Genomic DNA, 55,575 nt, shown 5'->3' with positions numbered 1-55,575 from the left:
GTCTCGGAGAGGCAGTGGCCGGAACGCTGATGCGTGAGGGCGTCAGACCCTCGGCGTTCCGTCAGATCGGCTTGCCCGACGCATTCCTTGAGGCCGGCGCCTTGCCGACGCTCCACGATCAGTACGGGTTGTCGACCCTCAGGGTGACGGAGGCGGTCAAAGCCTGGCTCTCGATCTGACGACGTCGGCCGGTTGAGGAGATGCCGGCCGGTTTAACAAGCTTGTTTTGGAGGATGGATATGAGCTTGCAGATAAATAGAAGATCATTCCTGGCGACCGCGGCTGCCGCGCTCGCGGCCCCGGCGATCCTGCTCTCAAGCCGATCCGCCAACGCCGCCACCACGCTGACGCTCGGTCATGGTGCAGCACCTGGCAATCCGAGAACGGTCGCCGCCGCAAAATTTGCGGAACTCGTCAAACAGAAAACCGATGGCCGCGTTCAAATCAATGTCGCTGGCGCCGAAACACTGGGCAACGACTCGGCCATGCTGACCAGCCTGAGGACGGGGGGCCTCGATTTCACCGCCAACAGTCAGGGCGCCACATCCGCGATTGTTCCGGAGCTGAATGCACTCGGCCTGCCTTTTCTGTTCGAAAACACCGATAAGGCGATGGCAGTCCTCAATGGGCGGGTTGGAGCCGAACTCAACAAGCGGTTTGAGGCGGTCGGCGTCGTGCCCCTGGACTGGTGGGATAACGGCATCCGTCATCTCACGAATTCGAAGCGGAAGGTCGCCTCGCCGGAAGATCTGAGCGGTTTGAAGATCCGCACCCCGGCCGATCCCATGACGATCGACATCTTCCAGGCGCTCGGAGCTGGTACTGAACAGATCGCATTCAGCGAACTCTACATCGCTCTTCAGCAGGGCGTAGTGGATGGGCAGGAGAACCCTCTCGCAAACATTGAGAGCTCGAAGCTGCACGAAGTCAACAAATATATCAGTCTGACCGCGCATAAATGGGAATCCACGCCCTTCCTCATGTCGAACATTGCGAAGGCCCGTCTTGGCCCCGATCTCGAGGCCGTCAGCGCTGCGGCCAAGGAAGCCGGCGAGCTCCAGCGGCAGCTCTCGAGGGACAAGGCTGCGGAAGTTCTCGAGAACTTCAAGAAGAACTCCGCCGTAGAGGTCGTCGAAGTCAACCACGATGCATTCGTTAAGGCGACCGCTTCCGTTGCGGACATCTGGAAGAAGAAGTCCTTCGGCGATTTCGTCGCCCAGGTGGAAACCGCAGCGAGGGGCTGAGTCCCTCTTACGATCCGGAGGCCTCATGAGCAGGTTTTATTCCGCCGTCGATCTGGTCGCCGGCATCATAGTCGTATTCGCCCGACTGGTTATCATCGTTAGCGGCATTGGACTGACGATGGTCACGGCGGCGAATGTGGCCGTCCGATACGTCTCGGCAAGCGGGGGGCTGTCATTCGCGCAGGAGCTGCCGATGCTGATGTTTCCATGGTTCGTCATCGCCGGGATTGTGATCGCAGCCCATGCCGGCGGGCACATGGCCGTGGAGTGGCTTTACGACAAGCTTGACGGGAAGCCCCGGACGACGGCCCTGGTCGTGGCGAATACGATCAGCGTCGCCGCGTTCCTTGTCCTGGCATATCAGGCGACGGTGGTTGCCGAGATTGCCGGCGCCGAGCACAGTCCCGTCCTTCAGCTTCCGAACAGCATCGGATACTACTCGCTTTCGATCGGCGCCGTGCTCGTGTCCACCGTCACCATCGCCGCGACCGCCCGCGTTCTGCGTCTGGGCTGGAACCATCGCCTCGAAATCAAGACCGAGGATATGGCGCTATGACCCTTGTGATGATCTTTTCCTTCTGCATTCTCATGGTCCTTGCCGTTCCGGTGGGTTACGCGCTCATTATCGCAGCCGGACTCGGGGTGCTATTCAACGGATACGTTCCCTTGTCGGTGGTCGCCCAGCAGGTCTATGACCAGACTCAGTCCTTCCCGATGCTGGCGCTTCCCTTCTTCATGCTCGCGGGTACGCTCATGCTCGGTGGTGAGCTCGGGCGTCAGCTCCTGGAGCTTGCATCCCGTGCGATGCAGCGTTGGCGGGGTGGGCCGCTTTCGACCACGGTCGTATCCTCGGTTGTCTTCGGCGGCGTGTCCGGTTCGGCGGTGGCGAATGCAAGCGCACTCGGCTCGGTGCTGATCCCATGGCAGAAGAGGCACGGGTTTCCGCCGGCGCTCTGCGCTGCAAACAATGCGACGTCGGCCGTGATCGATGTCCTCATTCCGCCGTCTATCCCAATGATCCTTTATGCCCTGATAAGCGGCGTCAGCGTCGGCGACCTGTTCATATCGGGCGTCATTCCGGGTCTGATCATGGCTGCGAGCTTTGTGTTCGTCTGCTGGTTTATCTCGGTCAGACGTGGATACGAGGCGCAGGCTGTGAAGGTGCGCAAGCGGGAGCTTGCCAGCCTGGCGCTTCGAAGTTTCCCCGCGATCCTGCTTCCGATCGTCATTATCGTGCTGCTGCGATTCGGTTTCGCGACGCCGACGGAGGTCTCGGTCCTCTCGGTGGGCTACTCGCTGCTGCTCAGCATCCTGTTCTACCGAGATCTCACCTGGAAGCGCTTTTGCGAGAACATGGTCGAGGCTGGCGTCGCGACGGGCGTCGTGATGCTGGTGATCATGGGTAGCGCGGCGGTCGGCTGGGTGCTGACGTTCGATCAGGCCCCGCAGCAAATGGCCGAATGGGTTTCCGCCCACATCTCCAGCCCAATCGTCATCATTCTCATGATGAACGTCATCATGCTGGTCGTCGGCATGCCGCTCGACATGCCACCGGCTATCCTGTTGCTGGGACCGATCTTCGTCCCTCTCGCTGACTCCATCGGTCTGGACCGCGTCCAGCTCGGGCTCATGATGGTGATCAACCTCGGGATCGGACTGTACACGCCGCCGATCGGCACGACGCTGTTCATCTCATCGTCCATCGCGAAGGCACCGCTCGGGACGACGACCAGCGAACTCTGGCCGTATTTCGGGATGGCAATGCTTCTCCTGCTCGCGATCAGCTTCGTGCCCGCGCTGACGATCTACTAAGGGGCGAGCGATGAGCGATACTCCAAGAAATGTAATCACAGTCCGGGGGCTCACGAAGTCCTACGGCGCGACATCCGTTCTTAAAGGTGTCGACCTCTCGGTCGCGCGCGGAGAGGTTCATGCCTTGCTCGGCGGAAACGGCGCCGGCAAGTCGACGATGATCAGGATCATCACAGGCGCGTCGTCGAAGAACGATGGAGACATCCGCTTTTTCGACAGCGATGGAAGGGAGCGAAGCGAGACCGAGGGCAGGGGAAAGGTCGCTGTCGTGCACCAGGAACTTGCGCTCCTGCCGCATCTGACTGTCGCCGAGAACATCGCGCTGCCGCGTCACAGGAAGGCTTCCGGGCTGTTCCGGCGCCGGGCCGCGGCGGAACAGGCGTTCGACGCGTTGCGGATGATCGACCAGGACTTCGCTGCTAAGTCCGTGCACAAGCTGGTGGGCAGCCTCAGTCTGCACGAAGGTCAGATGGTCGAAATTGCCAGGGCTCTTTCGTCGGGTGCGGAGTTGATCCTTCTCGACGAGCCGACTGCCAATCTCACCGCTGTGGAAACCGAGAGGTTGTTTGCCGTCCTGAGGCGGCTTACCCGCGATAACGATCTGTCAGTCGTGTTCGTCTCCCACCGGATGAAGGAGATCCGGCAGATCGCAAACGTCTGCACAATCATCCGCGACGGCCGAACCGTCCTCGATCGGCAGGCGATGGAGGAGCTGACGGACGCCGACATCATTGAAAAAATGGGGCAGGTGGCCGGCTCCCTTGCGGCGGAACGCGCGCCCCCGACCACGCTCCGGCCCGGTGCTTCCGCCGAGAGGAACACGCTCACTATCAAGGAACCCGGTTTCAAGCTCGAACTGCTTCCGGGGACTGTTCTGGGCGTGGCGGGCGCATCGGCCGGGCCTGCGACCCTTATCGAAGGATTGACGGGCGCCGCCCGCAAGAAGCGCTGGACCGTCGCGCGCGCGGCATGGCCGGATCAGTTCGGGTCGCCGCGAACCGCCGCACGCCTGGGGGCTGGGTTCGTGACAGGAGACCGTGCTCACAAGGGGGTTCTTCACAGTCTTCCGATCATAGACAACGTCATGGCTTCCCGACGCGTGATCCGAGGCGCCGCGATTGCCGGCAGCTCTGAAGGAGCCGAGTGCCTTGATCTGTTGAAGGCACTCAAGGTCAAGGCGGCTTCCATCTGGGATTTGCCTAACACGCTGAGCGGCGGGACGCAGCAGAAGCTGTTGCTCGCCCGGTGGCTGGGCGTGCCGTCCCGGCTGCTCGTCCTCGAGGAGCCGACCAGGGGCGTCGACATCGGGACCAAGCGGGAGATCTACCAGCTCATCAGACAGATGGCGGCCTCGGGTACGGTGATCGTCTGGTGGTCGACCGAAAATGCAGAACTGCTGGAGGTCTGCGACCGCGTCATAGCCTTCGACACCGAGGGACGGTGTGCGGGCGTCCTGGAGCAGAACGACTTCAGCGAAGAGAAACTCGTAAGTTTGACTGGAATGGCCGCATGACTACGACCCAGACACAGACAGCACCGGCGGAGGCTTCGACGCCCGAGATCAAGCGCAGGGAAAGTCTCGTTGGCGCATACCGGACCGAGATTGCCATCGCTCTGGCTATCGTACTCCTTGCGCTTGCTGTCGGCTCTCAGGTCCCCCAGGCGCTGACGTGGGGTAACTTCGCCAACATCACCCAGGCCGGTGCTCCGCTCATTATCATGTCGCTCGGCGTGCTTCTGGTCGTCGTCACGGGCGGAATCGACCTGTCCGTCGGATCGGTCTTCTCACTGACCGGGATGGTCACGGCGCAGGCGATGGCCTATGGGTTCGGCGGCGTATCTGCGAGCTTTGTCGGTCTCTGCGTCGGGTTACTTTTCGGATCGATCAACGGCTTCCTTGTCACGATCGCCGGTCTTGCTCCTTTCGTCGTAACCCTGATCACTTTCGCCGTCGCAGGATCGCTGGCATTCATCGTGACGAACGGACGCTCCATGCCGATCGGCGATCCGGACTTCTGGCTGCTTAACAGTGGCAATTTGATACCGGGCGTGCCGAACTACATCCTGTTTTGCATTGTCCTTCTGATCGCGATGGAACTCTTCCTCAAGAAGATGGTCGCCGGTCGCTGGTTCTATGCGGTCGGCAGCAGCTCGACGGCGGCTTACCTGCTCGGGATTCCGGTCAAACGTACGAAGTTCATGGCCTATGTCGCCTCATCGCTGCTTGCGTCGTTCTCTGGCCTGCTGACGATCTCATACATTCTCAATGCTGAATCCACGGCCGGATCCAGCCTGATGCTTCAGGCGATCGCCGCGGTCGTTATCGGCGGGGCTAGCCTCCTGGGCGGAACGGGGACTGCCGTCGGCGCCGTGCTTGGCGCCCTGATGATCACGGTGATTCAGAACGGCGTCAACCTCATAGGAATCAACAGCTTCTGGCAGGGGTCGGTCACCGGCGCCGCCATTCTCATCGCGGTCCTTATCGACCGCTTCAGCAAGTCGCGGCGGGGGGCCGTTTGACATCAACCCGGCCTAAGCCGGTCTTTTGGAGGAGGAATGAAAATGAAAATCAGAACACGCGCTATTGGGTTGTTTACAGGCGTTGCTTTGGCCACCCTTTCACTCGCTGCTGCCGCCCAAGCTCAGGACAAGAAGACCGTGGCGTACTTGGCGCCGTCGCTTGACATCTCCTACTGGCAATGGGTCGGCTACGGCGTGAAGGAGAAGGCCAAGGAACTCGGCATGGACTACGTCGAGTACACTTCGGAGAACTCGCCGGCAAAACAAATGGACAACGCCCGTACCGCTGTCACCAAGGGCGTTGATGCCATTGTGATCGGCCCCGTCAGCTCGACCAGCACGCCGCCGCTTCTCGCCTATTTGAAATCGCAGAACATTCCGATCGCTTTTGCCGGCATCGGCCCTCAGCCCGGCCAGACCGATTACACGTCGTCCGTAACCGCGAACAATTACGAGACAGGCAAGGCACAGGGCGAGTTCGTCTGCAAGCTTGCGAAGGACCGTGGCGGCAATCAGGTCGGCATGCTCTCATTGCCGCAGGATCGCGAGAACGCCCAGAAATATCTGAAGGGTGCGGAAGAGGCATTCAAGGCAAACGGATGCGACCTGGCGCAAATGCTGGAAACCAGGGGGCTCACCGTCAATGAGGCGGTAACGCAGGCCAACGACATGCTCACCGCCCATCCCGACATCAAGGCCATTTACGGCATGTACGATGAGGCCGGGACGGGCGCCGCGAAGGTACTGCAGACGCGCGGTCTCACTGGCAAGATCGGCATCGCTGTCGCAGACGGCAGCCCGACCACGATCTCGCTGCTCAAGTCGAACGCGATCCAGGGCATATTCTTCCAGGAAGCCGTCGGTCAGGGAATTGACGGAACCCAGCAGGTCTTCAACGCGATAACCGGCGCGTCGGTGAAGAAAGACCTCGCTCTCGTCATGCCGCTCGTGACCGCGGATAAAGTCGACACCCCGGAAGCGAAGGCCGTTATCGCACGCGTATTCCCGGCCAACTAAGGCGGACGGACGCCGGTGTTTCTGGTCGGCGTCCTCTTCCCTCGTCTTTTGAAGGGCAGCAGGTATGAAAGATCTCCCGATCATCGATCCGCATTTTCATCTGTGGGATCTCGACAACAACTACTATCCGTGGCTGTCGGACGGTGTGAAACCCTCCGCCTTCGGCGACTACACGGCGATCAACAAGACTTACGTCATCGAAGACTTTCTCGCGGACGCGAAGAATCAGAACCTCGTAAAGGCGGTCCATCTCGACGTTGGGTACGATCCGAAGGATCCGGCCGGCGAAACACGATGGCTGCAGGGCGTTGCCGACAAGCACGGGTTTCCTCATGGCATCGTCGGATATGCCGATCTTCGCAAGCCTGACGTCGGCGACCTCCTTGACGAGCACATGTCCTACGCGAACTTCCGCGGCATTCGGCAATCGATGAACTTCCACCAGGATCCCGCGAAGACCTATCTGACGGAGCCTGGAGTCAGTCGGACACCGGAATGGCGCCGAGGCTTCAAAGAACTCGCCCGCAGGGGCCTTAGCTTCGACCTCCAGCTCTACTATTGGCAGATGGAGGAATTTGTCGACCTTGCCCGTGACTTTCCGGACGTGCAGATCATCCTCAACCATACGGGCATGCAGGTTGACGGCCCGAGCCATTTCGAGGGATGGCGCAGAGGAATGCGCGTTCTCGCGCAGGTACCCAATGTTGCTTGCAAGATCTCCGGCCTGGGCATGGGCGACTGGACCTGGTCCGTGGAAAGCATCAGGCCCTATGTCGAGGAGGCGCTTGCAGCCTTCGGCATCGAAAGATGCATGTTCGCTTCGAACTTCCCGGTGGACAAGCTGTTCGGCAGCTACGACAAAATCATGGGCGGATTCAAGGCGATAGCGGCGGAGTATTCCGGCGACGAGCAGCTTGCCCTTTTCCATGACAACGCAGCGCGCCTGTACAGGATTTGATTCAGAGGCTTCACGGGGTGCTGGCGTAGACTTCCTGCATGCGCTTGATCTCGGGGAGCCTGGCTCTGGCTTCCTCGTAACCGCGTTCGATCGCCTCGCCGGCCCGGTGGAATTCTGAAAGGCCGATATAGCTGAGGCGCGGCTGCAACGAGATGTCGGGCGGATCGCCGGCAAGGCGGGCGCGGGCAATCCGATCCTGGATGATGTTGAAAGCCTGCACCATGACACCGGTCATGCCGAGGCGGGCATAGGGCGCCTCTTCCTGTTTCTGCAATTCCTGCTGCGAGAGGCTGGCGTTGTGCCGGACCACAGCCGAGCGGCCATAGAGATCGTAATTGAGATTGACGGCGACGACCAGCGGCTGCTCATAGGCGCGGCAGACCGAGACAGGAACCGGGTTGACCAGGGCGCCGTCGACCAGCGTGCGGTGATTGCTGCGCACCGGCTCGAAGATGCCGGGCAGGGCATAGGAGGCGCGCAGCGCCGTGATCAGCGAACCATTGGCGATCCACACCTCGTGGCCGGTATTGACCTCGGCCGCGACCGCGACGAACGGCCGATCCAGATCCTCGACGTTCAGGCCTTCGAGATGCTCCTGCATGCGCTTGGTCAGCCGCATACCGCCGAACAGGCCGCTGCCACCGATGGTCAGATCGAGCAGACTGGCAATGCGGCGCATGGTCAGCGAGCGCGCGAAGCTTTCGAGTTCATCGAGCTTGCCGGCGAGATAGCAGCCTCCGACCAGCGCGCCGATCGATGTGCCGGCAATCATGCCGATCTCGATTCCGGCCTCGTCAAGGGCGCGCAAGACGCCGATATGGGCCCAGCCGCGGGCCGCTCCGCCACCTAGCGCGAGCGCAATCTTCAGTCTCTTGACAGGCGCGGGCGCAGGGATTGTCTCGAGTATCGTCGACATGCCGGAACCGGAACCTTGGCCTTCAGCGCTTTGACGGTGCAGAGTCCAGTTCAGCATTGCGCTCTCCCCTCCCAGCAGAACACGTATGTCACGATAGTGTGCTCGATCCGTTGTCAAATGGTATATAGAACCGGTTTCTGGCACAATAAGGGGCAAATTCCGGGGAGGTCGGTCTATTTTCCGTATATGTCCTGCGGATCGAAATGACGCTCGTCGTCGACGATGTCTAGCATCGGCTTTCCGTCGCGCAGCGTCACCGTTCGATAGAAGCAGGAACGGCGGCCGGTGTGGCAGGTGGCGTCATGGCCGGCGACCTCGACCTTCAGCCAAATGGCGTCCTGATCGCAGTCAGTGCGAATTTCCTTCACCGTCTGAAGGTTGCCCGAGGTCTCGCCCTTCTTCCAGATCTTGCCACGCGACCGGCTGAAATAGTGGGCCGTGCCCGTCTGGATGGTCAGCGCCAAGGCTTGGGCATTCATATGCGCCACCATCAGCAGTTCGCCATCGCGAGCGTCGGTCACGATCGCTGTGATCAGGCCTCGATCGTCGAAACGCGGCGTGAAATCGCCAGCGTCTTCCAACGCCGACTTGTCCTCGGATGGTTGGTTGAAGATCAGTTGACTCATCGCGGCCCTCCTGCGGGAGCCGGTATCAGCGGCTCCGCACCATACTCATGAAGCGGGCCTGATCGGCCGCTTCGGTCTTGAACGTTCCGGTAAAGGTGGTGGTCAACGTTGTCGAACCCTGCTTCTGAACGCCGCGCATCGCCATGCACATATGTTCGGCTTCGATCATCACGGCAACACCGCGCGGTTGCAGCGTGTCATCGATGGCCCGGGCTATCTGGGCAGTCATCGTTTCCTGCGTCTGCAGGCGTCGCCCGTAGATTTCGACGACACGGGCAATCTTCGACAGGCCGAGCACACGTCCGTCCGGCATGTAGGCGACATGGGCCTTGCCGATGATCGGCACCATATGATGCTCGCAATGCGAGTAGAAGGGAATATCCTTGACAAGGACCATGTCGTCGTAGCCGGCCACTTCCTCGAAAGTACGGCCAAGCACGTCCTCCGGCGCCATGTCGTAGCCTGCAAAAAGCTCGCGGTAAGCTTTGGCGACGCGGGCCGGCGTCTCGATGAGGCCTTCGCGCGTCGGATCGTCACCAGCCCAGCGCAGCAGAACGCGAACGGCTTCCTCCGCCTCCTGCTGGGAGGGGCGGTCCGAGTCACGGTTCGGCTGCGGAAAGTTCTTTACGATGGCGTCCATGATCAATGGTCTCCTGGCCCGCGTCGCGGACCCATCTGTCGGAATCGCCACTGGTCAGTCCCATGCGGGAATTCATGCACCTTTGGCAGGCTCCGGGGCTTTCAGGGCAGATTCAAACGCCCATCCGGCACGGTTTCCCAATCAAACTTACACAAGGCCATTGCATTTTCATGGCCTCCGAACGACATACATATAGGAAGACAGCCATGGTATGTAAGTATCCTCAGACGACACGGTGTGTTTTTTGTTTCAACGACAATCACAGCCCGATTTAGGCCGATCCGCGGCGACTTTGGAGCGGAAATCCAGCATGGACGACATCTACAACAGCAAAATCCTCGAATTCGCCGGCAATATTCCGTTGACCGGGACGCTTGATGATGCCGATGCGACCGCCCAGGCGCACTCCAGGCTTTGCGGCTCCAAGGTGCGGATCTGGCTGAAAATGGATGGCGATGTCGTGACCGGTTTTTCCCATGACGTGAAGGCCTGCGCACTCGGCCAAGCCTCGTCCTCGATCATGGCCCGCCATATCGTCGGCGCGACATCGGGCGAATTGCGGCAGGCGCGCCTGGACATGCTCGCCATGTTGAAGGCGGACGGGGCAGGGCCTGGCGGTCGGTTCGAAGACATGCGCTATCTCCTGCCCGTGCGGGACTACAAGGCCCGCCATGCCTCGACGATGCTGACCTTCGATGCGGTGGTCGATGCGATCGGGCAGATCGAGGCCAAACGGGCGGAAGTTGTCGAGGCGTAAGATATGTGCGAGTTCTGCGTCCAGCAGGCTGACGATGAGGACGATGGCGGTGCGGCCGCATCGAGACGGCCGCACGCAAAGACTGCACGCTATTCCCGCAACTACACCGGGCCGTTCCGCAAAACCCCTGATCGTCTGCTCGGCATGGGCCTTATCCGCCTCTATCAGCTGACGCTTTCCAGCTTTGTCGGCAATTCCTGCCGCCATATCCCGACCTGCTCGGAATATGGCTACGAGTCGATTGCCCGCCACGGATTATGGGCCGGCGGCTGGATGACGCTGTTTCGCGTCGGCCGTTGCGGCCCCGGCGGCACCAGCGGGCTCGACCCGGTTCCGGAAATGCTCGGCGACAGCTTCCGTTGGTGGACGCCGTGGCGCTATCTGTCCCTCGGACGCAAGAGAGGGTGAGCGCGATGACGATGCCCGGCGAATATAGACGTGCATCGGCAGATTTCGGCACCTACCTGGACGATATCTGCGACGCCGCAGTAGCAGTGTGCAAACACATCTGCGAAGCAGCCTTCGACAGGATGCTGATGACCTTGTCCTATGGAGCAGAGGAGTTCTGGCCATGAGTACCTTCATCGCCCTCCTGCACAGCATCGTGCTCACGCCCGACCGCCGGGTGATCATGGAAGACTTGCGCGCGCTTGCCAAAGCGCTTGGCTATCGCGAGCCGCGCACGCTGGTTTCAACAGGCAATCTCGTTTTCGAAGCCGACGACATGCGCCCGCATGAACTCGAGGTCGCGCTGGAAGAGGGCTTCGAAGAGAAGTTCGGCAAACATGTCGATATCGTCGTGCGCAGCGACTGCACCTGGATGGCGCTCTGCGGCACCAATCCCTTCAGGGATGGCAGTGGAGATCAGGTCATCGTCCGGGTCATGCGCCTGCCAATCGATCCAGAGAAGGTGGAGGCGCTGAAACCGCTGATGGTGGAAGGCCAGCGCATCGCCGTTGTCGGCGGCGACCTCTGGATCGATTTCGCCGGCAAACCGAGCCAATCTAAATTGCTGTCGGCGCTGACGACCAAGCGGCTTGGCGTCGGAACGATGCGCAACTGGAACACCGTTTGCGGTCTTGCGCAGATGATCATCTAAGCCGGCTGCTTCTTTACTCCCTGCGGAAATATCAGTATCAGGCGGCAGCGCCTCCTGCTTGGTGTCGCTTCATTTCAACCACCCGCATTCGTTGGCGGGACTGGACAAGGAGAATTTCGATGTCCCAATCCGTTTCCCTGACATTTCCCGATGGTTCCGTGCGCAGCTTCCCGGCTGGCGCGACCGGCAGGGATGTCGCAGAATCCATTTCCAAGTCGCTTGCCAAGGGCGCCGTCGCCATTGCGATCGATGGCGCCGTGCGCGACCTTTCCGATGCCGTGACCGACGGCAAGATCGAGATCATTACCCGCAAAGATCCCCGCGCGCTGGAGCTCATCCGCCATGACGCCGCGCATGTGATGGCCGAAGCGGTGCAGGAACTTTGGCCCGGCACTCAGGTGACGATCGGTCCCGTCATCGAGAACGGCTTCTATTACGACTTCGCCAAGAACGAACCCTTCACGCCCGACGATCTGCCGAAGATCGAAAAGAAGATGAAGGAGATTATCGCCCGCAACGCGCCGTTCACCAAGCAGATCTGGTCGCGTGAGAAGGCCAAGGAAGTCTTCGCCGCCAAGGGCGAGCAGTACAAGGTCGAACTCGTCGATGCGATCCCCGAAGGGCAGGATCTGAAGATCTACAATCAGGGTGACTGGTTCGACCTCTGCCGCGGCCCGCATATGGCCTCCACCGGTCAGGTCGGCACGGCTTTCAAGCTGATGAAGGTTGCCGGCGCCTATTGGCGCGGCGACAGCAACAACGCCATGCTGTCGCGCATCTACGGCACGGCATGGGCCGACCAGGCCGATCTCGACAATTACCTGCACGTGCTGGCCGAAGCCGAAAAGCGTGACCATCGCAAGCTCGGCCGCGAAATGGACCTGTTCCATTTCCAGGAAGAGGGCCCGGGCGTCGTCTTCTGGCACGGCAAGGGCTGGCGCATCTTCCAGACGCTCGTCGCTTATATGCGCCGTCGCCTGGCCGCCGACTACCAGGAGGTCAACGCGCCGCAGGTGCTCGACACGTCGCTGTGGGAAACCTCGGGACACTGGGGCTGGTACCAGGAAAACATGTTCGCCGTAAAATCGGCACACGCGATGACGCATCCCGAAGACAAGGAAGCCGATAATCGCGTCTTCGCGCTGAAGCCGATGAACTGCCCTGGCCATGTACAGATCTTCAAACACGGCCTGAAGTCCTATCGTGAGCTGCCGATCCGCCTCGCCGAATTCGGCCTCGTGCACCGCTACGAGCCTTCCGGCGCTCTGCATGGCTTGATGCGCGTGCGCGGTTTTACGCAGGACGACGCGCACATCTTCTGCACCGACGAGCAGATGGCGGCCGAATGCCTGAAGATCAACGATCTGATCCTCTCGGTCTATGAAGATTTCGGGTTCAAGGAAATAGTCGTCAAGCTTTCGACCCGGCCGGAAAAACGCGTCGGTTCCGACGCGCTCTGGGACCGCGCCGAAGCCGTTATGACCGACGTGCTGAAGACGATCGAGGCTCAGTCCGAGGGCCGCATCAAGACCGGCATCTTGCCGGGCGAGGGCGCTTTCTATGGACCGAAGTTCGAATACACGCTGAAGGATGCGATCGGCCGCGAATGGCAGTGCGGCACGACGCAGGTTGACTTCAACCTGCCCGAACGCTTCGGTGCCTTCTACATCGACAGCAACTCCGAAAAGACGCAGCCGGTGATGATTCATCGCGCCATCTGCGGCTCGATGGAGCGCTTTCTTGGGATCCTGATCGAGAATTTCGCGGGTCATATGCCGCTCTGGGTGTCACCGCTGCAGGTGGTGGTCGCGACAATCACCTCGGAAGCCGACGCTTACGGGCTTGAGGTGGCCGAAGCGCTACGCGAAGCGGGTCTCAATGTCGAGACCGACTTCCGCAACGAGAAGATCAACTACAAGATCCGCGAGCATTCCGTCACCAAAGTTCCTGTGATCATCGTCTGCGGTAGGAAGGAGGCCGAGGAACGCACGGTCAATATCCGCCGCCTCGGCAGCCAGGACCAGGTTTCGATGGGGCTCGACGCCGCCGTCGAGAGCCTCACCCTCGAAGCGACGCCGCCCGACATCCGTCGCAAGGCCGAAGCAAAGAAGGCCAAGGCGGCCTGAAATTTGCCTGGCTCCGACAGCGCCAAGGTCGGCGCTGTCGGGGATCTGAAACCGCAATATCTTCGTCGCAAACGGGGAGCGGCTTCATTCCGATGGCGGATCGCGATGGTCTCTCCGCGGCCGTCTTCTCGATGCGCCGCCGACCGCATCGTTCGAAGGGAGTGCCGTCGAGCCAAACTGTTTGCGGGAAATCAGTCGAGGCTGGCGCCGTCGCCGCCCTGCGGCACGAGCTGTTCGTAGGAGGGCAGAGGCTCCTCCGGAGCCGGCTGGACACCCGGCGGGGGCGGCGTGCCGGCCGGCGCCTGCTGCACCGGGCGGGCAGCGCTCACGGGCTGCTGCGGCTGCTGGTCCTTCATCAGAACCTCGACGTCGGTATTCCGGCCGGCAACCACCGTGAAATCGCGCTGATAGATCTTGTCCTTGTTACGGGCGACGGCGGAATATTCGCCTTCGGCAAGGACCATGGTCGGAAAGGCGCTGACGCTTTCGCCGACACTGTCGCCGGCTGCCGTCAGGATCGACCACGCCGTGTCGGCGATCGCCTCGCCGCCGGCTTCGGAGACCAGCTTGAAGGTAATCTGCGCAGCACGGTGCTGGATGGTCGCCTCCGTGAGCTTGCCAGCCTCGACCTGAATGTCGGCGCGAATGACGGCGTTGACGCTGCCATATTCGGAAACGATGTGATAGGTGCCGGCATTGAGACGCACGACGGTGTTCGGCGAGACGTCGGCCACGACGAGACCACGCTCGCCATCGTCGCGCACTTCCGAGGAATAGATCGAGAAGCTCAGCTGGTCCGGGCGGATGCGGGAATCGGTGCCGGAGACGGCGTTGAGCAGGAGGCCGCCGGCATCAAGGACCATCACCTGCTTGTCGACCTCGCCGTCAGCGGGCACGGTCAGCTTTTTGGTGACGCCGGCGCGGCCGAATGAGACATTGACGAAATAATCGCCCGGAGCGAGCTGGAAGGCGGCGGGCCCGCCCTTGGCGCTGGCGATAAGCGGCAGCTTGCCGTCGGCTCCCGCGATCGGGCTGAAGACATACCAGGAAAGGCCGTCATCGACAGGCGTACCGTCGGCCGTCAGCTTGGCTTCCATCGCGACGTCGCGCAGCTTGGTCCCTTCGGGCGCGGTGCCAGGCGCGATGAAGGCGTTGAGCTTGGGCATCTTCGACGTCGAGTCGAGCTGTTTGAATTCTTTGAAGGCATCCTGCGCGCCTGCGCCGAGGGGCATCAATACCATCAGAGCGATGGCGAGGCTGATGCGTGCAAGAGGCGAAATGCCAAACATCTGTTTCGTGAACCGATTGACTTCTGAAATCGCAAAGGCCACTTCAAGACCAACGCGATGGCAAATTCAAGACCCACGCTTTGCAGCAGCATAAAAATGAAAGTTTCTCCCGCATGAAATCCGATATCAAGCTGATCGATTACCTCGCCGTGCGCCGTTCCATTCCCGCTTTCCAGATGTGTGAACCAGGCCCCGAGAAGGCCGAGATCGAGGAGATCCTGCGGCTTGCCTCGCGTGTTCCCGATCATGGCAAGATCGCTCCGTGGCGTTTTATCGTCTATCGCGGAGATGAGCGTGCGCGGCTCGGCGAGGAGCTCCTGAAGCTGGCACTCGAGACAAAGCCGGATCTTTCCAAAGAGATGATCCAGGTCGAGCGTACCCGCTTCACCCGCGCGCCCGTGGTCGTTGCCGTTGTCAGCAAGGCGGGGCCGCACATCAAGATCCCGGAATGGGAGCAACTGATGTCGGCGGGCGCGCTCTGCCTCAACGTCATTCTTGCCGCCAATGCCAGCGGCTATGTCGCCAACTGGCTGACGGAATGGTTCGCCTATGATGAGCGCGCATATCCGCTGCTCGGCGTCGCCTCCGGCGAAAAGGTAGCAGGTTTCATCCACATCGGCTCGACCACGTTCCCGGCGATAGAGCGGCCGCGGCCGGAGCTTGCCGATACCGTGACCTGGGTTGGCGGAGAGGACTGATGTTCTACACGACGGACACCAATCGGCATGGACTCGCGCATGATCCCTTCAAGGCGATCGTATCGCCACGGCCGATCGGCTGGATCGGCAGCAAGGGCAGGGACGGTTCGATCAATCTTGCTCCCTATTCCTTTTTCAATGCCGTCGCTGACCGGCCGAAGCTGGTGATGTTTTCTTCCGCCGGGCGTAAGGACAGCCAGCGCAATGCGGCGGAAGCCGGCGTCTTCACCTGCAATTTCGTCAGCCGCGATCTCGCCGAAAAGATGAACCTCTCGTCGGCGGCACTGCCCTACGGCAACAGCGAATTCGACTTCGCAGGGCTGACGCCGAAACAGTCCGAACTGATCGACGCCCCCTATGTCGGCGAGGCTTATGCCGTGCTCGAATGCAGGGTCACCGAAATCATCGAGCCGAAGACGCTGTCGGGCGCACCTTCCGAAAATGTACTCGTCTTCGGCGAGGTAGTCGGCATTCGCATCGACGAGGCCATCGTCAGAGACGGCCGCCTGGACATGTCGATCGCCCGGCCGGTGGCCCGCATGGGCTACATGGATTACAGCGAAGGCAGCGATGTTTTCGAGATGTTCCGGCCGCAGGTGCCAAAAATGTAGTCCCGAGCGTAAGGCATACAAGGGCTTAAGAAATATGGTGAACGAATCTTAAACCTTTTGCCGCTACGGTCACAGCAATGAATGCAGCGCGAGGAAATCGCGTTCAAGTGCTGGGGCGTCGCGTGATCGTAGAAGCTTTCCTTCGTTGGATCGAAACGGCCAAGACCGGTGATCGGGCCCGGGCCGCGAACGCACTGGGTCGAGCCTATCTGCAATCCGAGATGAGCGGGGAGGAGCGGGCGGCAGCCGAGATGGCGATGACCTTTCTTCTCGATGACCCGTCGCCGCGTGTGCGGCTTGCGCTGGCCGAGACGATCGCCTGGTCGCCCGACGCGCCTCGCAGTCTGATCCTTTCGCTTGCCGCCGACCAACCCGAGGTCGCCTGCCACGCCGTTACCTGTTCGCCGCTTCTGAGCGATGCCGATCTCGTCGATCTTGCCGCACGCGGCAACGGCGCGACCCGCATGCTGATCGCGGCCAGAGCCCATGTCACGCGCCCAGTCTCCGCAGCACTTGCGGAGGTCGGCGACGAGGAAGAACTGCTCTGCCTGCTCGAAAACGACGGCGCGGCCATTTCCAGCCAGTCGTTGAAACGAATCGCCGAACGGCTCGGCGACTGCTGCGATATCCGCAACCTGCTGCTCGACCGCAGCGACCTTCCGGCCGATGCCCGCCAGCTGCTCACCCAGCATGTCAGCAATGCGCTGGTCGGCCTGCCGCTGGTGCAGGCGGCGATCGGGCTGCAGCGGCTCCAGCGCATCAGCCGCGAGGCGACCGAGGCAGCGATCGTTTCGATCGCCGGCGATATCGCGCCGCGGGAGATACCCGACCTCGTCGAACATCTGCGCCTCAACGGCCGGCTGACGCCGTCCTTCCTGATGCATGCGCTCTGCGCCGGCAAGGTGGATTTCTTCGCTGCCGCGATTGTCGATCTCACAGCGTGCAGCGAGCGCCGCGTGCGTTCGATCCTGGCGACTGGGCGCATGCATGCCGTGCGCGCCCTCTATGAGTCCGCCGGCCTGCCTCGGGATATCAGCGTGATCTTCGTGGAAGCGACGCTTCTATGGCGCGAGGCGGCTCGAAAGGCGCCGGGCAGCGTGCTAGACACCGTAGGCGGCCGTCTTCTTGAAAAATTCCGCCATCACGGCGGCTCGCACAGCGCGGCCGGAGAACTGCTCGACATGGTGGAAAAGCTTCATGTCGCCGAGCAGCGACAATCGGCCCGCGTCTACGCGGCGCTCGCTGCGGCCTAGCTAGTCATTCAGCCGGGTTACCACCCAGGAATAACTAGCGGATACGAAATGCACCGGTTTGGAAAGCGTCTCCTTGACGTCTTTGCCCGTTGGGAGGTGTGCGCGAACCTGGCCGGCGATATTCTCAGCAAAGCCGGCGATGCCTGTTGGTTGTTCGGGTGCGGCAGGAACGGTGTCGGCCGCGGCGGCAGGCAGAGGCGCAGGTTTCGGGGGTTCGGCGGCGGCAAGCGCTCTCGGCGCCTCGCACACTGCGATGACCGAGGGATAGCTGACATTGGCAAAAGCTTTCAGCCGGCGTTCGGCTTCGGCATCGCAAGCGGCAACGGTTTCCCAACGCTTGTCGACCGTCGCGACATAGCTGCATTGGCTGACGGAATCGTCGCAACCGAGAATGGTCATTGCGATGAGCACCGCTTGCATATTCTGACTCCTAAGCTATTGAACGTGAGATCGCCTTAGACGGCGCAATTCCAACCGAAAGAAGGCGAAGGCCCTAACTCTTCGGCATGTCAGCAAAAATTTGCGCCTCCCGCAAACACTGGAAACCACTATGTCCGTCACTATCGCCCAGGAGCCGCCGCGCCAGGAAGGCGTCATCCGCCTTCTCGATCTTTCCGACGCCTATGCAGGGTCGCTCTATCCGGCGGAGAGCAACCACCTGGTCGACCTCTCCTCGCTGGAGAAACCGTCGGTAAGCTTCTTCGTCGCCCGCAATGAGGGAGCGATTGTCGGATGCTGCGCGCTGGTCGAGGCCGGCGACGGAACGGCGGAGATCAAGCGCATGTTCGTGGACCAGCAGGCCAGGGGATTAAGGATCGCCAGCGGGCTCATGATTGCGCTGGAGGCGATCGCGAGGGAAAAGCGGTTGACGGCGATCCGGCTCGAGACTGGCATTTACCAGCCCGAGGCGATCGCCCTCTACCGCAAATACGGATATCAGGAGATCGAGGCTTTCGGCACCTATCTGCCGGATCCGCTCAGCCTGTTCATGGAAAAGCAGCTGGGATAGCGGCAGTTTCAGCCTTCGGCGGCGCGGGGGATCGGCTTGGACGGCGGTGCCTGCTCGTCGATGATGATCTGCGGCACACTTTCGCTGCTCTCGGCGCTTTGGGCCTCGTGGATCCATTCGCGCCAGATGGCGACGATCAGCGCCATCAGCACCGGACCGATGAAGAGGCCGAGAAAGCCCATCGTCTTGACGCCGCCGACAAGACCGAAAAAAGTCGGCAGGAAGGGCAGTTTGATCGGGCCGCCGACAAGCTTTGGCCGCAGCGTCTTGTCGACGATGAAGAGCTCAACGGTGCCCCAGACGAAAAGGGCGATGCCGGCGACATGCGAGCCGCTCGCCAGGAGATAGATGGAAACCAGCGTGAAGGAGAGCGGCGCACCACCCGGTATCAGCGCCATCACGCCGGTGAGCACACCGAGCGTCACCGGCGACGGCACGCCGGCGATCCAATAAGCCACACCAAGCACAATGCCTTCGCCGATCGCAATCAGCGTCATGCCCATGACGGTGGAGCTGATCGTTGCAGGGACGACGCGTGAAATGCGCTCCCAGCGGTTCGGCAGGATGCGCTCGCCAAGCATGTCGATCTGCTTGGAGAAGGAGAAGCCGTCGCGATAGACGAAGAACAGCGCGATCAGCATGAAGAGCAGCGTCAGGAGAAGGTGGAAAGCACCGCCGCCGGCTGCCAGGACGGCGCGATAAATATTGCCGATGTGAGCGCCACTGACCGCCTGGATGAGCTCGCCGAGAGCACCGGGACTGCCGATATATTTCGTCCAGAGGTCATCGAGATAGGGGCCTGCAAAAGGCAGCGCGCCAATCCAGTCGGGCGTCGAAGCGCCGGCACGGTTGGCGTGAATCGCCCAGGCAAGCCAAGTGCGTACCTCGCCCGTCGTATAGGTGACGGCAAGCCCGATCGGAATGACCAGAAAGGTGACGATCATGACGATAGCGATCGTCGCAGCGATCGTCGTATTGCCGCCGACGCGGGCCAGAAGCTTGCGATAGAGTGGCCAGCTCGCAAAGCCGATGACCAGCGCCGCAAGCACCGGGACCAGAAAGCCGTAGAAGAAATAGACTCCGGCGGCGACAATCAGCACCAGCAGCCAGCGCGCCGCTGAAATGGACGGAATCAGCGGCGTGCGTGTCGGCGCCGAGGACCCAAGCCATCGCGGCTCATGATTGGTTTTCTGACGGTCAAACACACCCACGCGCGCCTCTTCTTATTCTTGTGCTCTGGTTATGGGCCATGAACCCGGCGGTTTCAAGGTCCGCACCATGAAAGCTGATAATAAGCATAACTGTTCGTCCGTCGGGCATGACAGTCTTACTGCTGCGGGCGGCGGAGAACCTTGAAGGCGTAGAATTGCGTTTTCTGGCTGGTCGAGAAATTATTGTCGGAGCCTAGGATGAGGACGTCGGTACCGTCCTTGGCCTTTCCGAGCGACATGGCCTCGATATTGTCGGGGACGAGGCCGATTGCTCTGAGGTCGAGAAGCTGGCTCTTGCGGGCAGGCACAACGCGCTGATCGTTCTTGGCGAGTGATGGGGTGGCGGATATGTCGCTCGCGCCAGCGAGATCCATCATCATGATCTTGATGTTATTGCCGAAGCCTTCGGCATAGCTGCGCTCGACGGCGAGCAAGCGGTGATCATCGAGAGCGAGCATTTCCGACATGCCGTTGTCATTGCCGGCGGCGGCCGTGGCGGCGGCCTGCGGGATCGGCGAGACCGGATAGACATACTGTGCCTTCGGCTCGCCGGTTTTCCCGTCAAAACGGACGATCCGCGAAAGGCTGCCCGTCGTCAGCGACGGCTTCGGGCCATCCTGGTAGAGGGCGGCTTCGACGCCGACGAATACGTCGCCTGCAACGGCGAGATCCTCGAAAGCGAGGTTGTCGCGGATGCCGGTCAACTTGTCGGCTGTTGGGGCAAAGCCCTCCGGCAACGGGAATTCGCGCACGAACGAACCGTCCGGCGCAGTGACGCGGATAAAGGGCGGCAGCAACACCTTGGCGTCGCCTTCGCTGCCCCAATAGATGCCGTCCTTGCCGAGGCGGATCGATTCCGGGTCGACGGTCTTGGCGGCGAACGGCTCAGCGTTCTTGTCCTTCAGCGTCACGTGCTTGACGACGGAAACGCCCTTGAGGCCCGACGCATCGACATCGATGTCGAGTTCATAGAAGCGGGCAGTGTCCGAACGGTCGTCGCTGATGGCGATGTAGTGGCCGGTGGCGGCATCGAAATCAAGGCCTGAAATGCCGCCGAACTCGACGCCGTGTTCCATTTGGCCTGAGGGTATGACGAATTCACCGAGGTAGGAGAGCGAAATGCCAGCGGCGCAGTCGCCGAAAGGGCAGGCGCTCGTGAAGGTGGCGCCGATGTCGGTGGCGCTGACGGTGACGGTGCTGGACAGGAGAACGAAAGCGGCAGTCGCGGCAAAACGCTTGGTCATGGCAAAATCCGGCAAGGGTTGAAAACGGCTCGAAACGGCTAGGCGCCATCCCCTGGGGAAGTCGCGCGCAGTCCGCTTCATGCGCCGCTTATTTGACGGAGTTGTTACGGTTCTTCGTCAGTTCCGTGAAATCGCAGATGCTAAAGGGGCGCGCCGAGCGATCCAATCGTTCGGCGCGGCTGAGACTTGTTCAGATATCAAGGTTTTCGGCGAAGGCCGCACGCTCCTGGATGAAGCGGAAGCGGGCCTCGGGTTTGGTGCCCATCAGATCGTCGACGGCGCTGCGGGTGCCCTCGAAATCCACCTCGTCTATCAACACCCTGAGCAGAGTGCGCTTGGCCGGATCCATGGTGGTTTCCTTGAGCTGGGCGGGCATCATTTCGCCGAGTCCTTTGAAGCGGCTGATCTCCACCTTGGCCTTGCCTTTGAATTCCGTCTGCATCAGCTCGGCGCGATGGTTGTCGTCGCGAGCATAGGCGGATTTCGCCCCCTGGGTGATCTTGTAAAGCGGCGGCACGGCGAGGAAGAGATGGCCGCCGCGCACCAGTTCCGGCATTTCCTGATAGAAGAAGGTGATGAGCAGCGAGGCAATGTGGGCGCCGTCGACATCGGCATCGGTCATGACGATGATGCGCTCGTAACGCAGATCTTCCTGACGGTATTTCGAGCGTGTGCCGCAACCGAGCGCCTGGATGAGATCGGCGAGCTGCTGGTTGGCGCCGAACTTTTCACGGCCGGCGCTGGCGACGTTCAAGATCTTGCCGCGCAGTGGAAGGATCGCCTGGTTGGCACGGTTACGCGCCTGCTTGGCCGAACCGCCTGCCGAATCACCCTCGACGATGAAGAGTTCGGCGCCTTCGGCGGTGTTCTGCGAGCAATCGGCGAGCTTGCCCGGCAGGCGCAGCTTGCGCACTGCCGTCTTGCGGTTGACTTCCTTTTCCTTGCGGCGACGCAGGCGCTCTTCGGCGCGCTCGATCACCCAGTCGAGCAGTTTGGCGGCTTCGTTCGGATTGTCGGCGAGATAGTGGTCGAAGGGATCGCGCAACGCGTTCTCGACGATACGCTGGGCCTCGACGGTCGCAAGCTTATCCTTGGTCTGGCCGACGAATTCCGGCTCGCGGATGAAGACCGACAGCATGCCGACCGCCGAGATCATCACGTCTTCGGTGGTGATCTGCGCGGCGCGCTTGTTCTGCGTCAATTCCGCATAAGCCTTCAGGCCCTTGGTCAGCGCGATGCGCAGGCCGGCCTCATGCGTGCCGCCTTCAGGGGTCGGGATAGTGTTGCAATAGGAATGCACCTGCGGGTCGCCGCCGTACCAGGTAATCGCCCATTCCATCGAACCGTGGCCGCTGGCCTTCTCGGTCTTGCCGGCGAAGATCTCGCGGGTGACGGTGAATTCCTTGCCCATCGTCGCCTGGAGATAATCCTTGAGGCCGCCGGGGAAATGGAAGGTGGCTTTGTCAGGCACCTCCGACCCTTCGGGCAGTACGCCCGGCTCGCAGCTCCAGCGGATCTCGACGCCGCCGAAGAGGTAGGCCTTGGAGCGCGCCATGCGAAAGACACGGGCGGCATCGAACTTCATGTGCTCCCCAAATATCTGGGGATCGGGATGGAAGCGCACGCGCGTGCCACGGCGATTGTGGACGTCGCCAAGTTCCTCGAGCCCGCCCTGCGGCAGGCCGCGGGAGAAACGCTGGCGATAGAGTTTGCGGTTACGCGCCACCTCGACCTCGAGGAAGTCGGAGAGGGCGTTGACGACCGAAACGCCGACGCCGTGCAGGCCGCCCGATGTCTCGTAGGCCTTGCCGTCGAATTTGCCGCCGGCATGCAGCTTGGTCATGATGACTTCGAGCGTCGATTTGCCCGGCACCTGCGGATGGTTCTCGACCGGAATGCCGCGGCCGTTGTCGGTGACGGTCAGATAGCCCTGCAGATCGAGATACACTTCGATGAAATTGGCGTGTCCGGCGACCGCCTCGTCCATCGCGTTGTCGATGACTTCGGCGAAGAGGTGATGCAGCGCCTTTTCGTCGGTGCCGCCGATATACATGCCTGGGCGCATGCGCACCGGCTCGAGGCCCTCGAGAACGCGGATCGACGAGGCGCCGTAATCATCCGCGTTCGAGGCCGGGGCGGGACGAGGAGAGACGGGCGGTGCAGCCGCCGGCACACGCTCGGTCGCAGCCGCAGGCTTCGGGGCCTCCTCGCGTTTTTCAGAAAGGGGCAGTCCGGAAAAAAGGTCGTTGCTATCGTCCATGGAGCCGTTCAGATCTTCATCCTGTCTTGGGCGGGCATCCGCCGCGGACCCAAAATCACCGCATTTCATGTCACGTTTGCGAATCAGGCAGATTCTGCCAGAAAGCACCGCTATACGCGACACCGCCGGTTAGGCGGGCTTTGACACATGATTTGCGTTGCCGGGCGCGGAATGGCAAGCGGCGGCAGGCTTCAGGAAACCATCCGCATGCGAATGTCCACAAGTGATTGCACCGTTATCACCACAATTGCGGCCTTTTTGCTGACCGCAGCCCTGCTGTCTTCCGGCGGGCCGGCGCGGGCAGCTGACGCGCTGGCGCCCTTCAAGGACGATCTGTTCTCGAAGCAGACAGTGCTGCAGAGGGCCGACGACGGCGCGTTCGAGGTCGTCGATTACGACGAGATGCGCGATATCAACGGCCGCGACCAGATCCCGCAAAAAAGAGTCCAGCAGAAATATGTGGCGCTCGGCATCCGCAAAGCCCAGGCGGACGAAACCCTCTCCCTCGACGGCACAAGGCTCGATGTCACCAGGGTGGGACCGGCCGCGAACGCCGCCTTCACGGTGATCTTCATCCACGGCCGTGACGGCGACCGCCGGCTCGGCGCCAATGATTACAGCTTCGGCGGCAATTTCAACCGGCTGAAGAACCTCGTCGCCGGCAATGGCGGCGTCTACTATTCGCCGACGGTCAGGAGCTTCGACAGCAACGGCGTTGCCGCAATCGCGGGCCTCATCCGCTATGCCAGCGCGCAATCGCCCAAACGGCCGGTGATCCTGTCGTGTGCCTCCATGGGCAGTCAGGTCTGCTGGGGCATCGCGCGTGACGAGGCGAGCGTCAATCGGTTGAAGGGCATGTTGATCATGAGCGGCGTCACCGATCCGGATTTCACCAGAAGCGCGTTCTACAAGGCGAAACTGCCGCTCTGGTTCGCGCATGGCAGCCGTGATCCGGTCTATGCAGCTGCCGACCAGCAGGCGCTATTCGAAAGCCTGCACAAGGCAAAATATCCAACGCGCTTCACGCTGTTTCAGACCGGCAATCACGGAACGCCGATCCGGATGATCGACTGGCGCGGGGTCCTGAACTGGATTCTCGCCGGCTGAAGCGCGCTGCCGGTGTCTTTTCGGAAGAAAATATGCGCGGGACCACGAGATTCCCTCAACGTCAAGGGCATGATGCTTTTCTTTGCCGCAAGCTTTTGATATGGCCGCAGGCATAAGCAGTTTGTGGAAGGCCGGCATGACACCTGACGTGCGCCCGCTCGTGGCGGGGAATTGGAAGATGAATGGCACGCGTGCCTCCCTGGATCAGATCAAGGCGATCGCCGAGGGCGTTCGTCCGCCGCTGGCCGGCAAGGTCGAGGCGCTGATCTGCCCGCCGACGACGCTGCTCTACGTGGCGACTGCGCTCTGCACCGACAGCCCGCTTGCGATCGGCGCCCAGGATTGCCACCAGAAAGCATCAGGCGCCCACACCGGCGATATCTCGGCCGAAATGATCGCCGATAGTTTCGGCACCTATGTGATCGTCGGTCACTCCGAGCGCCGCACCGATCACGCCGAAACGGACCATCTGGTGCGCGCCAAGGCGGAGGCTGCCTTTGCCGCCGGCCTGACGGCGATCATCTGCATCGGCGAGACGGCGGACGAACGACGGGCCGGCCAGGCGCTCGACGTCATCAAGCGCCAGCTTTCCGCCTCGGTTCCGGACGGCGCGACCGCCGAAAATACGGTCATCGCCTACGAGCCGATCTGGGCGATCGGCACCGGCGTGACGCCGACATCAGGCGACGTGGAAAAGGCGCATGCCTTCATGCGTTCCGAAATGGCGGCACGCTTCGGTGATGAAGGCCGCAAGATTCGTCTTCTCTATGGCGGCTCGGTAAAGCCCGCCAATGCCGGGGAACTAATGGGCATCGCCAATGTCGACGGCGCGCTGATCGGCGGGGCGAGCTTGAAAGCCGCCGACTTCCTCGCCATCTACCGGGCCTATGAGGCGCTGCTCGCCTGAGGCATTGTTCATTGCTCGGTTCATACGTCTATTTATTCCGGGCCGAAGGGCTTGGAATAGGCGAGAGCCTCATGTAAAGAGCCGCCAGAATTCTTAATTATGTCCGCCTCCAGGCGGGCAGGACTGGACCCATGCAGACAGTATTGATTGTCATCCATCTCATGATCGTGCTCGCCCTCGTCGGCGTCGTGCTCATCCAGCGCTCTGAAGGCGGCGGACTCGGCATCGGCGGCGGTTCAGGCTTCATGTCGGCCCGCGGCACTGCCAATGCGCTGACGCGCACGACCGCGATCCTGGCGACCCTGTTCTTCCTCACTTCGCTCGGCCTCGGCATACTGACGCGCTATGAGGGCCGTCCGAGCGACATTCTCAATCGCATCCCCGCGACGAGCGGCCAGGGCAACGGCATTCTCGACTCGCTCGGCGGCGGCACACCGGCTCCGGCGAACCAGCCGGCGGGCAATGGCGTCCCGAGCAGTGGTGCGGCCGCGCCCGCACCACAGGCTCCTGCCGCGCAAGCTCCCGCAGTCCAGGCTCCGGCAGCCACCGCGCCTTCATCGACTGCTCCGGCAGCAACCGCTCCGACGACTACTGCCCCGGCAACGCCCGCAGCTCCAGCCGCGCCGTCGCCAGCTCAGCCCTCCGGCGTCCCGACGGGACAGTAAACCGGGCTTCGACATAAACCGCCGGCAGGCCCTCGGGTCTGCCGGTTTTCTTTTGTGCAGATTCTCCGTCAGACTCCGAAAGTTCTGGAAAAGAATTTTTGGGCTGGTGGAATCGTTTTTGAAAAGGTATCCGGTGAAGCCCATGGCGCGATACGTATTCATCACTGGCGGCGTGGTTTCCTCCCTCGGAAAAGGAATTGCGGCCGCGGCTCTCGGAGCGTTGCTGCAGGCCCGTGGATATCGGGTCCGGCTTCGCAAGCTCGACCCCTATCTGAACGTGGATCCGGGCACGATGAGTCCGACCCAGCATGGCGAAGTCTTTGTCACCGACGACGGCGCGGAAACCGATCTCGATCTCGGTCACTACGAGCGATTCACAGGGCGTTCGGCCACCAAGACGGACAACATCACCACCGGCCGGATCTACAAAAACATTATCGACAAGGAACGGCGCGGCGACTATCTCGGCGCGACGGTGCAGGTCATTCCGCATGTCACCAACGAGATCAAGGATTTCGTGACCGAGGGCAATAAGGACTACGACTTCGTCATCTGCGAGATCGGCGGCACTGTCGGTGATATCGAGGCCATGCCCTTCATGGAAGCGATCCGCCAGCTGGGCAACGATCTGCCGCGCGGTACCGCCGTCTACGTCCATCTGACGCTGATGCCTTATATCCCGGCGGCCGGTGAGCTCAAGACCAAGCCGACCCAGCATTCGGTGAAGGAACTGCAGGCCCTCGGCATTCATCCCGATATCCTGCTGGTGCGCGCTGACCGCGAAATTCCTGAAGCTGAGCGCCGCAAGCTTTCGCTGTTCTGCAACGTGCGTCCGTCCGCCGTCATCCAGGCACTCGATGTGGCCAACATCTATGACGTGCCGATGGCTTACCACAAGGAAGGCCTCGACGACGAAGTGCTCGCCGCCTTCGGCATCGAGCCGGCGCCGAAGCCGCGTCTCGACCAGTGGGAGGAGGTCTGCAATCGCATCCGTACGCCCGAGGGCGAGGTGACAATCGCGATCGTCGGCAAATATACCGGCCTCAAGGACGCCTATAAATCGCTGATCGAGGCGCTGCATCACGGCGGCATTGCCAATCGCGTCAAGGTCAAGCTCGAATGGATCGAGTCGGAAGTCTTCGAGAAGGAAGATCCCGCACCCTATCTCGAAAAGGTGCATGGCATTCTCGTGCCCGGCGGCTTCGGCGAGCGGGGCTCCGAGGGCAAGATCCATGCGGCGCGCTTCGCCCGCGAGCGAAAGGTGCCTTATTTCGGCATCTGTTTCGGCATGCAGATGGCAGTCATCGAAGCGGCGCGCAATCTCGCAGACGTGCCGGAGGCGTCGTCAACCGAATTCGGCCCGGCGAAAGAGCCGGTGGTCGGTCTGATGACGGAATGGGTCAAGGGCAATGAGCTGCAGAAGCGGACGGCAGCCGGCGATCTCGGCGGCACCATGCGCCTCGGCGCCTACAAGGCGGCGCTGAAGAAGGGCACGAAGATCTCGGAGATCTACGGCTCGACCGATATTTCCGAGCGTCATCGCCATCGCTACGAAGTCAACATCGACTATAAGGACCGGCTCGAGAGCTGCGGCCTCGTCTTCTCCGGCATGTCGCCCGATGGCGTACTGCCAGAGACGATCGAATATCCCGATCATCCCTGGTTCATCGGCGTGCAATATCATCCGGAACTGAAGAGCCGGCCGCTCGACCCGCATCCGCTGTTTGCAAGCTTCATCGAAGCAGCGACCGAACAGAGCCGTCTCGTCTGACGCATGCGGCGCCAGATCAGGCGGTTTGCGCGGTCTGGACAATCCGCAATTCTACTGTCAGGCAGCGGCCGGCAAGGGCCCGATATAGACTGACCGCGGTCGGATCAGCCGGCCGTCGAGAGCCTGTTCCCGGGCATGCGCCAGCCATCCAACCGTACGGCCGATTGCAAAGACCCCGGTGAAGGCCTGACGCGGGAAGCCGAGCGCTTCGAGCAGCAGCGCTGTATAGAATTCGACATTGACGTCGAGCGGTCGGTTCGGCTTGCGCGCCTTCAGGATCGCCAATGCAGCGGCTTCCACGGCCTCGGCGAGTTCGCCGCGGACGCTGTCGACCTGGCCTGACGCGATCAAAGGCTTCAGCGTGCCTTTCAGCGCATCGGCGCGCGGGTCGCGGACGCGATAGATGCGGTGACCGAAGCCCATCAGCCTTTCGCCGCGATCGAGCGCGTCGGCAAGCCATCTGCCGGCATTTTCCGGCGTTGCCACCGCATCCAGCATGTCAAGGACGGGACCGGGCGCACCGCCATGCAGCGGTCCCTTCAGCGCGCTCAATGCAGCCAGGACCGAAGAGGTAAGGCCGGCCTGCGTCGAGGCGATGACCCGAGATGCGAAAGTCGAGGCGTTGAGACCGTGGTCTGATATCGTCACGAGATAGGTGTCGAGCGCCGCCGTCTGCTCTATGGTCGGCAATCGTCCGGTCAGCATGCGCAGAATATCGGCCGCCTGCGACAGCGAGGCGTCGGGCGCGATCGGCTTTTCGCCGCGCTGCAGCCTGAGAATCGCCGGCAGGAAGACCGCCGGGGCTGCCAGAAGGGCGATTGCGGTGTCGAAATCCTCACCGTCCGGCAGCCTGGCGATCAGCGCCCGCATCGCATCGACCGGCGGCAAGGCGAACAAGGCGGCGTCGGCGGCCACGATATGGATGAAAACCCTTGCTCGGGCTTCCGCCAGCCAGGTGCGCAATAGCGCTTCATCGAAGCTCCGTTCCATCAATTCGTCGAGCAGCAGGGCTGCCACGCCCTCATAGGTCCCGCCCGCCACCAGATGATCCAGCGATACACCGCGGATGATCAGTCGCCCCGCTTCGCCATCGACATCCGAAAGCTGCGTTTCGGCGGCAATCACGTCTTCCAAGCCGTTCTGCATGATGTTTTCTCCTTTACGGCGAGGATGATCCGACCTAGTTTCATTGACGTCAATCTTGACGCAATTGATCAATGTGAGGACGTGATGTCGTGGCTAACGGCCGAGGAAGCGCTGGAGGCGCTGAAGACCAAACCGCAGACACTCTACGCCAATGTCAGCCGAGGGCGCATCCGTGCCAAGCCGGATCCCGCCGATCCGCGCCGCAGCCTCTATCACGCCGCCGACGTGCAGCGGCTTGCAGTTCGCCATGCGGGCCGTCGCAAGGCGGAAACGGTCGCCGCCGGGACGATCCGCTGGGGCGATCCCGTTCTTTCCTCGGCGATCTCGACCATCGCGGGCGGCCGCCTTTTTTATCGAGGCCATGACGTGGCTGATCTTGCCGAGACGGCAACGCTGGAGCAGACGGCGGCATTGCTCTGGAATGGAGCGGAAATGCCTGCCTCCACTGCTGCGGCCCGGCATGCTCCTCCATCGCTTCAGGCCGCGTTCCTGGCGCTTGCCGGGCGGGTGACATCGGACCTGCCGACGCTTGGCCGCTCGCCGGCAGCACTTCGGCGCGAGGCGCACGGCATTCTCGCAACGATCGCCGATGCGCTGGCGCCGGGCGCTTCGGACCGACCGCTGCATCTCAGGCTGGCGGCAAGCTGGCAGCGGCCGGAGGCCGGCGATTGCCTGCGTCGCGCGCTGGTGCTGCTTGCAGATCATGAACTCAACGCCTCGGCTTTTGCGGCACGGGTCACGGCCTCTTCGGGTGCGGCACTGTCGGCCGCCGTGCTGTCCGGTCTGGCGACCCTGACGGGACCTCTGCATGGCGCCGCCTGGCAGAGCGTCGATGCGTTGATCGAGGCGGCTTGCACCCTCGGTCCGGGGCAGGCGATCCGCCGCACACTTGCTCAGGGCAATCGCCTATCCGCCTTCGGTCACCCGCTCTATCCGGACGGCGATATCAGGGCGCTGGCACTGCTTTCACAATTTTCCCTTCCGCCGCAGTTCGCCGAAGTCAGGGATAGGGGCGAGGAGATTGTTGGCGAAAAGGTCAATATCGATTTCGCGCTTGCGGCGATGACGTCCGCCTTCGATCTGCCGAGAGAGGCGCCGATCATCATTTTTTCGCTTGCACGCTGCACCGGCTGGCTTGCGCATGCGATGGAGCAGATCGAAAGCGGCGAATTAATCCGGCCACGGGCGCGTTATACCGGACCGGCGCCCTTATGAAGAGCAGCACCTGAGATACGCAGGCTGTTTTTTCGTCTAGGGAAATATCCGAATTCGGCTATCATGCCTCGCATGGAAGAAGACGGTGACGGGTGCTTTCGCAGAGGCAGTTCCGCACCGGTCACGGGGGCTTTCCATGAATATGACGTTTCGCAAGCTGTTTGCCGCCGCGCTCACTGCCGGGCTCATTCCGCATGAGGCGGCGCTCGCGCAATCTGCGGGCTGCGCGATCTCGCGCGATGCCGGCGCCCGCCGAACGTTTAGTTGCCCCGGCGGCGTGAAGGTGACGGCGGAAGCCGGCGCGTCTTTCAGACTCTCCGACCGCAATGGCGACGGCAGTCCCGATTCGGCGTCGCTGCGGCGCAAGGCCATCCTCGTTGATGTCGACGGCAGCCAGCATACGGGTGGTTTCCAGGTGGTGACACCGCAGGCGATCGCCGCCGTGCGTGGCACGCAATGGGCCGTCGACGTCGCAGGCGGCAAGACTTCGGTGCTCGTCGTCAGAGGCAGCGTGGCTGTGCGCCGGCCTGTCGGCGAGCCGGTGGTGCTGACACCGGGCGAAGGCGTCGATGTGACCAGCGGAGCCGAACCCCTCCTCGTGCGTCGCTGGCCTGCGCCGCGCGTCGCCGCCCTTCTTGCCCGCCTCGGCCAATAAATGCCATGAGCCATCGCCTGCTGACCGTGATCGCGCTGCTGCTCGCCGGTCTTTGGGGCGCGGTGCTCGGCTATCTCCATCTCAATGGCCGGATAGGCCTTCTCGATCGGATGGAGGCATCGCTCGCCGATATTCGCAGCATCGTAGTCGGATCAAATACACCGCCTCCCGTCGTCTCGATCGTCGCGATCGACGACCGTACGGCGGCGGCCCACGGCTATCCGCTTGATCGGGCGACACTGGCGCGCCTCGTCAATGCGATCAACGCTCTGAAGCCGAAGGCTCTGGCACTCGACATCCTGCTCGTCGATCCGGGACCGGAGGAGGGGGATACGGCGCTGACCGCAGCCCTTGAAGGGGGACCGAGCGTGATTGCGGCGGCGGCCACCTTTGCGCAGAGCCGGCAGCGGGTCACCAACTTGCCAGACGATCCGCTTGCCGCCATTCCCGAGGCAGATCAGCTTCTCTTGCCGCTCCCGCGCTTTGCAGCCGCGGCGGCGGTCGGTGTCGTCAATGTCGCCACCGACCACACCGGCACGCCGCGTTTCATTCCGCTGATCTCGCGCGCCGCAGACCGGCTCGACCCGGCTTTTCCGCTGCGTGCCGCCTCGGTGGCTCTCGGTGTCGATCCGACGATCGAACACGACGCCATCCTCCTCGGAACGCTGCGCATTCCCACAGATATCGGCCAGCGCCTGCCGGTGACCTTCTATGGCCGGCACGGCAGCATCGCCACATCAAGCGCCGCAGATGCGCTTGACGGCAAACTCCCGGCGGATGCGATCGCCGGCCGCATCGTCGTCATCGGCGCGACCGTCACCGGCGGCGGCGATGTCTTCCCGACGCCGTTCGATCCGGTCATGCCCGGCGTCGAGGTCATGTCGACGGCGATTACCCATCTCGTCACCGGCGACGGGATGGTGCGAGACCACAGGATCAGGCTGATCGATGCCGGTACTGCGGTCGCCCTGCCGCTCCTGCTGGTTTCATTGATTGCATGGCGGCGGAGTTCTGCGGGCTATCTCATCATCGTGCTGATGCTGGTCGTCTGGGCAATGCTCAATCTGTCGGCCTTCGCCCATGGCTACTGGCTGAGCGCGGCGCTACCGATCGCCGCGGCACTGCCGCCGGCGCTGCTCTTCGGTGCGGCCGAGCTCTGGCGTGATCGCGGCCGCGCCCGCCATTTCGCCGAACAGAGCGCGCTGCTGCAGCGCATCGAGGCGCCGGGTCTCGGCGAATGGCTGGCGCGCAATCCGAATTTCCTTGCCGCGCCAGTGCGCCAGGACGCCGCCGTCGTCTTCATCGATCTCTCGGGCTTCACCGGCCTCAGCGAAAACGTCGGGCCGGTCAAGGTGAGCGAGGTGCTGAGCGGCTTTTTCGAACTGATCGACGAGGAGGCGCGCGCCCACGGCGGCGCCATTACCAGCTTCATGGGCGATGGGGCGATGATCCTGTTCGGCCTGCCGAAGCCCGCCGATGACGATGCCGCCCGAGCCGCCGCCTGCGCGGTCGGCCTTTGCGAGCGCACCCGGGCCTGGCTTCGAACGCAGGCGGGGCTTGCCGAGAAGAAGATCGGCTTCAAAGTTGGCGCCCATTGCGGGCCGATCGTCGCCTCGCGGCTCGGCACCGGCGACCGGCAGCAGATCACGGCGGCGGGCGATACGGTAAATGTCGGGAGCCGGTTGATGGAGGTCGCAGCCAGCCATGGTGTCGAGCTGGCGCTGAGCGCCGAAATCGTGCGCGCAGCAGGTCCTGGTAGCGTGCTCCTCACCGCCGGCCGAATCGAGGGTCCGTTGGAAACGACGCTGCGCGGGCGGGCAAACCAGATCGACGCCTGGCTGTGGCGAAGCCGCACGCTTTGACAATCGCTGCGGGAGCGGCTAGGAACGGCGCAAACACCCCGCCGGCTGGCTCCGGCCATGGCGCATTTTGCGCCTGACAGCTCCGAAAGATCGAACCCATGACAGAATTCAACGGCGTCGTTCCGGCGATCGCCAAGGCGTTGCAGAAGCGCGGTTACGCCGAACTCACCCCGGTGCAGCAGGCGATGCTCGATCCGGCACTTGCCGCTTCGGACGCATTGGTCTCGGCCCAGACCGGCTCCGGCAAGACCGTCGCATTCGGGCTGGCGCTGGCGCCGACGCTGCTCGAGGGCAGCGAGCGTTTCGGTGCTGCCGGCGCGCCGCTTGCACTCGTCATCGCGCCGACGCGGGAGCTTGCCCTGCAGGTGAAGCGTGAGCTCGAATGGCTTTATGAGATGACGGGCGCGGTGATCGCCAGCTGCGTCGGTGGCATGGACATCCGCAGCGAGCGCCGCTCGCTGGAGCGCGGCGCTCATATCGTCGTCGGCACACCGGGCCGGCTCTGCGACCATATCCGCCGCCACGCGCTCGACATGTCGGAGCTGAAGGCCGCTGTGCTCGACGAGGCCGACGAGATGCTCGACCTCGGTTTCCGCGAGGACCTGGAATTTATCCTCGACTCGGCCCCGGACGAGCGTCGCACATTGATGTTTTCGGCCACCGTGCCGGCTGCGATCGCCAAGCTTGCCAAGAGCTACCAGCGCAATGCGGTGCGCATCAGCACCGCGGCCGAGGAAAAACAGCATGTCGATATCGAATATCGCGCGCTTGTCGTCACTCCGAGCGACCGCGAGAACGCGATCATCAACGTGCTGCGCTATTACGAGGCGACCAACGCCATCGTCTTCTGTTCGACGCGCGCGGCCGTCAATCACCTGACCTCACGGTTCAACAACCGCAATTTCTCCGTGGTGGCGCTGTCGGGCGAACTGACCCAGAACGAGCGCAGCCACGCGCTGCAGGCGATGCGCGATGGGCGTGCCCGCGTCTGCATCGCGACCGACGTCGCCGCCCGCGGCATCGACCTGCCGGGCCTCGATCTCGTCATCCACGCCGACCTGCCGACCAATCCGGAAACGCTGTTGCACCGCAGCGGCCGCACCGGCCGAGCCGGACGCAAGGGCATTAGCGCCATGATCGTGCCGCTGAATGCCCGGCGCAAGGCCGAGCGCCTGCTGGAGAATGCCGGCATCTCGGCCGCCTGGGCGCGGCCGCCGTCTGCCGAGGAGGTGAGCGAGCGCGACGACGAGCGGCTGCTTGCCGATCCGATTTTCCATGAAGCGCCGCAGGAGGAAGAGCAGGCCCTGGTTCAGCAGCTTCTTTCCAGTCACGGTGCCGAAAAGCTCGCCGCCGCTTTTCTGCGCCTTTACCGCACCAACCATTCGGCGCCGGAAGACCTCATGGAGGTGTCTGTCTACGAAGACCGCAGCCGCAAGCGCCGCGACAATGCCGCGCCTTACGAGCCGGCACAGAAGGGACCGCGCGAGGATTTCGGTCCCGGCGTCTGGTTCTCCGTCTCGGTCGGGCGCAAGCAGAATGCCGAGCCGCGCTGGCTGATCCCGATGCTCTGCCGCAACGGCAACGTGACGAAGCGCGAGATCGGCGCGATCAAGATGCAGCCCGAGGAAACCTATGTGGAGATCGCCGCGGCAAGTGCCGAAAGCTTCCAGCAGGCCCTCGGCCCGAACAAGGCGCTTGAACGCGGCATCCGCGTAACGCGACTTTCCGGCACGCCTGACTTCAGCCGAGCGCCATCGCCGAAACCCTATGCCGGCAGGGCATCTCGCGACGAACAGCCGGGCGAGACGTTCCGCGACGAGCGGCCGAAAAACAAATTTGGCAACGGTTCGAGCGGCGGTTATGCCGCAGCAGCCGAGAATGGCGGCGGCGAACGACGGGATGCCAAGCCTTGGAGCAAGAAGGCGGGTAAGCCTGGCTACAATGGCGCGAAATCCGACAAGCCTAGATATGACAAGCCGAAATTCGAGGGCGGCAAGCATGAGGGTAAGAGTGGCGCCGGGCCGAAAGGCAAATTCTCGAAGAAGAAGTCCGGTTGATTTTGATTGCCGCGTGATTTCTTGACTGGCAGGATCAGACGACGATGAAACGCTCCGGCTTATCTCGTGTCGGTCCGGCCGCCTTCATTAAGGCCAATCTGCCGATCTCGCCGGTCCTCTCAATCCCCGAGATCCTGCTCCACACCGCCGGGCCTGCGAGCGGGCTCTGGCGGCTTGCCGGCCGTCGAGAAGCCGACGCGCCGCCTTACTGGGCCTATCCCTGGGCTGGCGGAATAGTGCTTGCCCGCCATCTGCTTGACTGGCCGGAAATGGTCGCCGGCCGCCGCGTCCTCGATCTCGGCGCCGGCTCCGGACTGGTGGCCATTGCGGCGGCGAAGGCTGGAGCAGCGACGGTGATGGCGGTCGATGTCGATGCCAATGCGATTGCCGCGATCAGCCTCAACGCGACGATCAATAACGTCACCATCTCGGCAGTTGCCGCCGATATCCTCGATGCGCCGCCGCCGGAAGCGGCGGATCTCCTTGTGGTCGGCGATCTTTTCTATGATCCCTCGCTTGCCTTGCGGGTGATGACTTTCTTGCGGCTTTGCCAGGCAAGCGGCATCGAGGTGCTGATCGGCGATCCCGAGCGGGCCTATCTGCCGCATCGAGAACTCAGGCGAATCTCGACTCGGGCGGTGACGGACTTCGGCGCGGCGAACAGCGGCGGCGCGGTGCAAGCGGGCGTTTTTTCGCTCTCCTGATCGAAGGCGAGTCTATACGAGATGATCCGGCCGCAGCAGCATGACTGGGCAGGGTGCTCCGGCCGGCAATTCCGGCGCCTGCGGCGGGCGGATAATGAGGCAGTCGGCCTGCGCAAACACCTTCATCATCGAGGAGTCCTGCTTGGCGAAGGGTTCGGCGCGCCAGCCGCCGGCGGGCGATTTCGAAAGCCTCGCTCTGATATAGTCCTGCCGGTGCTCATTGGCGCGCAGGGCGACGGCCGCCTCCACCATTGTCTCGCGTTGCACCGGCGGCAGCGAGGCGAGTTTGCGGATCAGCGGCTCGAGAAAGAGCAGCGAGCAGACGAGGCTCGAGACCGGATTGCCGGGCAGGCCGAGCACATGAGTCTCGCCAAAGCTGCCGACCATCAGCGGCTTGCCGGGGCGCATGGCGATGCGCCAGAAATCGAGCTGCATCCCGGCCTCGATCAACGTCGCCTGCACCAGGTCATGATCGCCGACCGACGCGCCGCCGAGCGTGACGATGACGTCGGCCTTCGCATCTCGTGCATTGTCGACTGCCGCGGTGATTTTGGCCTTGTCGTCCGGCACAATGCCGAGATCAATGACATCGGCGCCGGCTCTGCGGACAAGGGCGGCGATACCAAAGGTGTTGGAGGCGATGATCTGCGAAGGGCCGGGCGTGCTTCCGGGCGGCAGCAATTCGTCGCCAGTCGCGAGAATCGCGATCAGCGGGCGACGGAGCACGTCAACATCGGGCCGGTTCATGCCGGCCGCAACCGTCAGCCGGGAGAAATCGAGGACAGTGCCGGCAGAGAGCACCCTTTCACCTTCGGTGAAATCCTGGCCGCGCGGACGCACATGCTGGCCCTGCCGCACCGGAAACCTGGTTCTGATGCCGCCGTCGATCTTCTCCGCATCCTCCTGCAGCAGGACGCTGTCGGCGCCGGACGGAACAGGCGCTCCGGTGAAGATGCGGACCGCCTCTCCCTTGCCCACGCTTCCATCGAAGCCGTGGCCGGCCGAGGACGTGCCGATGACCTTCAGCACGGCGCCCGGCTCCGGCGCGTCGTCGCCGCGTAGCGCATAGCCGTCCATGGCCGAAGCATTGAAGGGCGGCTGCGTCAGGCGCGCCGTCAGATCGGCCGCCAGGACGCGGCCTTCGGCTTCGGCGAGCGGCAGCGTCTCTGACGCAGCGACGGGCCTTGCGCGGGAGAGCAAGCGATCCAAGGCCTCGGCGACGGGCAAGAGGTTCATCTTGCCTCCGGATGACGGAAATCGCCCGATTTGCCGCCGGACTTTTGGAGCAGCCGGATGCCGCCGATCTCCATGGCCTTGTCGGCGGCCTTGGCCATGTCGTAGATCGTCAGGCAGGCGACCGAAACGGCCGTCAGCGCCTCCATCTCCACACCGGTCTTGCCGGTCAGCTTGGCGGTTGCCGTGACGCGCAGGCCGGGCAGGGCAGCATCTTCTTCGATCTCGACCGCGACCTTCGTCAACATCAGCGGATGGCAGAGCGGGATGAGATCGGCTGTGCGTTTTGCCGCCATGATGCCGGCAAGGCGCGCCGTGCCGATCACATCGCCCTTCTTGGCGTTGCCCTGGCGGATGAGCGCAAGGGTTTCCGGCGCCATCTTCACGCGGCCCTCGGCAGTGGCGATGCGCACCGTCTCGGTCTTATCGGAAACGTCGACCATGTGCGCTTCGCCGGAGGCGTCGATATGGGTGAGGCCGGGCTTCTCGCCGCTCATGTCATTCGGCCGCGAGGGCGGCTTCGCCAAAGAGCAGGGCGCGGGTGGCAGCCGCCACGTCGTCCTTGCGCATCAGGCTCTCGCCGACCAGGAAGGTATTGATGTCGACGGCCTGCAGGCGCTTGCAATCGGCATGGGTGAAGATGCCGCTTTCGCCGACCAGCAGTCGGTCGGCCGGAACCATGGCGGCCAGCGTCTCGCTGACCGTCAGGCTGACCTCGAAGGTCCGCAGATTGCGGTTGTTGATGCCGACGAGCGGCGAGGAAAGCTTCAGCGCGCGCTCCATTTCCGGCGCGTCGTGAACCTCGACCAGCACGTCCATGCCAAGCGAGAAAGCTTCGTCCTGCAGACGCTCCGCATCGTCATCGGTCAGCGACGCCATGATCAGCAGAATGCAGTCAGCACCCCAGGCGCGGGCTTCATGAACCTGATAGGTCTCGAACATGAAATCCTTACGCAGCGCCGGCAAGGCGCAGGCAGCACGGGCGGCCGTTAGAAACTCCGGCGCGCCCTGAAAGCTCGGCCTGTCGGTCAACACGGAGAGGCAGGCGGCGCCGCCGGCTTCATAGGCGGCAGCCAGCGCCGGCACGTCGAAATCGGGGCGAATAAGGCCTTTCGACGGGCTCGCCTTCTTGATTTCGGCGATCAGACCGAAATGGCCTGCGTCGCGCTTGGCCGCGAGCGCCTTGTGAAAACCGCGCGGCGCAGACTGATCAGCCTGCATCGCCTTCAGGTCGGCAAGCGATACGCCAGCCTTGGCGGCAGCGATTTCCTCGCGCTTATAAAGTTCAATCTTCTTCAGGATGTCGGTCATCGGCCAATCCTAATCGATATCGTTGGAAACGGCGATGAGTTTGTCGAGGGCGAGCGCCGTGGCGCCGCTATCCAGCGAATGCGCGGCAAGCGCCATACCGTCGCGAATCGTGCCGGCCTTGCCCGCGATGACCAGCGAGGCGGCGGCATTGGCGAGCGAGACATCGCGATAGGCATTCCGTGCGCCACCGAGGACCTCGCGAAGCGCTGCGGCATTGGCGACACCGTCGCCGCCCTTGATATCGGCGAGCATGCAGGGGCTAACGCCGAAATCGGCTGGCGACAGCTCGAAAGTGCGGATTTTGCCGTCTTCGAGCGCCGCCACCTTGGTGAGGCCGGTCGTGGTGATTTCGTCGAGGCCATCGCCGTGGACCACCCAGACGCATTCGGAACCGAGATCCCGCATGACTTCGGCAAGCGGCACCAGCCATTGCGGCGAGAAGACGCCGAGCAGTTGGCGGCGGACGCCGGCGGGGTTGGAAAGCGGCCCGAGAAGATTGAAGATGGTGCGCGTGCCGAGTTCGACCCGGGAGGGGCCGACGTGGCGCATGGCGGAATGATGAAGCTGCGCGAACATGAAGCCGACCCCGGCTTCCGCGATGCAGCGCGTGATGATCTCAGGGCCGACGTCTATATTGACGCCGAGTGCGGCCAGATTGTCCGCCGCACCCGATTTGGAGCTCAGCGCCCGATTGCCGTGCTTGGCGACGGGCACACTGGCGCCCGCCACGATCAGCGCCGCCAGCGTCGAAATATTGTAGGTGCCGCTGGCATCGCCGCCAGTGCCGACTATGTCGATCGCATCGGCCGGCGCCTCGACTGTCAGCATTTTCGACCGCATTGTCGTGACCGCGCCGACGATCTCATCAACGGTCTCGCCGCGAACACGCAAGGCCATTAGGAAGCCGCCGATCTGCGAGGGCGTCGCCTGGCCGGACATCAGGATGTCGAAGGCGTCGCGAGCCTCGTCACGCGTCAGCGGCTCGCGGCTTGCGGCCTTGGCCAGGAACGGCTTCAGATCGGTCATAAAACCTCCTAGCGAACCGTCGCCTGTTCGGCGAGCGTCTGGTTGATCTGTGCCCCATACTGCGTCTGCAGCGAGTTGACCATCTGGTCGAGGATATCATCGCCGGCGGCATTGGCCATGGCGGTGAGTTGGGCGTCGCGGTTGTTCAGCACGTCGCCGGTCGGCTGGCTGTTGACCTCGGTGACCTTCATCAGGATCTGCGTCGAGGGATCGGCGCCGACCGCGCTCGCAACCGTATCGACGGGGCCGGAGAAAGCGGCCTTGACGGCGGCGCGCCCGAGAACCGGATCATCGGTGGAGCGGGTGATGCCGCTTTTGCTTTCGACGGCGATGCCGAGCGGCGCCGCAATATCGGCAAGGGCGGTGCCCTTTTGCGCCTCGGCCTTCAATTCCTGGGCCTTCTTGGCGAGCTCGGCCTTCTGCTGCTCCGCCGTCCAGTCCTCGACGGCTTTCTCGCGCACCTCGGCGATCGGGCGGTCCCGGTCCGGTATGATTTCGCGGACATTGAACCAGACATAGCCGTCATTGCCGACCGGAAGCGGCGACGCATCGACGCCGACCTCGGTCTTGAAGGCTTCGGCGAGCAACTGCTGCTTGACGGGAATATCCTTGATCTCTTGGCCGTCCTTGTCGGCGCCTGTCGCATCGATGGCGTCGACGGTCACAGTCTTGAGGTTCAACTGGCCGGCTATATCTTCAAGCGTCGCGCCTCCGGCACGCAGGTCCTCGATGCGGTCGTGAACGTTGATCACTTCCTGAGACGCATTAGCGAGCGCCAGCTGCTTGCGGATATCTTCCTTCACCTCGTCGAAATTCTTGACCGTCTCCGGCTTGATATTGGTGATGCGCAGGATGACTGGACCGAATGAGCCGTCGACGACAGGCGTTGTGCCGCCATCTTTCGACACCGCAAAGGCGGCATCGGCGACGGCCTGATCGGGAACCTTGTCCTTGGTGAACTCGCCGAGCAGCACGTCGTTGGCGGTCTTGCCCTGGTCGGTGACCAGCTGGTCGAAGCTGGTGCCGCTCTTCAGCGCGGTTTCGGCGGCGGCGGCAAGGTCCTTGCTGGTGAATGTCAGCTGCTCGATCGTCCGGCTTTCCGGCGTGCGATAGGTATCCTTGCCCTTGTCGAAGGCCTCGCGGATCTGGTCGTCGGTGACGGTCGCGGCGTCGGCGATATCGGCCGGCTGCAGCTTGAGATAGATGATCTTGCGGTATTCTGGCGCTCGGTAGCGCTGCTTGACGCCTTCGAACCAGCTCGCCAGCACGTCGTCGGCTGGCGCCTTGATCGGCTCGATGTTGGCGTTGGTCAGCAAGAGGTAGTCGATGCTGCGGCTTTCATCGCCATAGAGCTTCAATGCGTCGACCAGCGTCTTCGGCGCGGTAAAACCGTTGGAAACGGCATCGACGATCTGGCTGCGGACGGCGACCTTGCTGCGCTCCTTGATGTAATCGTCCTGGCGAATGCCGGCATTGCGCAGGCGCGAGACAAAGAGCTCGCGATCGAACCGGCCGTTGATAGCCTTGAAGGCCGGATCGTCTGCGATCAGCTGAGCGAGACGATCCTCGGACAGGCCGAGGTTCATATCTTCAGCGAGCTGGTCCAGTGAGGCGCCGGCGACGAGCTCTGAGAGCACCTGCTGCTCGACTCCGAAGGCGCGGGCCTGCTCGGGGGTGAGGCGCATGCCGAACTGCTGGCCGATGCTTGCCACCTGACGCTGGTAAGCGAGCTGGAATTCGGTGACGCCCACCTTCTGATCGCCGACCGTCACGACCGTGGTGCTGTTGCCGCCAGAGATCAGCTCACGCGACACGCCCCAGATGCCGAAGGAGGCCACCAGGAGTAGCAGGAGCAGCTTGGCAACCCAGGTCTGAGCAGCTCTTCTCAGAAAATGGAACATGGAAAGGCAAACCTCGCAGTATTCATTGACCCGCGCGCGGGCAGACATTCGACGTTCCTTAAAACAAAGCCGACAGGAAATGAAGGGTTGTCACGCGAAAAGCTGCGCTGGGCTAAGATGGCGACGCAAGGCGTTGATGGCGAACAAAAGATCGGCTCCGGCGGAACCTTTCAGGCCGCCATTTCGTTGAAGCGGCATCCCATGAAACAGGAGCAGACCATGGCAGAATTGAAAACCGCTTCCGCCGAATCCACCGCTGCGCGCGTCAAGGCGGATATCGCAGCAGACGATCTGTCGGCGCAGGTTACCGCACTCCGCGAAGATCTCTCCAGATTGACGGACAGCGTGCGGGCGCTGGGGCAGGGGGCAAAGTCGGTGGTCACGGACGAAGCTTCACTGATGACGGAGCGGCTGCGCGACAAGATTCGCGAAGAACCGATCATGGCGCTCGCGGTGACGGCGGGCATCGCCTATATGTTCGGCCTTCTGAGCCGCCGCTGAACATGGAAATTCGGGACGGTAAAGCCGGACGCAAGGCGCCCGGCTCTTAGTCATGTCTGCTTATGACGGGACAGTTAGCGGCGGATGGCGCGGCCCACGAAAATCAGAATGCAGGCACCGACGAAGCCGGTGATCAGGTAACCAAGCCACCCCGCCAACGGCTGAATGTTCAACAGAGCCAGGATCCAATTTGCGACAATCGCGCCGACGATCCCGAGCAATATGTTCATAAGCACGCCCATACTGCTGCTCATGACCTTTTCCGCCAGCCACCCGGCGATGCCGCCGATGATGATGGCGGCAATCCAACCCACGCCTGCGTCTTCCATAGTACTCCCTCCTGGTGAAACGACTAGCAAGAAAGCACGAAGCAAAAAAAAGTTCCACTCTCGGAGGAGCTCAAGCGCTTATGGATGCAGCAGGGTGACCGGCGTCTCGAGCAGGTAAGCGACGAATTGGAATAGCAGACCGGCTATAGCCAGAATCGCGAATCCGAAAGGCATGATCAGGCTTTTGCTAAACATTCTTTTTCTCCCTCTCGGGTAAAGCATAAGCCTAACTCCAGGCTGCGCAAGATTATTACTAAAAATTGGTTAAGTGTGACATTTAAGTAGAACTATAAATACCTATAAATGATCTTCTTCACCTACGGTGACTTGGTTGGATGCAGAGCAACGGGCATGTCTCCTGATAGAAGCTAGAAAATTTCAACATCTCGGTGAATTTCACCTGAGTTAAACTTCGCCCAACACGTAACGCGGAGACCGGCCATGCAGCAATTGGGGCGCAGGTGCTGACACTGCTCCAGGAGACAATCTGGTGTCCTGCTGGCGGCGGATTGATTTTGCCGCCGACTGCGTCATTTTCCGCGAAACACAATTCAATGAGGAAAGGCTCGATGCCAAAAGCTGTGATCGCCATGGCCTGCTGCCTCTGCCTGCCGACGCTTGCAGCCTGCGGTAATACCGCATACGGGCTGAAGAAGGATGGACAAGAGGCGAGCCACGCAATGGACAATGCGACCCATCGGGTGCTTTCGTCCGGAGCCAAGAAGTAACGGCATCAACGGGGTGGCCGGCGTCAATGCGCAGGAAATCTCGGCATGAAAAAGCCCGCCTGGGGTGAGGCGGGCTTGGCATAACAGAGAGAATTGACGGACGGAAAACCGCCCCGACTAATACAGCATTTCCTTGAAGGCGCCGCCGTACGTCATTCGACGTAACCGCGACCGAAAGGTTCCGGCAGCGGCCGTCAGGATCGGGTCAGAAGTTGCCCCAATTCTGAGCGCGGGCACGAGCGCGAATAATCCGGTATTCGCGACCGCCATAGAGCGAACCGATGGTCAGCAGAAGTGTCAGCACGTCCCAGATGATATGCATGTTATCCTCTTAGTTGGACGGCTCTGCCGTCTATCGGTAATCGGCACAATAGCAATTTTTCGAACCTGCTTATATGACAAGAAATCGGGATAAGCAGGAAAAGGGGCAGGGCGCTTGCGAAGAGGCGCCGCCGCCCTCGCGCATCGGCTTTCCGAAAAACGGAAGCGATTTTCGGAAAGCACGTTGTGCAAGTTCAAAGAGTTACAGCGTCCTTTGCGCGTCTGATAAGGAGCGCGGCGCTGCAGGAGCAGCAACGTAAACACATCAGTCGACGGCAGCCCATGACGATTTTCTCCGTCCGCCACGTCACGTCCTATCGCTACCGCAGGGAGGTCGATTTCGGCGAGCATCGCCTGATGTTTCGGCCGCGCGACAGTTTCGATCAACGGCTGATCGAAGCATCGCTGACGACCTATCCGGAGCAAAGCCATGTGCGCTGGATCCACGATGTTTTCGGCAATTGCGTGGCGCTCGTCGATTTTCCCCGGCCCTCATCGGAGCTTCGTTTCGAAACCTGGATCACGCTTGATCATGAGCCTCAACTCGCCCCGGACATTCGGATCGACGACGCGGCGCTGACCTATCCTTTCTCCTACGACAAGGACGAAATCGCCGATCTCGCGCCGGCGATGCAGCGCCATTATCCCGATTCGGGCGATGAGGTCGGCCGCTGGGCGCGCCAGTTCGTCCGCGTGGGGCACACGACAGAGACCGGGCACCTGCTGATGACGCTTTGTTATGCCATTCGTGAGAGCTTCGTCTATGCACGTCGCCATGAACATGGAACGCAGACGCCGCTGCAGACCTTACAACTTCGCTCCGGCACTTGCCGGGATTTCGCACTTCTGATGATGGAGGCGGCACGCTCGCTCGGTCTCGCGGCGCGATTCGTCACCGGCTATGTCTACGTCCCTGACCGGGATGGCTCCACCGTACTCGGCGGCGGCTCCACGCATGCCTGGTGCCAGATCTATCTACCAGGGGCCGGCTGGGCCGAGTTCGATCCGACCAACGGCATCGTCGGCAACCGAGATCTCATTCGCGTGGCCGTTGCCCGCGACCCGCGCCAGGCAATTCCCTTGAGCGGCAGTTATGACGGGAATAGCTCGGATTTCGAGGGCCTGACGGTGCAGGTCAATGTGACCACGCGGCAGTCGTGGCTTACCGAGGGGTGATGGTGCATTACCTCGGGGCAATACCGGATTGCCCGGGGCAATGCTGGATTGCCCGACGAGGTGCGGGGTTACGGGTGCGCGGTCGCGGGAACCGAGGCAGCGCGATCAACGTTCCATACTCACCTCCACCTAAGCGGGGAGGGACGAGGAAACCGTAATGAAGATACGCGCCGGGTTTCATCTGGGCTATGAATGCATACAGCCGACGCCGATGCTGCTGGTCCTCAACATTCACCCCTCCAGGCGCGCCGATCTCCTGAGCGAGCAGGTCCTGACATTCGACCGGCCGGTCGAGGCATGGGAATATACCGATGGGTTCGGCAATGCCTGCAGCCGGATTGTCGCTCCGCCGGGGCTGACGACGATTTCCACCGAGTTCGAAATCTACGACACGGGGCAGGCCGACATCGTTCCCGTCCAGGCGGTGCAGCACGCGATCAAGGATCTGCCCGACGAGGTGCTGGTCTTCCTGCTCGGCAGCCGCTACTGCGACATAGACAGGCTCTCGGATTTCGCCTGGGCGACCTTCTCATCGACGCCGCTCGGCTGGGCGCGTGTGCAGGCGATCTGCGATTTCGTGCATAACCACATCACGTTCGATTATCAGAAGGCCGACGTTCTCAGAACCGCGCATGGCGGCTTCACCGACAAGAGCGGCGTCTGCCGCGACTTCGCCCATCTCGCCATCGCACTTTGTCGATGCATGAATATTCCCGCCCGATATTGCACGGGCTATCTCGGCGATATCGGCGTTCCGGCCGATCCCAATCCAATGGATTTCAGCGCCTGGTTCGAGGTTTTTCTCGGCGGTCATTGGCATACGGCGGATGCCCGCCACAACACTCCGCGCATCGGCAGAATTCTGATGGCGACGGGCCGGGATGCCACGGACGTCGCGATGTCGACGGCTTTCGGTCCGGCGAGGCTTTCCCGCTTCGAGGTGATCACTGAAGAAGTGCCGTAAGAGACCCTGAGGGAAGAACGGACCGCCCCGGGCAGATCCTATGCCTTCTTGAGGAATTCCGTTTTCAGCACAAGACCTTTGACCTGCTTGGTGTTGCACTCGATCTCGCCGGGATTGTCGGTCAGGCGAATGCCTTTCACCAGGGTTCCCCGCTTCAGCGTCTCCGAGGTGCCTTTGACCTTGAGGTCTTTGATCAACGTAACGGAATCGCCATCGTGGAGCTGGCTTCCGTTGCTGTCCTTTACAATTACGTCCTCTGCCATGATGTCCCCGCTTGATGATGCGCGAGGGAAATCACGGCGAGGCGGGATAGTCAATCACCGGCCTGGGACCGTCCCGTCCGATCCTCAGTCTCCGGGGCTCTCCAATCCGTGGCTGCGCAGACCTCACGAACGCAGCTGCGAAGCCAGCGATGTGCGGGATCGGCATCCATCCTCGGGTGCCAAAGCAATGAAACCGTGAGCTCCGGCGTCGGAACGGGAAGGGGGAAACTGTGCATTCCCGCCCGCAAGGCTGCCGTGTGCAGTTCAGGCACGCTCGCGACTAGGTCCGAGGCGCGGGCGAGCGCCAGCGCTGTGGCAAAACCGCCGACGATGGTGGCGATCTGCCGTTCCAGCCCGAGCACATCCAGGGCGTCGTCGATCGCTCCTCTGTCGAGTCCGCGCCGCGAGACAGCGATGTGGCCTGCGGCCGCGTAACGGGACGGCGTGATCTCATTCAGGCAAAGCGGATGGCCGGTGCGCACGACGCCGATGAAGCGGTCGCGGAACAAGGCCTGCGCCCGCACCTCAGGTCCCATCGTCTCACCGACGACACCGACTTCCAGATCAACGCTTCCGTCACGCAACGGCGCACTGTCCTTGTCCAGTTTCTGGACGAAGCGCAGCCGCACACCAGGGGCTTGCGGGCCGAGGCGAGTGATGAGGCCGGGGCCGAAACTCTCGGCGAAACCCTCGCTGGCGCGCAGCGTGAATGTCCGAACGAGGCGGCCGAGATCAAGCGCTGCGGCAGGACGCAGGACTGCCCGACCATCCTCGACGATGCGGCCGACCCGCTCGCGCAGCTCCAGCGCCCGAGGTGTCGGAACCAGGCCGCGCCCGGCACGCACCAGCAGCGGATCGCCCGTGGCCTCGCGCAATCGCGCCAGCGCCCGGCTCATTGCCGATGGGCTGAGCCTCAGCCTCTCGGCCGCACGGGCGACACTGCCTTCAGCGAGCAAGACATCGAGGGTGACAAGCAGGTTGAGGTCAGGGGGCGACATGCATGCGGTATAACACGATTTTCCGGTGATGTGGCGTCTTATGCATGGATGAAGTGCAAATGCTGCATGTTCCGCCATGCCAGAGGCAGGATTAGGGTTCGACGGCTCCGTTGGAGCGTGAACAAGGAGATCCTGTTGAAACCGATCATTGCAGAGCAGGGCGAGGCACTCGCCGAAAGCCGCTGTTCCGTCCGCTGGGTGCTCGCCAGCCTTTGCCTCTCGATGCTGCTGCCATCGCTCGGCACCAGCATCGCCAATGTTGGCCTGCCGGCACTTGCGCGGGCATTCGACGGCTCGTTCCAGGACGTGCAATGGATCGTTCTCGCCTATCTCCTCGCTATCACCACCCTGACCGTCAGCGTCGGACGGCTTGGCGACATGACCGGCCGCAGACGGCTTCTGCTCATCGGCATCCTGCTCTTTACGCTGGCCTCCGTCCTCAGCGGGCTTGCGCCGGCGCTCTGGCTGATGACCACCGCACGTGCGCTGCAGGGTCTCGGCGCGGCCATGATGATGGTCCTCGCAATGGCTTTTGTCGGCGAAACGGTGCCGAAGGCGAGAACCGGCAGCGCCATGGGGCTGCTCGCAACCATGTCGGCGATTGGTACCGCTCTCGGCCCTTCGCTCGGCGGCGCTCTGATCGCCGGGTTCGGCTGGCCGGCCATCTTTCTTGTCAACGTGCCGCTCGGCACCGTCGCCTTCACTCTCGCCTATTGTTTTCTGCCTGCCGACGACAACATTGGGAAAGCGGAGCGCGCCGGTTTCGACATGGCAGGAACCTTGCTGCTTGCCTTGGCGCTTTCGGCCTATGCGCTGGCGATGACGATTGGGCGGGGCAGCTTTGGATTGCTGAATCTGGCCCTGCTGGCGGCCGCCTTTCTCGCGGCCGGTCTCTTCGCCTTCGCCGAGTCGAAAGCCGCGTCGCCGTTGATCCGGCTGGCGGTTTTCCGCAATCCGGTGCTGAGCGCCAGTCTGGCGATGAACGCTCTCATCTCGACGGTGATGATGGCGACGCTGGTGGTCAGCCCATTTTATCTCTCGCGTGCGCTCGGACTCAGCGAGGCCGGCGTTGGAGCCGTCATGTCGATCGGCCCCGTCATCTCCATCTTCGGCGGAATTCCCGCCGGCCGCCTGGTCGATCGTCTGGGAGCGCCATTCGTGATCGCTGCAGGCCTCTTTGCCATGGCTGCCGGCGCCATCGCGCTTGCCGTGCTTCCCGGAATCGCTGGCTACATCGCCGCCATCGCCATCCTGACGCCCGGCTATCAGCTGTTCCAGGCGTCCAACAACACCGCCGTCATGGCCGATGTCGCCCCTGACCAGCGCGGCGTCATCTCCGGCGCGCTCAACCTGTCGCGCAATCTCGGTCTGATTACCGGCGCCTCGGTCATGGGCGCGATATTCGCGCGAGCGTCGGGAACATCGGATATCACTGTAGCACGCCCCGAGGCCCTTCACTGGGGCATGCAGATCGCTTTTGCGGTCGCAGCCATGTTGATCGCGGCAGCACTCGCCATCGCGGCCGTAACTTACCGCCGCGGGAGAGTCGCCGACAGGTTGCAGAAGTGAAGTCGGCGGTGGCGCATTGAGATCGCGCCGCTGAGCAGGAATGAGACCAAGGTCCGATCCGCCCCGGACTTCGGGCCGATACCAAAGCCTCGATCGCTGCAATAGATTTTCGGGCCGGGACAGATTTGCGGAGGTTTAACGGTGACCAAGATCTTCGTTATGGGGATGATACTGACGCCGGTAATTTTCTGGGGTTCCGTTGGTGCGCTGATCTACTCGATGTTGTCATGAACGGATATTGCGCCTTCTTTCGTGGCCCGGAATCGGACTGGAGGCCTCCCCGAAGCTGACAAGCGTGCCGCGCGGGCGCAGGCAATCCAGCGATGTGGCAAAGGTGTCGGCGCCGACAAAATCATAGACAACATCCACGCCAGTCGGATCAGCCGGCTTGAAGGGTCCGATCTTCGGATTCGCTTGTCACGCCAAAGAGTTAGTCCTCCGCATTTCCGCGAGACCGCCGCAGACAGCTAAGAGACATGTGCTTTAGCCGCGAAAGATCGTAACGGCCGCGGCGACGAGCGCGGCATTGTCGCCGGCAATCGTCCCGTCCGGCAGGTGCTTCCCATCCTCGAGGCCGACACGGGTCGAATAGCCCCGCTCGCGCGCCGATCTGACGAACGGCCAGACGGTGTTCTCGAATCCGTGGAGAAGAACAGGCCTCAGGAGGCGGCGGCGTTCGAGCACCTCGATAATACCATCCCTGATGTGACAGGCGCGCTGCAGATCTTGTTCGTCATCGAGCTCGACGAGCACGCGAAAGACCCGCTCATGATTATCGAGGCTGACATAGCGTTCCGCATCGGCGACCGACGCCAGACCGACCTCGATCCCGACACCTTTTTGGCGAAGCAGCTGCATGACAACGGGAGCGTCGGCTTCAGACAGGTTCACGGAGGCATAATCCGGCAAGACACGCCATTGGCCGATGGCATGGCGTGTTCGCTTGGGGTCGCCTTCGATCCAGGCGCCGGTGGACACGCCGATCAGCGTTCCCGGGCAGACTCGGCGGATCGCTGCGACCGTATCGTCGACGGCGGCGAGACTTTCCTTCCCATCGGCTCCACGCGGATGAACATGAATCTCGGCAGCGCCTGCCGCGACCGAAGCCGTGGCTTCACGTATCATGGCATCGATAGTCAGCGGAATGAGCGGGTGGAAATCGCTCCGCCGCGCGCCGTTGATGCAAGCTTGAACGATCATGAAGAGCCTCGCACTTATTGGATCGCCCGCGCTTTCCAGCCTAACAATCTGGAAAGACTAAGAGCGGCGCGCCAGCGCTCGCTGAAGCGATTCTCTTGTCCTTACCTCGCTGACGATATCAAATCAGGCGCAATAAGCGATTGCCGATTTCGGCAAGCTCTTTTTCCAAAAACGGAAAGGCTGAATGGACTGGAATGATCTGTAAGTTTTTTCTCGCCGTCGCGGAGCTGAGATCGCTGGGCGCTGCAGCACACCGGCTGGCGTAAGCACGTCGATGGTCTCGCGCCGGATAGAGGCCCTCGAGCAGGGGTTGGGCTCGACGCTGTTTCGGCGCAACTTCGACAGATATGAACTGAACCAGTCCGGCCAGAGCCATAAGAGACCGGCCGAGCAGGCAGAAACGTCACTGAAGATTCTTGAGCGCTCTGCGAGGGAGGGAGAGGCCCGGATTCAGATCGTGAAAGGTCATCTGCTCGAGCTCCTGAATGAGCGTGCTGATCAACTGGAGAGCTGAGCCCCCTTGTTCATTGTCTCGGAACAAGCCCGTCAAGCAGGAAGTCCAGGCCTTTCCTGAAAACGCCGTCCCAGTCATTATCCAACAGCAGACGAGCACGCACGATCGTCGGGTATTCTTGGCTAAGATGCGCAAGGCGCTGCTGCCCGGCGAGCATGTCTTCGTCCGAAAGGTCGAAGTTCGCGCGGGTGATGGTCGCGCCCATCACATAGTTCCACAGCGACCATATCGCGCCATTCAGATCCGCCTCATTGACACCAGCTCTGGATAAGATGCTGCCCAGCAGCTCCAGACGACCTAGGATATTCGGGCCCAGCGCCCGGCGGGGCAGCAGCGACGCCGACCAGGGATGGCGCAGCATGCTGGCGCGCCAGTCTTCAAGCATATGAAAGACTGCTTGGCGCCAGTCCGGAGAGTCGCTAATTTGCGACGGTCCTCGATATTCGAGCACCGAGTCGAGCGCGAGATCAAAAACCTGCTCTTTGTTGGCGACGTGCCAATAGAGGCTCATCGCGCCTGAGCCGAGACGATCAGCCAGCCGACGCATCTTCAATCCGTCGAGGCCTTCAGCGTCCAGCAGTTCAACCGCCGTCGCGATGATCCGTTCAAGCGATAGAGGCGGGTCCTGTACGGAGGGGACCGGTGCAGCTTGCCGTTGAGGGCGTTTATCCTGAGTGCCGTCGCGTTTGGCCACCATGCTTCTTTCCTAGAGATCAGGACATCGATTTAAGCCGACGAAGTGACGGATGTCGATCCTCGTCGCTTGACTCGTACAACGTACGATGCAATGGAATCGTACGTTGTACGAGTCAATCTGTTGCCGAACAGTAAGAAGCGCAATCCAACAGGCGGCGAGGGTCGTTCCAGTCCTCACGGCCGAGAGAACATCATGTCACACGCAATCAAACATCTGCTTATCGGAGGGCTGATCATCATGACCGCGGGAATTCCCAATGCGACGACGGCAAACGAGGGTGAGCTCAAGCTGACCATCGTCAATCCAAAAAGCCTCTACGACCCGACGCCGAATGGCTATAGCACGGCGGTGATTGTACCGAGCGGCGCCCGGTTGGCCTTCATCTCCGGGCTGGGCGGCCAGGACGGCATGGGAGCCTTGTCGCCGGACTTCGCCGTTCAGGTGAAGCAGGCCTACGTTAATTTGCGCAGCGCCCTCGACGGCCTAGGCGCAAGGCCGGACAAGGTTGCCAAGCTGACGGTCTTCGTGGTTGACCACGATATGTCCAAGCTCGAGGTGCTGACGAGGAATGTCAAAGACATGTTCGGCGACAAGCTTCCGGCGCAGACCCTTGTTCCCGTTCCCAGACTTGCAATCGATCCGATGCTGTTCGAGGTCGAAGCCGTCGTTGTTCTCGAATAGAGGCCGCGACTGATCCCGCCGCAGAAAACGGCGGAGCCGCCGTTTTCACCGCCGCCTGCGCTCGGGCTTTGAACGCCACATCTGATAACGTCGACCGGAACGAGCGACACATCGCGGCCGGTGAAACGAAGGCCCCGTCTCGAGACGCTTGTCATCCGTGGCCGATCGTCAATGCCGTTATGGCGAAGCACACTCCGGCAGGCGCAGCGGCTTCTTTAGCTTTGTGAGCTCTTCCGCTTTGGCGCAGTCAGGAAAGCCGACAAGCTGCATAGTTTCGATCAACCGCTGGCGCTCCGCTTCGTTGAATCCGGGAATATTGACAAATCCCTCGATGGTCAAATCGGGAAACCGCGCGAGTGCGTCCGTTACCGAGACCTTCGCCTCTTCAGTTCGGCCAAGAGCTGCAAGCGCGCCAGAACGCATTACCCAGTGTTTCCTTCCGTAGTTTTCCGGCGACAAGCGATCCAGCATCCGCAGGGCATCTTCATACCGGCCGGCCATGAAATAGGCATGACTGAAAATCCTGGCACTCCACATCGGGAAACCGGGGTTGAGACTGAGCGCCTTGTCAACCAGTTGCGCGGTGCGCTCAGGCTCGCCGAAGGTCGAGGCCCAATCGATATAGAAAGTCAGAACTTCGAACTGACCGGGAGCGAGGCGCAGTGCGGTATCGAACTCTGCCTTGGCGCGTTCGAATTCGCCTTTGTCACCTAGATGCATGGCAAAGACAGCATGCGCCTCAGCATCGCTCGGGTCGAGCTGGACGGCGCGTTCGGCAGCCTCGGCAGACAGAGCCCGGTTCTTCTCGGCGTCAACGCCAAAACCGATCAAGATACCATGGGAATGGCTAAGTTCGACCCAAGCGCGGGCAAGGCCGGGGTCCAGTTCGACCGCGCGGGTGAGCAGCCTGACGGCCTCCTCTACATCCGCCTGATTGACTTGCTCGAGTTTTTCGGTGCCGAGCAGATAAAGTTCGTAGGCGTTGAGATTCTCGGGCGGCTTTCGGTGGGCGGAGATGCGGCCCGCCTCCTGAACCAAACCTGCGCCGCCGCCAAGGCGGTTCGAAATCTGCTCGGAAATTTCAATCTGGATTGCGAACAAGTCCTCGTCCGGCCGGTCCCAGCGCTGCGACCAAAGATGTTTGCCCGTTTTAGTATCGATGAGCTGCGCCGTAATTCTAACGCGGTCAGACTGACGCTGGATGGATCCCTCGACCACAAATCCTGCGCCAAGCGCCTTACCCACCTCACTCGGCACGGCCGGTTTGTCCCTGTATTGTTCAGTCGAGTTACGCGCGATCACGTGGAATTCAGGGAACCCCGCCAGATCGGTGATTATGTCCTCAGCGAGGCCGTCGGCGAGGCGTCCGGTCGCTTGGTCACCGCCATAGTTGTCGAACGGCAGCACCGCTACGGACGGCTTGCCGCTTACTGTCGCAGTCGGCCAGTATTGCCAGACTGTCCCGGCCAAAACCAGAAGAAGGACTGGCACGGCTGCTGCTGCCCGTACCCAGTGCTGAGGCGATGACCGCGCTGATTGACGTCGGGCTTGTCCCTCAAGGATGACGCGGAAAGCCTGTACCGGTTCGGCGATATTCTTTACCTTCTGCTCGCCCATCGGCTCGAACCCGAAAGCCAGCTTTTTCTCAACCTCCCTGGTGACCTTTCCCGAAACACAGATGCCGCCCGGGTCTGCCAACTGCTGAAGCCTCGCCGCGACATTGACGCCCTCGCCATACCGGTCATCGCCCTCAACGATCACCTCGCCGAGATTGATCCCAATCCTCACGCTGATCCGCTGGTCCTCGGGGACGGCGGCATTCCGTTCCGCCAGCCCGCGCTGCAGCGAAACGGCGCATTCCACGGCGTCCACTACGCTGCCAAATTCGGCGAGCATCCCGTCGCCCATCAGCTTGAAAATCTGGCCGTGATGGCGCGCAATCTCCGGCTCAAACAGTTCCTTGCGTCCCGCACGAAGGCGCTCGAATGTGCCAGCCTCGTCGCGCTCCATCAGCGCGGAATAGCCCACGACATCAGCAGCGAGGATGGCGGAAAGCTTGCGGTCCATTGGTTCGGCCTCACCAGCCGATTATAGGACTGGTTGCACTCAATTGAAACGACCGACCTCGAGCAACAGCTACTGGTGCCCCAGCTCCGAGCAGGTATCGTGGCGACGAAACAGCGCTCAGTGGCTTGTTCCCGCCGTTGAGCAGGTACCTTCAATGAGTGAACAGCGCATACCAAGACGATGTAACCGCGGTATCGATCGAACTAAGGACCGCGAATCAAAAATGCTTTCTGACTTGCATCGCCGCGACCATGATCATGCCCGCGGTATTACGCCCGCAAGCGTCGATCTTTCGTAATGATATGCTGGAACTGCTTTTCGGCGAAAACTCAGAGCAAATGCGAAAAATCTACCTGAGCACGATTGAGGCTGTTGTAGTCGCAGAAAAATCACATCGATATTCAGGGAAGCATATCTGACGTTGTTTTAGGGTCGATCAAGCGAGTCAAACAGTCTTGAACCGTCGTTCGCACATATGAACGCAGATGGCGGAAGAGGTGGGATTCGAACCCACGGTACGGTTTCCCGCACGCCGGTTTTCAAGACCGGTTCCTTAAACCACTCGGACACTCTTCCAAGTATTTGGGAAGCCTGAAGAAATCCCGTTTCGGTCTTTCCGGTGGATCGGTGGTTTCTGCCGATTTGCTGCCCATCACTCACAGGCCGGCTTTTTAGCAGCTTTGATGGCAGCGTCAACTTGTTCTGCAGAGAAGCGGCTTTATCGGCCGCTTCTCTCTGCCCCCGTCAGACCAGGACGGTGAAGTTGTCAAATGCGAGCTGCGGAAAGCCGGTCGGCTCGACGTCCGGCTGAATATCGAAGCGGATAAAATCGACCGCCCCCAAGGCTGCCAACGAGATGTGCTGGCCATCGGCAATGGTGTCACCATAGACCGTCAGCGACATCTCGCTCACCTTGTTGCCACCGATATAACCCTCGAAGGTTACGAGGGCATCGACACCTTCATAGGCGGGGTCGAAATTGGTTGCGACGTCGACGCCCTCTACCGTGAAGAGCTTGCCATCGACGCGTTCGAAAAACGGATTGTAGGGATTGGTGACGACGTACTCGTTGCCGCCTGATTCAGCGACCGTCCAAAGGTTGCCATCGAGTTTGTCGCCAAACTTGAATCCTGCATAGCCCGAAACGATATCCGGCAGTCCGGGATATTCCGTGGGAGCATTCTCGAAATCGATGGAATACTGTCCTTGCGGAGGAGTATGGACTCCGATCTTGAGACTGGCGACATCGGTGCCGCCTTTTCCATCGGAGATCTTGAACGAAAAATTCTCGCCAAAGACTCCGCCGGGCTCAAGAGCGCTTGGATCATTGACCGTGTAACTATAGCTGCCATTGCTCCAAATCGTCAGCGTTCCATGCTCACCCTCGATAGTGAGATATCCCGGCTCGCCCGCCTTGTTGGGAATTCTTATGCCGTTGACGAACTGAACCTGAAGCAGATCGCCATCGGAATCAGACGCTTTATCGAGAAGATTTCCTTCAATGGCCTCCGCTGGTGCGTAGTCGTGGACCGACACGTCAGGCACTATTGGTTTGTGATTTGCCATGGCTCGTCTCCCAAAGATGAGCGTGGAAAGGACGCCGGGCTGCGACCCAAGCGCTGCGAATAAACTTTCTACTCCACTTTGATTCAAGAAACAAAGTACACGCCTTAAGGGAGCGACAGCCAATGCCATTGGCGTGAAGGACACGTTAACGAGAGAGCAGGAAGCCGATAAACTACCCTGGGGTGAAAGCCCAGTCACAGCCACCGCGTGGAGAACAGCTGCTGCACAATCGGTGTCTCGATCCGGTACTTCTCGACGTCTCAATGCAGCCCGGTGTTTACCATATGCCCCGCATCGGCACGCCGATTTTGGCTCTCACTGCAACAGCGGGAGGGCAGGGCAGAGGGGCTTTGCGTTAGCGATTTATAAACCATAATGATTAGAATTTTCGCTATCACTGGGAAATCGTTCGTAAATTTGCCACGAACCCAGCAAGATTAAAGTCTCGTTAGGCGGGTGGGAATAAGGCGTTATTGGCCCGAGATGGGACAAGGTTCTTAACCATAGCGATCTTTGAGCGGCGTGGGATATATGAGATTGGGATACGGGGCGGCGTCTTTCGCAACGACAGCGCGGTGGCTTGCGATATCGGCGATGTGTGCGACGGTTGCAGCTTGCGGTACGACACAGGCGGTGCCGAAGAAAAAAGCGCACGGCAAGGAGTATTTCTCCGAATCCGAATATGGCGTGAAGGCCAGCCCCCGCGTCGCCACCGGCAAGAATATCCCGAAGGGCGGCGGCCGTTATATAGTCGGCAACCCCTATGCGGTAAAAGGCAAGTGGTACTATCCCAAGGAAGACTTCGCGTATAACAAGGTCGGCATCGCCTCCTGGTACGGCTCGGCTTTTCACGGGCGCCTGACGGCGAACGGCGAAGTCTACGACCAGATGCACCTTTCAGCCGCGCATCCGACGTTCCCGCTGCCGAGCTACGCCCGCGTTACCAATCTCGAGAACGGTTCCTCCATCGTCGTGCGTGTCAACGACCGCGGCCCCTATCACGAAGGCCGCATCATCGACCTTTCCAACAAGACCGCCGACATGCTGGATCTGCAGCACAGCGGCACTGGCAAGGTGCGCGTGCAATATGTGGGCCGCGCCCGCATGGACGGCCATGACATGCCCTATCTGATGGCCTCCTACGTGCCGAA

At 61.7% G+C, this 55,575-nt stretch carries 56 protein-coding genes and 1 tRNA gene (2 of these 57 only partly in view); 34 read left to right on the top strand and 23 right to left on the bottom strand.

Annotation, left to right across the window (positions count from 1 at the left end; genetic code table 11):
• The 8 genes from J2J98_RS11045 to J2J98_RS11010 form a co-directional block, all read left to right on the top strand.
• A protein-coding gene (locus tag J2J98_RS11045) for a transketolase family protein (RefSeq protein WP_138395218.1) crosses the window boundary here: on the top strand, window positions 1-179 show its 3' portion. 859 nt of this gene lie to the left of the window's left edge; the window shows 179 of its 1,038 coding nt (coding positions 860-1,038); its start codon lies beyond the left edge, outside the window; it ends in the stop codon at window positions 177-179.
• A 60-nt stretch (window positions 180-239) separates the two neighbouring features.
• Window positions 240-1,244 carry a TRAP transporter substrate-binding protein gene (locus J2J98_RS11040; RefSeq protein WP_138395217.1) on the top strand — a complete coding sequence of 335 codons (1,005 nt, stop codon included), beginning with the start codon at window positions 240-242 and terminating at the stop codon, window positions 1,242-1,244.
• 25 nt (window positions 1,245-1,269) lie between these two features.
• On the top strand, window positions 1,270-1,800 hold the full coding sequence (locus J2J98_RS11035; RefSeq protein WP_138395216.1) for a TRAP transporter small permease: 531 nt from the start codon (window positions 1,270-1,272) through the stop codon (window positions 1,798-1,800).
• Window positions 1,797-3,056, top strand: a complete 1,260-nt coding sequence (locus tag J2J98_RS11030; RefSeq protein ID WP_138395215.1) for a TRAP transporter large permease subunit — start codon at window positions 1,797-1,799, stop codon at window positions 3,054-3,056. The genes J2J98_RS11035 and J2J98_RS11030 overlap by 4 nt, the downstream gene beginning before the upstream one ends.
• Before the next feature lie 10 nt (window positions 3,057-3,066).
• Entirely contained in the window at window positions 3,067-4,569 is a 1,503-nt protein-coding gene (locus J2J98_RS11025; RefSeq protein WP_207601058.1) for a sugar ABC transporter ATP-binding protein, read from the top strand.
• On the top strand, window positions 4,566-5,576 hold the full coding sequence (locus J2J98_RS11020) for an ABC transporter permease (protein ID WP_138395213.1): 1,011 nt from the start codon (window positions 4,566-4,568) through the stop codon (window positions 5,574-5,576). The genes J2J98_RS11025 and J2J98_RS11020 overlap by 4 nt, the downstream gene beginning before the upstream one ends.
• A 42-nt stretch (window positions 5,577-5,618) precedes the next feature.
• Complete coding sequence (locus J2J98_RS11015; RefSeq protein WP_138395212.1) at window positions 5,619-6,593, top strand: substrate-binding domain-containing protein; 975 nt, start codon at window positions 5,619-5,621, stop codon at window positions 6,591-6,593.
• Window positions 6,594-6,657: 64 nt separating this feature from the next.
• Window positions 6,658-7,551, top strand: coding sequence for an amidohydrolase family protein (locus J2J98_RS11010; RefSeq protein ID WP_138395211.1), 894 nt, complete (start codon window positions 6,658-6,660; stop codon window positions 7,549-7,551).
• A gap of 10 nt (window positions 7,552-7,561) precedes the next feature.
• On the opposite strand, the gene J2J98_RS11005 is transcribed toward J2J98_RS11010, so the two are convergent.
• The 3 genes from J2J98_RS11005 to folE all read right to left on the bottom strand — a co-directional run bounded on the left by J2J98_RS11005 (window position 7,562) and on the right by folE (window position 9,733).
• On the bottom strand, window positions 7,562-8,524 hold the full coding sequence (locus J2J98_RS11005) for a patatin-like phospholipase family protein (RefSeq protein WP_064710532.1): 963 nt from the start codon (window positions 8,522-8,524) through the stop codon (window positions 7,562-7,564).
• 116 nt (window positions 8,525-8,640) lie between these two features.
• Window positions 8,641-9,093, bottom strand: coding sequence for a phosphoribosyl-AMP cyclohydrolase (gene hisI, locus J2J98_RS11000; RefSeq protein WP_207601057.1), 453 nt, complete (start codon window positions 9,091-9,093; stop codon window positions 8,641-8,643).
• 25 nt (window positions 9,094-9,118) lie between these two features.
• Entirely contained in the window at window positions 9,119-9,733 is a 615-nt protein-coding gene (folE, locus tag J2J98_RS10995; protein ID WP_207601056.1) for a GTP cyclohydrolase I FolE, read from the bottom strand.
• A gap of 310 nt (window positions 9,734-10,043) precedes the next feature.
• Here folE and J2J98_RS10990 point away from each other — a divergent pair, with 310 nt between their 5' ends.
• The 5 genes from J2J98_RS10990 (at window position 10,044) to thrS (ending at window position 13,715) form a co-directional block, all read left to right on the top strand.
• Complete coding sequence (locus tag J2J98_RS10990) at window positions 10,044-10,490, top strand: iron-sulfur cluster assembly scaffold protein (RefSeq protein WP_064710535.1); 447 nt, start codon at window positions 10,044-10,046, stop codon at window positions 10,488-10,490.
• 3 nt (window positions 10,491-10,493) lie between these two features.
• The gene (yidD, locus tag J2J98_RS10985; protein WP_207601055.1) at window positions 10,494-10,898 is read left to right on the top strand and encodes a membrane protein insertion efficiency factor YidD; all 405 of its coding nucleotides are present in this window, start codon (window positions 10,494-10,496) and stop codon (window positions 10,896-10,898) included.
• A 5-nt stretch (window positions 10,899-10,903) separates the two neighbouring features.
• Complete coding sequence (locus J2J98_RS10980; protein WP_207601054.1) at window positions 10,904-11,065, top strand: hypothetical protein; 162 nt, start codon at window positions 10,904-10,906, stop codon at window positions 11,063-11,065.
• Window positions 11,062-11,589, top strand: a complete 528-nt coding sequence (locus tag J2J98_RS10975; RefSeq protein ID WP_064713645.1) for a DUF1697 domain-containing protein — start codon at window positions 11,062-11,064, stop codon at window positions 11,587-11,589. Before J2J98_RS10980 ends, J2J98_RS10975 begins: the two co-directional genes overlap by 4 nt.
• Before the next feature lie 119 nt (window positions 11,590-11,708).
• Window positions 11,709-13,715, top strand: a complete 2,007-nt coding sequence (gene thrS, locus J2J98_RS10970) for a threonine--tRNA ligase (protein WP_138395209.1) — start codon at window positions 11,709-11,711, stop codon at window positions 13,713-13,715.
• Between the two features lie 191 nt (window positions 13,716-13,906).
• Here the strand turns inward: thrS and J2J98_RS10965 are convergent, their stop codons facing one another.
• Window positions 13,907-15,004 carry a hypothetical protein gene (locus J2J98_RS10965; RefSeq protein WP_064713647.1) on the bottom strand — a complete coding sequence of 366 codons (1,098 nt, stop codon included), beginning with the start codon at window positions 15,002-15,004 and terminating at the stop codon, window positions 13,907-13,909.
• A gap of 113 nt (window positions 15,005-15,117) precedes the next feature.
• Here J2J98_RS10965 and J2J98_RS10960 point away from each other — a divergent pair, with 113 nt between their 5' ends.
• The 3 genes from J2J98_RS10960 (at window position 15,118) to J2J98_RS10950 (ending at window position 17,566) form a co-directional block, all read left to right on the top strand.
• Window positions 15,118-15,702, top strand: a complete 585-nt coding sequence (locus J2J98_RS10960; RefSeq protein WP_138395208.1) for a nitroreductase family protein — start codon at window positions 15,118-15,120, stop codon at window positions 15,700-15,702.
• Window positions 15,702-16,313, top strand: a complete 612-nt coding sequence (locus tag J2J98_RS10955; protein WP_207601053.1) for a flavin reductase family protein — start codon at window positions 15,702-15,704, stop codon at window positions 16,311-16,313. Before J2J98_RS10960 ends, J2J98_RS10955 begins: the two co-directional genes overlap by 1 nt.
• 107 nt (window positions 16,314-16,420) lie before the next feature.
• On the top strand, window positions 16,421-17,566 hold the full coding sequence (locus J2J98_RS10950; RefSeq protein ID WP_138395207.1) for a DUF2336 domain-containing protein: 1,146 nt from the start codon (window positions 16,421-16,423) through the stop codon (window positions 17,564-17,566).
• On the opposite strand, the gene J2J98_RS10945 is transcribed toward J2J98_RS10950, so the two are convergent.
• On the bottom strand, window positions 17,567-17,986 hold the full coding sequence (locus tag J2J98_RS10945) for a hypothetical protein (RefSeq protein WP_064710543.1): 420 nt from the start codon (window positions 17,984-17,986) through the stop codon (window positions 17,567-17,569).
• Window positions 17,987-18,116: 130 nt separating this feature from the next.
• Here J2J98_RS10945 and J2J98_RS10940 point away from each other — a divergent pair, with 130 nt between their 5' ends.
• Entirely contained in the window at window positions 18,117-18,575 is a 459-nt protein-coding gene (locus tag J2J98_RS10940; protein ID WP_138395206.1) for a GNAT family N-acetyltransferase, read from the top strand.
• Window positions 18,576-18,583: 8 nt separating this feature from the next.
• On the opposite strand, the gene J2J98_RS10935 is transcribed toward J2J98_RS10940, so the two are convergent.
• The 3 genes from J2J98_RS10935 to parE form a co-directional block, all read right to left on the bottom strand.
• Window positions 18,584-19,786 carry an AI-2E family transporter gene (locus J2J98_RS10935; protein WP_207601052.1) on the bottom strand — a complete coding sequence of 401 codons (1,203 nt, stop codon included), beginning with the start codon at window positions 19,784-19,786 and terminating at the stop codon, window positions 18,584-18,586.
• Between the two features lie 116 nt (window positions 19,787-19,902).
• Window positions 19,903-21,030, bottom strand: a complete 1,128-nt coding sequence (locus tag J2J98_RS10930) for an esterase-like activity of phytase family protein (RefSeq protein ID WP_138395204.1) — start codon at window positions 21,028-21,030, stop codon at window positions 19,903-19,905.
• Window positions 21,031-21,220: 190 nt separating this feature from the next.
• On the bottom strand, window positions 21,221-23,290 hold the full coding sequence (gene parE, locus J2J98_RS10925; RefSeq protein WP_064710546.1) for a DNA topoisomerase IV subunit B: 2,070 nt from the start codon (window positions 23,288-23,290) through the stop codon (window positions 21,221-21,223).
• Between the two features lie 207 nt (window positions 23,291-23,497).
• Here parE and J2J98_RS10920 point away from each other — a divergent pair, with 207 nt between their 5' ends.
• From J2J98_RS10920 to pyrG, 4 genes are all read left to right on the top strand, one after another.
• Entirely contained in the window at window positions 23,498-24,397 is a 900-nt protein-coding gene (locus J2J98_RS10920; protein WP_207601051.1) for an alpha/beta hydrolase, read from the top strand.
• Window positions 24,398-24,533: 136 nt separating this feature from the next.
• Complete coding sequence (gene tpiA, locus J2J98_RS10915; RefSeq protein WP_207601050.1) at window positions 24,534-25,304, top strand: triose-phosphate isomerase; 771 nt, start codon at window positions 24,534-24,536, stop codon at window positions 25,302-25,304.
• A 131-nt stretch (window positions 25,305-25,435) separates the two neighbouring features.
• A complete protein-coding gene (gene secG, locus J2J98_RS10910) occupies window positions 25,436-25,969 on the top strand; it encodes a preprotein translocase subunit SecG (protein ID WP_064710548.1) in 534 nt (177 codons plus the stop codon).
• 142 nt (window positions 25,970-26,111) lie between these two features.
• On the top strand, window positions 26,112-27,740 hold the full coding sequence (gene pyrG, locus J2J98_RS10905; protein WP_064713653.1) for a CTP synthase: 1,629 nt from the start codon (window positions 26,112-26,114) through the stop codon (window positions 27,738-27,740).
• A 57-nt stretch (window positions 27,741-27,797) separates the two neighbouring features.
• Here pyrG and J2J98_RS10900 read toward each other — a convergent pair whose 3' ends face one another.
• Entirely contained in the window at window positions 27,798-28,886 is a 1,089-nt protein-coding gene (locus tag J2J98_RS10900; protein WP_207601049.1) for a citrate synthase/methylcitrate synthase, read from the bottom strand.
• A gap of 84 nt (window positions 28,887-28,970) precedes the next feature.
• Between J2J98_RS10900 and J2J98_RS10895 the strand changes: the two genes are divergently transcribed.
• The 5 genes from J2J98_RS10895 to J2J98_RS10875 all read left to right on the top strand — a co-directional run bounded on the left by J2J98_RS10895 (window position 28,971) and on the right by J2J98_RS10875 (window position 35,379).
• On the top strand, window positions 28,971-30,101 hold the full coding sequence (locus tag J2J98_RS10895; RefSeq protein ID WP_207601048.1) for a citrate synthase: 1,131 nt from the start codon (window positions 28,971-28,973) through the stop codon (window positions 30,099-30,101).
• A 136-nt stretch (window positions 30,102-30,237) separates the two neighbouring features.
• Window positions 30,238-30,756, top strand: a complete 519-nt coding sequence (locus J2J98_RS10890; protein ID WP_064713671.1) for a FecR domain-containing protein — start codon at window positions 30,238-30,240, stop codon at window positions 30,754-30,756.
• 5 nt (window positions 30,757-30,761) lie between these two features.
• The gene (locus J2J98_RS10885; protein WP_207601047.1) at window positions 30,762-32,618 is read left to right on the top strand and encodes a CHASE2 domain-containing protein; all 1,857 of its coding nucleotides are present in this window, start codon (window positions 30,762-30,764) and stop codon (window positions 32,616-32,618) included.
• A 98-nt stretch (window positions 32,619-32,716) separates the two neighbouring features.
• Window positions 32,717-34,675 carry a DEAD/DEAH box helicase gene (locus tag J2J98_RS10880; protein ID WP_207601046.1) on the top strand — a complete coding sequence of 653 codons (1,959 nt, stop codon included), beginning with the start codon at window positions 32,717-32,719 and terminating at the stop codon, window positions 34,673-34,675.
• 44 nt (window positions 34,676-34,719) lie between these two features.
• Window positions 34,720-35,379: a class I SAM-dependent methyltransferase gene (locus J2J98_RS10875; RefSeq protein ID WP_207601045.1), complete on the top strand. Its 660-nt coding sequence runs from the start codon at window positions 34,720-34,722 to the stop codon at window positions 35,377-35,379.
• A gap of 12 nt (window positions 35,380-35,391) precedes the next feature.
• Here J2J98_RS10875 and J2J98_RS10870 read toward each other — a convergent pair whose 3' ends face one another.
• From J2J98_RS10870 to J2J98_RS10850, 5 genes are read right to left on the bottom strand one after another with little or no spacing between them, the layout of a single operon-like run.
• Window positions 35,392-36,615 (bottom strand): molybdopterin molybdotransferase MoeA, encoded by a 1,224-nt coding sequence (locus tag J2J98_RS10870; RefSeq protein ID WP_207601044.1) that lies wholly within the window; start codon window positions 36,613-36,615, stop codon window positions 35,392-35,394.
• Complete coding sequence (gene moaC, locus J2J98_RS10865; RefSeq protein WP_207601043.1) at window positions 36,612-37,109, bottom strand: cyclic pyranopterin monophosphate synthase MoaC; 498 nt, start codon at window positions 37,107-37,109, stop codon at window positions 36,612-36,614. Before moaC ends, J2J98_RS10870 begins: the two co-directional genes overlap by 4 nt.
• A 1-nt stretch (window position 37,110) precedes the next feature.
• On the bottom strand, window positions 37,111-37,923 hold the full coding sequence (gene trpC / locus J2J98_RS10860) for an indole-3-glycerol phosphate synthase TrpC (RefSeq protein WP_207601042.1): 813 nt from the start codon (window positions 37,921-37,923) through the stop codon (window positions 37,111-37,113).
• A 9-nt stretch (window positions 37,924-37,932) separates the two neighbouring features.
• Window positions 37,933-38,949, bottom strand: a complete 1,017-nt coding sequence (gene trpD / locus J2J98_RS10855; RefSeq protein WP_207601041.1) for an anthranilate phosphoribosyltransferase — start codon at window positions 38,947-38,949, stop codon at window positions 37,933-37,935.
• Window positions 38,950-38,957: 8 nt separating this feature from the next.
• Window positions 38,958-40,850 (bottom strand): peptidylprolyl isomerase, encoded by a 1,893-nt coding sequence (locus J2J98_RS10850; RefSeq protein ID WP_207601040.1) that lies wholly within the window; start codon window positions 40,848-40,850, stop codon window positions 38,958-38,960.
• A gap of 219 nt (window positions 40,851-41,069) precedes the next feature.
• Between J2J98_RS10850 and J2J98_RS10845 the strand changes: the two genes are divergently transcribed.
• Window positions 41,070-41,351 carry a hypothetical protein gene (locus J2J98_RS10845; protein WP_064710587.1) on the top strand — a complete coding sequence of 94 codons (282 nt, stop codon included), beginning with the start codon at window positions 41,070-41,072 and terminating at the stop codon, window positions 41,349-41,351.
• Between the two features lie 74 nt (window positions 41,352-41,425).
• Here J2J98_RS10845 and J2J98_RS10840 read toward each other — a convergent pair whose 3' ends face one another.
• Entirely contained in the window at window positions 41,426-41,680 is a 255-nt protein-coding gene (locus J2J98_RS10840; RefSeq protein WP_064710560.1) for a GlsB/YeaQ/YmgE family stress response membrane protein, read from the bottom strand.
• Window positions 41,681-42,249: 569 nt separating this feature from the next.
• Here J2J98_RS10840 and J2J98_RS10835 point away from each other — a divergent pair.
• From J2J98_RS10835 to J2J98_RS10825, 3 genes are all read left to right on the top strand, one after another.
• Window positions 42,250-42,408 (top strand): entericidin, encoded by a 159-nt coding sequence (locus J2J98_RS10835; protein WP_138395192.1) that lies wholly within the window; start codon window positions 42,250-42,252, stop codon window positions 42,406-42,408.
• A gap of 603 nt (window positions 42,409-43,011) precedes the next feature.
• Complete coding sequence (locus J2J98_RS10830) at window positions 43,012-43,905, top strand: transglutaminase family protein (RefSeq protein ID WP_064713661.1); 894 nt, start codon at window positions 43,012-43,014, stop codon at window positions 43,903-43,905.
• 157 nt (window positions 43,906-44,062) lie between these two features.
• Window positions 44,063-44,869, top strand: a complete 807-nt coding sequence (locus J2J98_RS10825; RefSeq protein ID WP_064710563.1) for a transglutaminase-like domain-containing protein — start codon at window positions 44,063-44,065, stop codon at window positions 44,867-44,869.
• A gap of 38 nt (window positions 44,870-44,907) precedes the next feature.
• On the opposite strand, the gene J2J98_RS10820 is transcribed toward J2J98_RS10825, so the two are convergent.
• Both J2J98_RS10820 and J2J98_RS10815 read right to left on the bottom strand, forming a co-directional pair.
• Window positions 44,908-45,132: an alkylphosphonate utilization protein gene (locus tag J2J98_RS10820; RefSeq protein ID WP_010025202.1), complete on the bottom strand. Its 225-nt coding sequence runs from the start codon at window positions 45,130-45,132 to the stop codon at window positions 44,908-44,910.
• Window positions 45,133-45,182: 50 nt separating this feature from the next.
• Window positions 45,183-46,130: a LysR family transcriptional regulator gene (locus tag J2J98_RS10815; RefSeq protein ID WP_207601039.1), complete on the bottom strand. Its 948-nt coding sequence runs from the start codon at window positions 46,128-46,130 to the stop codon at window positions 45,183-45,185.
• Window positions 46,131-46,265: 135 nt separating this feature from the next.
• Between J2J98_RS10815 and J2J98_RS10810 the strand changes: the two genes are divergently transcribed.
• A complete protein-coding gene (locus J2J98_RS10810; protein ID WP_207601038.1) occupies window positions 46,266-47,699 on the top strand; it encodes an MFS transporter in 1,434 nt (477 codons plus the stop codon).
• 225 nt (window positions 47,700-47,924) lie between these two features.
• On the opposite strand, the gene J2J98_RS10805 is transcribed toward J2J98_RS10810, so the two are convergent.
• Both J2J98_RS10805 and J2J98_RS10800 read right to left on the bottom strand, forming a co-directional pair.
• A complete protein-coding gene (locus tag J2J98_RS10805) occupies window positions 47,925-48,068 on the bottom strand; it encodes a hypothetical protein (RefSeq protein ID WP_425504995.1) in 144 nt (47 codons plus the stop codon).
• Between the two features lie 114 nt (window positions 48,069-48,182).
• Window positions 48,183-48,899, bottom strand: coding sequence for a 3-keto-5-aminohexanoate cleavage protein (locus J2J98_RS10800; RefSeq protein WP_207601037.1), 717 nt, complete (start codon window positions 48,897-48,899; stop codon window positions 48,183-48,185).
• 274 nt (window positions 48,900-49,173) lie between these two features.
• On the opposite strand from J2J98_RS10800, the gene J2J98_RS30850 reads away from it, so the two are divergent.
• Entirely contained in the window at window positions 49,174-49,413 is a 240-nt protein-coding gene (locus J2J98_RS30850; protein ID WP_425504994.1) for a LysR family protein, read from the top strand.
• Between the two features lie 10 nt (window positions 49,414-49,423).
• On the opposite strand, the gene J2J98_RS10795 is transcribed toward J2J98_RS30850, so the two are convergent.
• Complete coding sequence (locus J2J98_RS10795; RefSeq protein ID WP_207601036.1) at window positions 49,424-50,110, bottom strand: TetR/AcrR family transcriptional regulator; 687 nt, start codon at window positions 50,108-50,110, stop codon at window positions 49,424-49,426.
• 192 nt (window positions 50,111-50,302) lie between these two features.
• On the opposite strand from J2J98_RS10795, the gene J2J98_RS10790 reads away from it, so the two are divergent.
• On the top strand, window positions 50,303-50,791 hold the full coding sequence (locus J2J98_RS10790; RefSeq protein WP_207601035.1) for a RidA family protein: 489 nt from the start codon (window positions 50,303-50,305) through the stop codon (window positions 50,789-50,791).
• Between the two features lie 177 nt (window positions 50,792-50,968).
• Here J2J98_RS10790 and J2J98_RS10785 read toward each other — a convergent pair whose 3' ends face one another.
• The 3 genes from J2J98_RS10785 to J2J98_RS10775 form a co-directional block, all read right to left on the bottom strand.
• Window positions 50,969-52,858 carry an adenylate/guanylate cyclase domain-containing protein gene (locus J2J98_RS10785; protein ID WP_207601034.1) on the bottom strand — a complete coding sequence of 630 codons (1,890 nt, stop codon included), beginning with the start codon at window positions 52,856-52,858 and terminating at the stop codon, window positions 50,969-50,971.
• A gap of 486 nt (window positions 52,859-53,344) precedes the next feature.
• Window positions 53,345-53,434, bottom strand: a tRNA-Ser gene (locus tag J2J98_RS10780).
• 168 nt (window positions 53,435-53,602) lie between these two features.
• A complete protein-coding gene (locus tag J2J98_RS10775; protein ID WP_246569360.1) occupies window positions 53,603-54,553 on the bottom strand; it encodes an Ig-like domain-containing protein in 951 nt (316 codons plus the stop codon).
• A gap of 402 nt (window positions 54,554-54,955) precedes the next feature.
• Between J2J98_RS10775 and J2J98_RS10770 the strand changes: the two genes are divergently transcribed.
• Window positions 54,956-55,575, top strand: partial view of a septal ring lytic transglycosylase RlpA family protein gene (locus tag J2J98_RS10770; RefSeq protein ID WP_207601033.1) — the 5' portion only. 487 nt of this gene lie beyond the right edge of the window; the window shows 620 of its 1,107 coding nt (coding positions 1-620); it begins with the start codon at window positions 54,956-54,958; the stop codon falls past the right edge of the window.

It is taken from the genome of Rhizobium bangladeshense (assembly GCF_017357245.1).
GTDB lineage: Bacteria > Pseudomonadota > Alphaproteobacteria > Rhizobiales > Rhizobiaceae > Rhizobium > Rhizobium bangladeshense.
This window is presented reverse-complemented; position numbering and strand designations above follow the sequence as displayed.

Excerpts from the sequence above, each read along its gene's own strand:
- trpD (WP_207601041.1), bottom strand. The coding sequence starts at position 38,949 with ATGACCGATCTGAAGCCGTTCCTGGCCAAGGCCGCAAGCCGCGAGCCG.
- pyrG (WP_064713653.1), top strand. The coding sequence starts at position 26,112 with ATGGCGCGATACGTATTCATCACTGGCGGCGTGGTTTCCTCCCTCGGA.
- J2J98_RS10930 (WP_138395204.1), bottom strand. The coding sequence starts at position 21,030 with ATGACCAAGCGTTTTGCCGCGACTGCCGCTTTCGTTCTCCTGTCCAGC.
- J2J98_RS10880 (WP_207601046.1), top strand. The coding sequence starts at position 32,717 with ATGACAGAATTCAACGGCGTCGTTCCGGCGATCGCCAAGGCGTTGCAG.
- J2J98_RS10955 (WP_207601053.1), top strand. The coding sequence starts at position 15,702 with ATGTTCTACACGACGGACACCAATCGGCATGGACTCGCGCATGATCCC.
- J2J98_RS10820 (WP_010025202.1), bottom strand. The coding sequence starts at position 45,132 with ATGGCAGAGGACGTAATTGTAAAGGACAGCAACGGAAGCCAGCTCCAC.
- J2J98_RS10900 (WP_207601049.1), bottom strand. The coding sequence starts at position 28,886 with ATGCAGAACGGCTTGGAAGACGTGATTGCCGCCGAAACGCAGCTTTCG.
- J2J98_RS10800 (WP_207601037.1), bottom strand. The coding sequence starts at position 48,899 with ATGATCGTTCAAGCTTGCATCAACGGCGCGCGGCGGAGCGATTTCCAC.
- moaC (WP_207601043.1), bottom strand. The coding sequence starts at position 37,109 with ATGAGCGGCGAGAAGCCCGGCCTCACCCATATCGACGCCTCCGGCGAA.
- J2J98_RS10830 (WP_064713661.1), top strand. The coding sequence starts at position 43,012 with ATGACGATTTTCTCCGTCCGCCACGTCACGTCCTATCGCTACCGCAGG.
- J2J98_RS11020 (WP_138395213.1), top strand. The coding sequence starts at position 4,566 with ATGACTACGACCCAGACACAGACAGCACCGGCGGAGGCTTCGACGCCC.
- J2J98_RS10870 (WP_207601044.1), bottom strand. The coding sequence starts at position 36,615 with ATGAACCTCTTGCCCGTCGCCGAGGCCTTGGATCGCTTGCTCTCCCGC.
- J2J98_RS10845 (WP_064710587.1), top strand. The coding sequence starts at position 41,070 with ATGGCAGAATTGAAAACCGCTTCCGCCGAATCCACCGCTGCGCGCGTC.
- J2J98_RS10990 (WP_064710535.1), top strand. The coding sequence starts at position 10,044 with ATGGACGACATCTACAACAGCAAAATCCTCGAATTCGCCGGCAATATT.
- J2J98_RS10850 (WP_207601040.1), bottom strand. The coding sequence starts at position 40,850 with ATGTTCCATTTTCTGAGAAGAGCTGCTCAGACCTGGGTTGCCAAGCTG.
- J2J98_RS10890 (WP_064713671.1), top strand. The coding sequence starts at position 30,238 with ATGAATATGACGTTTCGCAAGCTGTTTGCCGCCGCGCTCACTGCCGGG.
- J2J98_RS11030 (WP_138395215.1), top strand. The coding sequence starts at position 1,797 with ATGACCCTTGTGATGATCTTTTCCTTCTGCATTCTCATGGTCCTTGCC.
- J2J98_RS10980 (WP_207601054.1), top strand. The coding sequence starts at position 10,904 with ATGACGATGCCCGGCGAATATAGACGTGCATCGGCAGATTTCGGCACC.
- J2J98_RS10785 (WP_207601034.1), bottom strand. The coding sequence starts at position 52,858 with ATGGACCGCAAGCTTTCCGCCATCCTCGCTGCTGATGTCGTGGGCTAT.
- J2J98_RS30850 (WP_425504994.1), top strand. The coding sequence starts at position 49,174 with ATGGTCTCGCGCCGGATAGAGGCCCTCGAGCAGGGGTTGGGCTCGACG.
- yidD (WP_207601055.1), top strand. The coding sequence starts at position 10,494 with ATGTGCGAGTTCTGCGTCCAGCAGGCTGACGATGAGGACGATGGCGGT.
- thrS (WP_138395209.1), top strand. The coding sequence starts at position 11,709 with ATGTCCCAATCCGTTTCCCTGACATTTCCCGATGGTTCCGTGCGCAGC.
- J2J98_RS10960 (WP_138395208.1), top strand. The coding sequence starts at position 15,118 with ATGAAATCCGATATCAAGCTGATCGATTACCTCGCCGTGCGCCGTTCC.
- J2J98_RS11005 (WP_064710532.1), bottom strand. The coding sequence starts at position 8,524 with ATGCTGAACTGGACTCTGCACCGTCAAAGCGCTGAAGGCCAAGGTTCC.
- parE (WP_064710546.1), bottom strand. The coding sequence starts at position 23,290 with ATGGACGATAGCAACGACCTTTTTTCCGGACTGCCCCTTTCTGAAAAA.
- J2J98_RS10940 (WP_138395206.1), top strand. The coding sequence starts at position 18,117 with ATGTCCGTCACTATCGCCCAGGAGCCGCCGCGCCAGGAAGGCGTCATC.
- J2J98_RS10885 (WP_207601047.1), top strand. The coding sequence starts at position 30,762 with ATGAGCCATCGCCTGCTGACCGTGATCGCGCTGCTGCTCGCCGGTCTT.
- J2J98_RS10790 (WP_207601035.1), top strand. The coding sequence starts at position 50,303 with ATGTCACACGCAATCAAACATCTGCTTATCGGAGGGCTGATCATCATG.
- hisI (WP_207601057.1), bottom strand. The coding sequence starts at position 9,093 with ATGAGTCAACTGATCTTCAACCAACCATCCGAGGACAAGTCGGCGTTG.
- J2J98_RS11015 (WP_138395212.1), top strand. The coding sequence starts at position 5,619 with ATGAAAATCAGAACACGCGCTATTGGGTTGTTTACAGGCGTTGCTTTG.
- trpC (WP_207601042.1), bottom strand. The coding sequence starts at position 37,923 with ATGACCGACATCCTGAAGAAGATTGAACTTTATAAGCGCGAGGAAATC.
- J2J98_RS10875 (WP_207601045.1), top strand. The coding sequence starts at position 34,720 with ATGAAACGCTCCGGCTTATCTCGTGTCGGTCCGGCCGCCTTCATTAAG.
- J2J98_RS11010 (WP_138395211.1), top strand. The coding sequence starts at position 6,658 with ATGAAAGATCTCCCGATCATCGATCCGCATTTTCATCTGTGGGATCTC.
- tpiA (WP_207601050.1), top strand. The coding sequence starts at position 24,534 with ATGACACCTGACGTGCGCCCGCTCGTGGCGGGGAATTGGAAGATGAAT.
- J2J98_RS10895 (WP_207601048.1), top strand. The coding sequence starts at position 28,971 with ATGTCGTGGCTAACGGCCGAGGAAGCGCTGGAGGCGCTGAAGACCAAA.
- folE (WP_207601056.1), bottom strand. The coding sequence starts at position 9,733 with ATGGACGCCATCGTAAAGAACTTTCCGCAGCCGAACCGTGACTCGGAC.
- J2J98_RS11025 (WP_207601058.1), top strand. The coding sequence starts at position 3,067 with ATGAGCGATACTCCAAGAAATGTAATCACAGTCCGGGGGCTCACGAAG.
- J2J98_RS10835 (WP_138395192.1), top strand. The coding sequence starts at position 42,250 with ATGCCAAAAGCTGTGATCGCCATGGCCTGCTGCCTCTGCCTGCCGACG.
- J2J98_RS10815 (WP_207601039.1), bottom strand. The coding sequence starts at position 46,130 with ATGTCGCCCCCTGACCTCAACCTGCTTGTCACCCTCGATGTCTTGCTC.
- J2J98_RS10795 (WP_207601036.1), bottom strand. The coding sequence starts at position 50,110 with ATGGTGGCCAAACGCGACGGCACTCAGGATAAACGCCCTCAACGGCAA.
- J2J98_RS10775 (WP_246569360.1), bottom strand. The coding sequence starts at position 54,553 with ATGGCATTGGCTGTCGCTCCCTTAAGGCGTGTACTTTGTTTCTTGAAT.
- J2J98_RS10975 (WP_064713645.1), top strand. The coding sequence starts at position 11,062 with ATGAGTACCTTCATCGCCCTCCTGCACAGCATCGTGCTCACGCCCGAC.
- secG (WP_064710548.1), top strand. The coding sequence starts at position 25,436 with ATGCAGACAGTATTGATTGTCATCCATCTCATGATCGTGCTCGCCCTC.
- J2J98_RS10945 (WP_064710543.1), bottom strand. The coding sequence starts at position 17,986 with ATGCAAGCGGTGCTCATCGCAATGACCATTCTCGGTTGCGACGATTCC.
- J2J98_RS10825 (WP_064710563.1), top strand. The coding sequence starts at position 44,063 with ATGAAGATACGCGCCGGGTTTCATCTGGGCTATGAATGCATACAGCCG.
- J2J98_RS10840 (WP_064710560.1), bottom strand. The coding sequence starts at position 41,680 with ATGGAAGACGCAGGCGTGGGTTGGATTGCCGCCATCATCATCGGCGGC.
- J2J98_RS11035 (WP_138395216.1), top strand. The coding sequence starts at position 1,270 with ATGAGCAGGTTTTATTCCGCCGTCGATCTGGTCGCCGGCATCATAGTC.
- J2J98_RS11040 (WP_138395217.1), top strand. The coding sequence starts at position 240 with ATGAGCTTGCAGATAAATAGAAGATCATTCCTGGCGACCGCGGCTGCC.
- J2J98_RS10920 (WP_207601051.1), top strand. The coding sequence starts at position 23,498 with ATGCGAATGTCCACAAGTGATTGCACCGTTATCACCACAATTGCGGCC.
- J2J98_RS10965 (WP_064713647.1), bottom strand. The coding sequence starts at position 15,004 with ATGTTTGGCATTTCGCCTCTTGCACGCATCAGCCTCGCCATCGCTCTG.